At 60.9% G+C, this 42,304-nt stretch carries 42 protein-coding genes and 5 pseudogenes; 16 read left to right on the plus strand and 31 right to left on the minus strand.

The genetic code is table 11. The features are described 5' to 3' along the window. Positions 1 to 608: 608 nt before the first annotated feature. The 4 genes from QCE88_RS40695 to QCE88_RS40710 form a co-directional block, all read right to left on the minus strand. On the minus strand, positions 609 to 920 hold the full coding sequence (locus QCE88_RS40695; protein ID WP_309911638.1) for a type II toxin-antitoxin system RelE/ParE family toxin: 312 nt from the start codon (positions 918 to 920) through the stop codon (positions 609 to 611). After that, positions 917 to 1,186 carry a type II toxin-antitoxin system ParD family antitoxin gene (locus QCE88_RS40700; RefSeq protein ID WP_309911640.1) on the minus strand — a complete coding sequence of 90 codons (270 nt, stop codon included), beginning with the start codon at positions 1,184 to 1,186 and terminating at the stop codon, positions 917 to 919. The genes QCE88_RS40695 and QCE88_RS40700 overlap by 4 nt, the downstream gene beginning before the upstream one ends. 367 nt (positions 1,187 to 1,553) lie before the next feature. Continuing rightward, the gene (locus tag QCE88_RS40705; RefSeq protein ID WP_309911642.1) at positions 1,554 to 3,356 is read right to left on the minus strand and encodes an ABC transporter ATP-binding protein; all 1,803 of its coding nucleotides are present in this window, start codon (positions 3,354 to 3,356) and stop codon (positions 1,554 to 1,556) included. Between the two features lie 279 nt (positions 3,357 to 3,635). Next, a complete protein-coding gene (locus QCE88_RS40710) occupies positions 3,636 to 3,845 on the minus strand; it encodes a dodecin (RefSeq protein ID WP_309907899.1) in 210 nt (69 codons plus the stop codon). A gap of 219 nt (positions 3,846 to 4,064) precedes the next feature. Between QCE88_RS40710 and QCE88_RS40715 the strand changes: the two genes are divergently transcribed. Both QCE88_RS40715 and QCE88_RS40720 read left to right on the plus strand, forming a co-directional pair. Next, on the plus strand, positions 4,065 to 4,958 hold the full coding sequence (locus QCE88_RS40715) for an alpha/beta hydrolase (RefSeq protein ID WP_309911698.1): 894 nt from the start codon (positions 4,065 to 4,067) through the stop codon (positions 4,956 to 4,958). Between the two features lie 158 nt (positions 4,959 to 5,116). Further along, positions 5,117 to 5,320: a hypothetical protein gene (locus QCE88_RS40720; protein ID WP_309911644.1), complete on the plus strand. Its 204-nt coding sequence runs from the start codon at positions 5,117 to 5,119 to the stop codon at positions 5,318 to 5,320. A gap of 27 nt (positions 5,321 to 5,347) precedes the next feature. Here QCE88_RS40720 and QCE88_RS40725 read toward each other — a convergent pair whose 3' ends face one another. From QCE88_RS40725 to QCE88_RS40735, 3 genes are all read right to left on the minus strand, one after another. Beyond that, positions 5,348 to 5,626 carry an HU family DNA-binding protein gene (locus QCE88_RS40725; RefSeq protein WP_309911646.1) on the minus strand — a complete coding sequence of 93 codons (279 nt, stop codon included), beginning with the start codon at positions 5,624 to 5,626 and terminating at the stop codon, positions 5,348 to 5,350. 74 nt (positions 5,627 to 5,700) lie between these two features. Further along, a complete protein-coding gene (locus QCE88_RS40730; RefSeq protein ID WP_309907902.1) occupies positions 5,701 to 5,976 on the minus strand; it encodes a hypothetical protein in 276 nt (91 codons plus the stop codon). A gap of 84 nt (positions 5,977 to 6,060) precedes the next feature. Beyond that, on the minus strand, positions 6,061 to 7,077 hold the full coding sequence (locus QCE88_RS40735) for a DNA-binding protein (protein WP_309911647.1): 1,017 nt from the start codon (positions 7,075 to 7,077) through the stop codon (positions 6,061 to 6,063). A 137-nt stretch (positions 7,078 to 7,214) separates the two neighbouring features. Between QCE88_RS40735 and QCE88_RS40740 the strand changes: the two genes are divergently transcribed. After that, positions 7,215 to 8,438 (plus strand): tyrosine-type recombinase/integrase, encoded by a 1,224-nt coding sequence (locus QCE88_RS40740; RefSeq protein ID WP_309911648.1) that lies wholly within the window; start codon positions 7,215 to 7,217, stop codon positions 8,436 to 8,438. A gap of 675 nt (positions 8,439 to 9,113) precedes the next feature. Here QCE88_RS40740 and QCE88_RS40745 read toward each other — a convergent pair. The 7 genes from QCE88_RS40745 to QCE88_RS40775 all read right to left on the minus strand — a co-directional run bounded on the left by QCE88_RS40745 (position 9,114) and on the right by QCE88_RS40775 (position 18,720). Further along, positions 9,114 to 13,292 (minus strand): SAV_2336 N-terminal domain-related protein, encoded by a 4,179-nt coding sequence (locus tag QCE88_RS40745; RefSeq protein ID WP_309911650.1) that lies wholly within the window; start codon positions 13,290 to 13,292, stop codon positions 9,114 to 9,116. After that, the gene (locus tag QCE88_RS40750) at positions 13,289 to 13,591 is read right to left on the minus strand and encodes a hypothetical protein (protein WP_309911652.1); all 303 of its coding nucleotides are present in this window, start codon (positions 13,589 to 13,591) and stop codon (positions 13,289 to 13,291) included. The genes QCE88_RS40745 and QCE88_RS40750 overlap by 4 nt, the downstream gene beginning before the upstream one ends. Beyond that, positions 13,588 to 14,253: an AAA family ATPase gene (locus tag QCE88_RS40755; protein WP_309911654.1), complete on the minus strand. Its 666-nt coding sequence runs from the start codon at positions 14,251 to 14,253 to the stop codon at positions 13,588 to 13,590. The genes QCE88_RS40750 and QCE88_RS40755 overlap by 4 nt, the downstream gene beginning before the upstream one ends. Then, positions 14,250 to 16,328: a hypothetical protein gene (locus QCE88_RS40760; protein ID WP_309911656.1), complete on the minus strand. Its 2,079-nt coding sequence runs from the start codon at positions 16,326 to 16,328 to the stop codon at positions 14,250 to 14,252. The genes QCE88_RS40755 and QCE88_RS40760 overlap by 4 nt, the downstream gene beginning before the upstream one ends. Before the next feature lie 72 nt (positions 16,329 to 16,400). Further along, positions 16,401 to 17,060, minus strand: coding sequence for a hypothetical protein (locus QCE88_RS40765; RefSeq protein WP_309911658.1), 660 nt, complete (start codon positions 17,058 to 17,060; stop codon positions 16,401 to 16,403). A 27-nt stretch (positions 17,061 to 17,087) separates the two neighbouring features. Further along, entirely contained in the window at positions 17,088 to 17,531 is a 444-nt protein-coding gene (locus QCE88_RS40770; protein WP_309911659.1) for a hypothetical protein, read from the minus strand. Positions 17,532 to 17,985: 454 nt separating this feature from the next. Next, entirely contained in the window at positions 17,986 to 18,720 is a 735-nt protein-coding gene (locus QCE88_RS40775) for a hypothetical protein (RefSeq protein ID WP_309911661.1), read from the minus strand. A 112-nt stretch (positions 18,721 to 18,832) separates the two neighbouring features. Here QCE88_RS40775 and QCE88_RS40780 point away from each other — a divergent pair, with 112 nt between their 5' ends. The 3 genes from QCE88_RS40780 to QCE88_RS40790 all read left to right on the plus strand — a co-directional run bounded on the left by QCE88_RS40780 (position 18,833) and on the right by QCE88_RS40790 (position 20,639). Further along, on the plus strand, positions 18,833 to 19,375 hold the full coding sequence (locus QCE88_RS40780; protein WP_309911663.1) for a hypothetical protein: 543 nt from the start codon (positions 18,833 to 18,835) through the stop codon (positions 19,373 to 19,375). Positions 19,376 to 19,410: 35 nt separating this feature from the next. Then, on the plus strand, positions 19,411 to 19,602 hold the full coding sequence (locus QCE88_RS40785) for an abortive infection family protein (RefSeq protein ID WP_309911665.1): 192 nt from the start codon (positions 19,411 to 19,413) through the stop codon (positions 19,600 to 19,602). 272 nt (positions 19,603 to 19,874) lie between these two features. Further along, positions 19,875 to 20,639: a hypothetical protein gene (locus tag QCE88_RS40790; protein ID WP_309911667.1), complete on the plus strand. Its 765-nt coding sequence runs from the start codon at positions 19,875 to 19,877 to the stop codon at positions 20,637 to 20,639. Between the two features lie 76 nt (positions 20,640 to 20,715). On the opposite strand, the gene QCE88_RS40795 is transcribed toward QCE88_RS40790, so the two are convergent. From QCE88_RS40795 to QCE88_RS40805, 3 genes and pseudogenes are all read right to left on the minus strand, one after another. After that, positions 20,716 to 21,855: a hypothetical protein gene (locus QCE88_RS40795; RefSeq protein ID WP_309911669.1), complete on the minus strand. Its 1,140-nt coding sequence runs from the start codon at positions 21,853 to 21,855 to the stop codon at positions 20,716 to 20,718. Then, positions 21,852 to 22,010, minus strand: a complete 159-nt coding sequence (locus QCE88_RS40800; protein WP_309911701.1) for a hypothetical protein — start codon at positions 22,008 to 22,010, stop codon at positions 21,852 to 21,854. Before QCE88_RS40800 ends, QCE88_RS40795 begins: the two co-directional genes overlap by 4 nt. A 56-nt stretch (positions 22,011 to 22,066) precedes the next feature. Continuing rightward, positions 22,067 to 22,351 (minus strand): annotated as a pseudogene (locus tag QCE88_RS40805) (DUF4365 domain-containing protein); the annotation flags it as partial. Between the two features lie 397 nt (positions 22,352 to 22,748). Between QCE88_RS40805 and QCE88_RS40810 the strand changes: the two are divergent. Then, positions 22,749 to 24,179, plus strand: a complete 1,431-nt coding sequence (locus tag QCE88_RS40810) for an IS1182 family transposase (protein ID WP_309911671.1) — start codon at positions 22,749 to 22,751, stop codon at positions 24,177 to 24,179. Between the two features lie 544 nt (positions 24,180 to 24,723). Here the strand turns inward: QCE88_RS40810 and QCE88_RS40815 are convergent. Further along, positions 24,724 to 25,194, minus strand: a complete 471-nt coding sequence (locus QCE88_RS40815; protein WP_309911699.1) for an RES family NAD+ phosphorylase — start codon at positions 25,192 to 25,194, stop codon at positions 24,724 to 24,726. Continuing rightward, the gene (locus QCE88_RS40820) at positions 25,191 to 25,646 is read right to left on the minus strand and encodes an antitoxin Xre/MbcA/ParS toxin-binding domain-containing protein (RefSeq protein WP_309911673.1); all 456 of its coding nucleotides are present in this window, start codon (positions 25,644 to 25,646) and stop codon (positions 25,191 to 25,193) included. The genes QCE88_RS40815 and QCE88_RS40820 overlap by 4 nt, the downstream gene beginning before the upstream one ends. Before the next feature lie 212 nt (positions 25,647 to 25,858). On the opposite strand from QCE88_RS40820, the pseudogene QCE88_RS40825 reads away from it, so the two are divergent. Both QCE88_RS40825 and QCE88_RS40830 read left to right on the plus strand, forming a co-directional pair. Further along, positions 25,859 to 27,057: pseudogene (locus QCE88_RS40825) on the plus strand (tyrosine-type recombinase/integrase). Between the two features lie 53 nt (positions 27,058 to 27,110). Then, complete coding sequence (locus QCE88_RS40830) at positions 27,111 to 27,380, plus strand: DUF1488 family protein (protein ID WP_309911700.1); 270 nt, start codon at positions 27,111 to 27,113, stop codon at positions 27,378 to 27,380. Positions 27,381 to 27,447: 67 nt separating this feature from the next. Here QCE88_RS40830 and QCE88_RS40835 read toward each other — a convergent pair. The 3 genes and pseudogenes from QCE88_RS40835 to QCE88_RS40845 all read right to left on the minus strand — a co-directional run. Next, positions 27,448 to 28,347, minus strand: a pseudogene (locus QCE88_RS40835) (sensor histidine kinase); the annotation flags it as partial. 336 nt (positions 28,348 to 28,683) lie between these two features. Next, entirely contained in the window at positions 28,684 to 29,163 is a 480-nt protein-coding gene (locus QCE88_RS40840) for a hypothetical protein (RefSeq protein ID WP_309911675.1), read from the minus strand. A 257-nt stretch (positions 29,164 to 29,420) separates the two neighbouring features. After that, the gene (locus tag QCE88_RS40845; RefSeq protein WP_309911676.1) at positions 29,421 to 29,786 is read right to left on the minus strand and encodes a hypothetical protein; all 366 of its coding nucleotides are present in this window, start codon (positions 29,784 to 29,786) and stop codon (positions 29,421 to 29,423) included. Positions 29,787 to 29,857: 71 nt separating this feature from the next. Here QCE88_RS40845 and QCE88_RS40850 point away from each other — a divergent pair, with 71 nt between their 5' ends. After that, positions 29,858 to 31,144: a hypothetical protein gene (locus QCE88_RS40850; RefSeq protein WP_309911677.1), complete on the plus strand. Its 1,287-nt coding sequence runs from the start codon at positions 29,858 to 29,860 to the stop codon at positions 31,142 to 31,144. A 54-nt stretch (positions 31,145 to 31,198) separates the two neighbouring features. Here QCE88_RS40850 and QCE88_RS40855 read toward each other — a convergent pair whose 3' ends face one another. The 5 genes and pseudogenes from QCE88_RS40855 to QCE88_RS40875 form a co-directional block, all read right to left on the minus strand. Further along, positions 31,199 to 32,101 (minus strand): DUF72 domain-containing protein, encoded by a 903-nt coding sequence (locus QCE88_RS40855; protein WP_309911678.1) that lies wholly within the window; start codon positions 32,099 to 32,101, stop codon positions 31,199 to 31,201. A 47-nt stretch (positions 32,102 to 32,148) separates the two neighbouring features. After that, on the minus strand, positions 32,149 to 32,460 hold the full coding sequence (locus tag QCE88_RS40860) for a hypothetical protein (RefSeq protein WP_309911680.1): 312 nt from the start codon (positions 32,458 to 32,460) through the stop codon (positions 32,149 to 32,151). Next, complete coding sequence (locus QCE88_RS40865) at positions 32,457 to 32,831, minus strand: phage holin family protein (RefSeq protein WP_309911681.1); 375 nt, start codon at positions 32,829 to 32,831, stop codon at positions 32,457 to 32,459. Before QCE88_RS40865 ends, QCE88_RS40860 begins: the two co-directional genes overlap by 4 nt. 211 nt (positions 32,832 to 33,042) lie before the next feature. Continuing rightward, positions 33,043 to 34,170: a YihY/virulence factor BrkB family protein gene (locus QCE88_RS40870; RefSeq protein WP_309911682.1), complete on the minus strand. Its 1,128-nt coding sequence runs from the start codon at positions 34,168 to 34,170 to the stop codon at positions 33,043 to 33,045. Between the two features lie 726 nt (positions 34,171 to 34,896). Continuing rightward, positions 34,897 to 35,382: pseudogene (locus QCE88_RS40875) on the minus strand (ferritin-like domain-containing protein); the annotation flags it as partial. Between the two features lie 349 nt (positions 35,383 to 35,731). Here QCE88_RS40875 and QCE88_RS40880 point away from each other — a divergent pair. Beyond that, positions 35,732 to 36,262: a hypothetical protein gene (locus QCE88_RS40880; RefSeq protein ID WP_309911684.1), complete on the plus strand. Its 531-nt coding sequence runs from the start codon at positions 35,732 to 35,734 to the stop codon at positions 36,260 to 36,262. Positions 36,263 to 36,440: 178 nt separating this feature from the next. Here QCE88_RS40880 and QCE88_RS40885 read toward each other — a convergent pair whose 3' ends face one another. Both QCE88_RS40885 and QCE88_RS40890 read right to left on the minus strand, forming a co-directional pair. Further along, on the minus strand, positions 36,441 to 36,803 hold the full coding sequence (locus tag QCE88_RS40885; RefSeq protein ID WP_309911685.1) for a hypothetical protein: 363 nt from the start codon (positions 36,801 to 36,803) through the stop codon (positions 36,441 to 36,443). A 29-nt stretch (positions 36,804 to 36,832) separates the two neighbouring features. After that, entirely contained in the window at positions 36,833 to 37,579 is a 747-nt protein-coding gene (locus QCE88_RS40890; protein WP_309911687.1) for an L-dopachrome tautomerase-related protein, read from the minus strand. Between the two features lie 191 nt (positions 37,580 to 37,770). Here QCE88_RS40890 and QCE88_RS40895 point away from each other — a divergent pair, with 191 nt between their 5' ends. Then, positions 37,771 to 38,166 carry a DUF3331 domain-containing protein gene (locus tag QCE88_RS40895; protein WP_309911689.1) on the plus strand — a complete coding sequence of 132 codons (396 nt, stop codon included), beginning with the start codon at positions 37,771 to 37,773 and terminating at the stop codon, positions 38,164 to 38,166. A 17-nt stretch (positions 38,167 to 38,183) separates the two neighbouring features. On the opposite strand, the gene QCE88_RS40900 is transcribed toward QCE88_RS40895, so the two are convergent. After that, entirely contained in the window at positions 38,184 to 39,059 is an 876-nt protein-coding gene (locus tag QCE88_RS40900; protein WP_309911690.1) for an MBL fold metallo-hydrolase, read from the minus strand. 21 nt (positions 39,060 to 39,080) lie between these two features. Then, complete coding sequence (locus tag QCE88_RS40905) at positions 39,081 to 39,371, minus strand: hypothetical protein (RefSeq protein ID WP_309911691.1); 291 nt, start codon at positions 39,369 to 39,371, stop codon at positions 39,081 to 39,083. Between QCE88_RS40905 and QCE88_RS40910 the strand changes: the two genes are divergently transcribed. From QCE88_RS40910 to QCE88_RS40925, 4 genes and pseudogenes are all read left to right on the plus strand, one after another. Then, a complete protein-coding gene (locus QCE88_RS40910; RefSeq protein WP_309911693.1) occupies positions 39,370 to 39,951 on the plus strand; it encodes a hemerythrin domain-containing protein in 582 nt (193 codons plus the stop codon). The genes QCE88_RS40905 and QCE88_RS40910 overlap by 2 nt on opposite strands. Positions 39,952 to 40,103: 152 nt before the next feature. Beyond that, positions 40,104 to 40,469 carry a glycine zipper domain-containing protein gene (locus QCE88_RS40915; protein WP_309911694.1) on the plus strand — a complete coding sequence of 122 codons (366 nt, stop codon included), beginning with the start codon at positions 40,104 to 40,106 and terminating at the stop codon, positions 40,467 to 40,469. An 88-nt stretch (positions 40,470 to 40,557) separates the two neighbouring features. Beyond that, positions 40,558 to 41,871, plus strand: a complete 1,314-nt coding sequence (locus QCE88_RS40920) for a cation:proton antiporter (protein WP_309911696.1) — start codon at positions 40,558 to 40,560, stop codon at positions 41,869 to 41,871. Positions 41,872 to 41,973: 102 nt separating this feature from the next. Further along, positions 41,974 to 42,304, plus strand: a pseudogene (locus QCE88_RS40925) (cytochrome C oxidase subunit II); the annotation flags it as partial.

Genomic DNA, 42,304 nt, shown 5'->3' on the forward strand with positions numbered 1-42,304 from the left:
AGTCCGACGTACACCGTGCTATCGTTGTCCATGCTGGCCTCCGTGGGGAAGTTGCCGGGGTGCGGCCTTTGCCCACCCATGCGGCTCTGGCAGCGATGCTAACCCGCGTTGATGCCCCACGCCAGGCCAGCCCCTCTACCCACGGAAAGTCATACTGACTTACGCTTCACTGACGTCTTGTGGAGGCAGAGCGAATCGCGGGTGCTCCAGATCAACGCGGTGATCGCGGCTGGCATGCTGAAGACTCGCACTGCTCAAAGTCTCTGCCGAAGGCTGCGCAGCTGATGGCGAACGCCCCGGCGATGGCGGCACGTACGAACGAATCGGCAAGAACCGAACACTGCCATTCGAATTCAATCAGACCATCCAGACGCTGCACAGCCGGCATGGGGAGACTGAGGAAACCTTGTCGCTGTCCAATCAGTAACCACAATCTCTTGCGCGAGTGGTCCGAGCCCGGATTTGGCGAGACGCGGTTCCACGGAGGGCACCGTGTTTGAGTCGCAGCCGATTCAGATCCGCTCACTCCTCGCCCGCATGGCTGCACATTGTGTAAAGTAAAGCTGCTCGCCTGATGCATTGACCTCTACCCGCTGCTGGTCCACCTTCTACTCGTCATCCTGCGCAAGCGCCGCCTCGTAGTCTTGGCCGCCGTAGAAGACACCCACGACAGAGACGAGCTCCCTCTCCAAAATATAGGCGACGATCGCCCGCTTGCGGAAATGAGTGATCCGCAGTCCAGGCAGCAAGTCGTCGCGCGCAACACCTCGCGCTGCAAACGTCTCGAGCTTCATGCAGAAATCGACAATCGAATCAACGTATCGTTCGGCGGCTATCGGCGCGCCCGCGTCGACGATGCGCTTTTCAAGTTTGCGCAGTTGATCTAGCGCTTCGGGCGCAAACTGGACGCGCCAACTCATTCGTGGCGGGTGCGAGATTGTTTCAGCTCGGCACGTACCTGGTCGGCTGACAATGCACGGCTTGGATCGTCTCGAAGTGCTTGCGCTGCGGGAACCACTTCGTTTTGCAACCACGCTTCAACGGCACGGTCACGCTCGCGCAGCGCGCGAAGGGCATCTCTCAGCACTTCGCTGTCTGACGCGTAGTCGCCGCTTGCGACTTTTGTGCGAACGAACTCAGCCATCTCATTGGGCAAAGTGATGCTCATTTGCTGCGTCGTTCTCATGGCGGCCTCCAATCAGTAGGATTAAATCCTACTCGCTTCGGCTAGGGTCTGCAACCGTCTTGCGCCGCGAACCCCTCCTCACCCGATCTCCGGCAGCCGCAGCCCGAATTGGGGTCAGAGATCATCACTACAGGCCGTTTTCCTCCCGCTAAAATGGTTCGATGATGAACTGGCGGTGTTCGACCATCGCTGTGGCGGGACGCACAGAGGTTCCAGTTGCCAACGCGCATAGATTCGCAACTGCTTAGTAGCCGCAATCGGAAACACTGATAGTCGTTGGGCTCACCCTTTCTACGTCGTCGCCGGCTCAGACGACATGCATTCAGACGCGCCGACGCATGAAATCTTCGAATCGCGACGGAATAGCCTACTGATAACCCTCAGCCTGCAGGCCGAATAAGTGCGCGTAGCGGCCGTTCCGGGCAAGCAGTTGCGCGTGGCTTCCACGTTCGAGTATCCGCCCTTCGTCTAACACCACGATCTGGTCGGCGCCTCGCACGCTTGAAAAGCGATGCGAAATCAGAATGGACATTCGCTGTCCGGACTGTGCCTGAAATTGCGCGAACACTCCGGCTTCGGCTTCGGGATCGAGTGCGGCGGTCGGCTCGTCGAGGATCAGGATATCGGCGCTCTCACGCATGTATGCCCTCAAAAGCGCAATCTTCTGCCACTGCCCGCCCGACAATTCCCGGCCGCCCGCGAACCATCGTCCAAGCTGGGTCTCATAGCCGTTCTTCATCTGCTCGATGAATGCGGCGGCCATCCCCTTGCGAGCCGCCTCACTCCAGCGCGTCTTGTCCGAGAACGCTTCGATATCACCGACGCCTAGATTCTCCCCCACCTTGAACTGATAGCGAATGAAGTCCTGGAGGATGACGCCGATCCGTCGGCGCAGCGCATATTCGTCCCACTCCCGAAGGTCTGTCCCATCTAGCAGGATGCGCCCGGAAGACGGGGTATAAAGTCGGGTCAGAAGTTTGATGAGCGTCGTCTTGCCAGAACCGTTCTCACCTACGAGGGCGAGAGTCTGCCCATGCTTCAATTCGAAGCTGATGTCCGTGAGCGCGGGGCGCTCGACCCCAGGGTAGGCAAACGAAACCCGGTCGAACTTGAGTCCCGAGCCCGGATGAAGCCCTCGTGTTAGATGCCCGATGCCAATGGTTTCCGGTTGCGCAAGAAACTCGAACAAGTCGCTCAGATACAGCCCGTCTTCGTAGAGCCCTCCAATTGACGACAAACTGCTGCTAACCGCACTCTGTCCTTGTCTGAACAGAACCAGATACATCGTCATTTGCCCCAGCGAGATCGCTCCGTTGACGGTCTCGAGGACGATCCATGCATAGGCCGCATAGAATGCGATTGTCCCCAGCACGCCGAGGAGGAAGCCCCAACCGTCGCGCCGCAGTGTCAGCGCGCGGTCTTCTGCGTAGAGCTTTTCGAAGGTGTCCCGATAGCGTTGCAGAAGAAGCGGCGCGAAGCCGAAGAGCTTGACTTCCTTGATGTTGGCTTCGTGCGAGAGCAAGGACTCGATGTAGTTTTGTTGCCTGCTCTCGGGCGTCCGCCGCCCGAATAAGCGGAAGGCGCTTCCCGAAAAACGGGCTTCGGAGATAAAACTCGGAATGGCCCCCACCACCAATATCACGAGCGCCCAGGGTGAAAACCTCACGAGCAATACCGCAAAGCTCGTCACCGCGATGACATTCTGAACCAGTCCGAGTGACTTCATTACGAGCGATAAGGGACGTGATGACGCGTCGCGTCGTACCCGTACGAGGCGATCGTAAAACTCTGCGTCTTCGAACTGAACCAGGCTCAGCTTCTGAGCCTTCTCCAGAATGAGGAGATTGACTTTCTGCCCGAGCCGCGCGCGAAGAAGATTTTGCAGCAACGACAGAGCCCGCTGACTCGCCGCGAGGGCGACGAGAAGCAATGCCTCGAGCAGCAGATAGCGCGCGACAGGCCAATGCAGGCCATGTACTGAACCACGCGTCGCCGCGACGACGGCGTCCACGATCCGCTGCCCAATGACCGCCGCCACGGCAGGCAGCACGCCGGCGATGAGGGTCGCGATGAGCAGCCCAACGAGAAATGCGGGCGACGTGGCCCAGACGAGCAGGAGCGCTCGCCCGGCCCGCTTGAAAAACTCGCCAGTCTGCAGGAGAAGTTCCATGATGTCAGTCAGGCACAGCGACGGAGTGCGTCCGGCTGCCGCCTGCGCCTCTTGCTCAACGAGCTAGCGATGATGCCGGTAATGCGGATGGTGACGATGATGCGGGTGCCATTTATGATGATGGTGATGAGGGCGAGCCATGGCCAGTGCGGGAGCCGCGCAGACGGCAACCAGCAAGACTGCCAGGCACGTTTTCAAGGCGTTCGTTATTCGGCTGTACGGGTCGAGAAAGATGTTGCGCACGATCCTTATCGGCGGGGCGTTACGTAGTCGCCGGGATCAGTCGTCGACCCGGAAGCCGAGCTTCAAGGTTACCTGCCAATGAAGAATCTTGCCGCCCTCGGTGTGTCCCCGGGTTTCCGTTACCTGGAACCATTCGATGTTCCTCACTGTGCCCGACGCCTTCTCGAGCGCAACCGCGACAGCGTTATCGGACGAAATGGGCGATGAGCCCGTGACTTCAAGCAGTTCATAGACGTGTTCGGACATGGAGCCTCGAAGGGGGATGTAGGGATCCGACGACTTGACCGGGTTCGCCGGGTGCCGGAGCAAAAGGTGTACCTCGCCAGTCTTTCGGATGGGTTCTGCGCGTTGACGATAAATGGCCTGCACGGCTGCGCAACCGCGCCGTTCGCGAGAGTTTTACTGGGAGGACGCGCAAATCTTCTCGTTTGATGACCCCTTATGGAGTCGGTACTCTTCTTCACCATGCTCAAACACATCACCACCGACTTGTTGGAAATCGCCTACGATGAACAGGGTGAGCCTGACGGCTGGCCAGTGATCCTGCTGCACGGTTTTCCATACGATGTTCACTCGTACGAGCACGTGGCGCCTCTCCTGACAGCACAGGGCGCTCGCGTCCTCATCCCATTTCTGCGGGGATATGGGCCCACGCGTTTCCGGTCGTCTGCCACGCTGCGTTCGGGCCAGCAGGCGGCGCTCGGCGCGGATCTGCTGGCGCTGCTCGATGTACTCGGGATCGAGCAGGCGATCATCGGTGGTTATGACTGGGGCGGCCGGGCGGCATGCATCGTGGCGGCGCTCTGGCCGGCGAGGACGCGCGGTCTCGTGTCCGTCAACGGCTACAACATCCAGAACATCGCGGCTGCTTCGCGGCCGGCCGATCCCGAGAAGGAACATCGGCTGTGGTATCAGTACTACCTTCATGGAGAGCGCGGCAGGACCGGGCTCGAAGACAACCGGCGCGCATTCTGCCGACTGCTGTGGACACAGTGGTCGCCGATCTGGTGTTTCGACGACGCAACCTTCGCCCGCTCCGCTGCCGCTTTCGACAATCCTGATTTCGTCGATGTCGTCGTGCATTCGTATCGGCATCGTTTCGGGCTGGTAGACGGCGATCCCCGCTACGACGATATCGAGCGCCGCCTGTCCGTCCTGCCGCCCATCGCCGTGCCCACCATTACGCTCGAAGGCGAGACGGACGGCGTCTCGCCGCCCGGCGGCCGGTTGACGAACGCGACGCGCTTCACCGGCCGCCATGAGAACCGAGTCGTCGCCAATGCTGGTCACAATCTTCCGCAGGAAGCACCCGACGCCTTCGCCGAGGCGATCCTCGACATTCACGCCTGGACCGCCTGAGCGACCGCATTCGGCAATGACACTATTTGAACCTCCGGCCGAGAACGAACGGCTATGCGACGCACGTTGATGCCTTAACTGTTGTTCAGAGATCACGCCTACGCGGGTAGCAAACGGGCCTTGGCATAATGGGGACGACGCAACAGCATTGACTGGCTATGCCCTCTTCGACCGAACGTCGGCCCATCAAGCGGAAGCCGCCGCGCGGCACCATCGCGCGTTATCGTGATCGCATCGTCGAAGTGCTGGGTGAAGCGCGCGGACAGCGCGTCATGATCAGGTCCATCCACGCAGACGGATCCGAACGCCTCACCGCGGTCAAGCTAATCAACCTTCTGCCGCTAGAAACTCAGCTTTTTTGACGTAGCCGGTTGGCAAACGCCTTTATTCTAGGACTGGTTGACTGCGTCCTTGAACGCCTTGCCTGCCGTGAACTTGATTGTCTTGGCCGCGGCAATTTCAATCGTCGCACCTGTTTGCGGATTTCGACCGGTCCGCGCGGCGCGTTCGCCGGTCCCGAACGATCCAAAACCGATCAGTTGAACGGCATCTCCTGCGGCCACCGTTTTCGAAATCGTCTCGAAGACAGCATTGATCGCCTCTTCAGTTGCGATCTTGCTCGTACCCGACTCCGACGCAACCGCGTCGATCAGTTCCAGTTTGTTCATTGAAATCTCTTCCCCTCTATTGAAAACGAACGCGATCTTGCCGAACCGCTACGAATAACAGACGACGGCCGCTGCTACAAGATCGCTTCGGTCGCATCCACGTCGAACAGGTCCGAGGTCGTGCTGTGTGCAACGAGCAGCTCAGGCAAGTCACCCTTGCGAACCTTGGCCAGCGTGTCTGGCGAGAGCCAGGTCTCTTCCATCGCTTCGATGCCTTCTTCGATCATCCGCTGCAAAAAGAACGACTGCTTGCGCCCCGTGGCCTCTGCCAGAACACGCAACCGCTGCTCGATGACTGGGTCGATGCGAACTGCCACGACCCTTAACTTGTTCTCTGCCGATCTTCTCATCTGTTTGCTCCTTTAACCGTCGGCGCGACTGGAGCACCAGCCGGCCGTGGGCTGCGCCACTCGCCGGCGCCACCCGGTCATTATCTACGTGCGAGCTTTCGCTCTCGTCGTTTTGCCAACGGCCGCCTTTCGGGCCGCTCGCCTGACTGGCGGACTGGATTCCGTCGTGGGCGAGCGCCGCGCCGAAGGCCGCGTCGTTCCGTGCAGCGACTTCAACTGCGATTGAAGTGACTTGTGTGCCGCTTCGAGCGCCGCGAGCTTGCCTTGCAGTACGCCAGTGTGTTGGCGAGCGTCGCCCTGCTGCTCCTGCAGCGCCTCGACGATGCGACGATGTTCGGCCTCTCGCTTCTCAGCGCGTTTGGCGGCCTCCGCCACTTCTTTCTGAGCCTTGGCCACCGCGCTGCGTTCCCGATCGATCTCCAACAGCGCGCGCTTTTCCGAGGCGCGTAAGCGCTCCTCGGCACGGTCTGCCGTCTCCCGAAGTATTTCGAGATCGTGCGAGAAGGTATTCCGTACTTTCTCCAGTTCTCGCTCGCGCGCAACTGCTTCTTCGCCGAGCCGCTTGATCTCCGCCTTAAGCGCCTTGCGTGTGGCGGCCTCTTCAGCCTGCTGCCGTTCGAATTCCCGAATCTCGACCTGGGCCGCCAGCAACGCCGCGGTGCGTTGTTCGAGCGCCGTCTCCGTCCGACCGAGCTCTTCTCGCGCGGCGCGCACTTTCTGCTCCGCCTCGGCGCGCTGCGCTTCTACTTCGTCGCGCAGCGCGGTCAGCTCGGCGTGAGCGGACGTCGTCGCCCGCGTCCAAAGTTTCCCGATCAACTCGCCCGCTGCCTGGCTCAGATCCGTTGGCAAGTCGGGATGTTCGATGCGAACGCGGCTCTTTTCGCGCAACTCCGCCCAGAACTCGCTCAATACCGACGCCGGCGTGCTCATGGTGCCGCGTCGCACCAAGTTGTACAGGCGATTGGCGGTCGGGGCGACGCCGAAGCGGAAGAACAGCAGCGCACACACCTCGCGATAGAGCTCGCGCGTCTTCGGGAATTCGACCTTGAGGCGCGCGATATCGGCGGCCAGCCGCGCCTCATCGGAAAGAACGTCGGACATGAACGTGAATGAGTAGGAATATCAATAATAATATAACGTATTTCACGTTAAATTTAACGAAACGCTGCGTTTTATTTGACATTAATCCTATAATGTCGAAATCAGGACTCAACTCGAATTCTCAAAGTGTGCAGACCATGAAATCTGCTCTTACGCGACCACCACCCCTCGCGCTTTCACCGGCGCCACTGGATACGCTCGTCATTCCATCCGAACTCGACGGCAGCGTCGGGCTGAATCGCGGGCATTCATCTCACGCCCAGATCGCCGCGGACAACGATCTCGACGCCATCCGAGCGTGGCTGTCGCGCTTCGTTGACACCAGGACCACCTTCGACAACTATCGCAAGGAGGCCGAACGCCTCCTGCTCTGGTCCGTCGTGATGCTCGGCAAGCCGCTCTCCTCGCTCACGCATGAGGACTGCCTGAGCTACCAACGCTTCCTGACCGATCCGCAACCGGCGGCAACCTGGGTCGCAGGCGGCGGACGCAAACACGCGCGTACCGATGCCCGTTGGCGCCCGTTCTACGGACCGTTGTCGCCCACGAGTCAGCGCCAGGCAGTCGTGATTCTCAACGCCTTGTTCTCGTGGCTGGTGCAGGCAGGCTATCTCGCGGGCAATCCGCTCTCCCTCTCACGACAGAGGACGAAGCATGCCGCGCCACGCATCACTCGGTATCTCGAACCCGGTGTCTGGCAGGACGTGAAGGATTACATCGCCGCAATGCCGAGAAGCACTGAACGCGCGACGGCCCATGCAGCCAGGGCGCGATGGCTTTTTACGCTGCTGTATCTCGGCGGTTTGCGCATCGCTGAAGTAGGAAGCAACACCATGGGCCAATTCTTCATGCGACGGGATGCCGAGGGAGAGATTCGCTGGTGGCTAACGGTGCGCGGTAAAGGCGACAAGGAACGACTCGTTCCAGCCACGCGTGAAATGATGACGGAGCTTTCTCGCTATCGACAACACCTCGGGCTGAGCGCCCTTCCATCACTTCACGAAGATACGCCGCTCGTGCTACCGATCGTGGCCAAAAGGGCTAAAGGGAGTGTCGAGACCTGCTCACCGCTGACTCGAGCGGCACTGCACATCATCGTGAAAGAGGTGTTTGCGGGCGCGGCGAAGCAACTGCGTTCACGCGACGAATCCTCCGCAGCACGAGCCGCGATGTTGGAAAAGGCCTCGGCACACTGGCTGAGACATAGCGCTGGAACGCACATGGCGGACCGGCAGTTGGACCTGCGTATGGTACGGGACAATCTGGGTCATGCCTCCCTGACGACCACGAGCATCTACCTGCACACAGACGACGACCGGCGCCATCAGCAGACCGAGGACAAACATCGCATCGACTGGTAGTCAATCCGTCCATTCGCGTTGATTCGCGACAGCCAGAGGTCAGACTTTGGTGGACACGCTGCCCTATCACCCTTCCGGCTGGAAGCGTTTTCTTGGCGCAGCGAAAAGGGACTGGTTGCACGCAGACCATTAGTTGCGTTAATCGCTCGACACCTTGAGAACTGCCGCCGTTCCCACACGAGTATCACTAACGAGATTCTCTCCGCACCGCGGAGAGAATTCGCGATGTAATACGGTCGGAGGTTGAGACTTACCTACGTAAAGCGAGCGTCACAGTCCGAACCACCATTGCTGGAGAGTGTTCGATCGCTGCTGAGCGTGCGCCGAAAGGCAGCACGCGACCCACAAAGGACCTTCGCCGCGCGTGCGCTAGGGTCCGTTCCGCGTCTGCAAGCGGACGCCCAGTTTGTCGCCATGAGTTTTGCTTCACTGGACACGCGAGCGAGCGTAGTCGGCCACCGAGATAAAGCAGATTATGCTCGGCGTAGCCCTCGGGGACGTCGATTAGCTCACGCTGGCGAGGTTGACGCGCCTCCGAGGTCACGTCACCCCAGCAGCGACCGCTCCAAGGGGAGAATGCAATAAGTGTCTTGACGACGGTAAGTCTACAGTGCGGTGCGTCGACACTTCGGAGACGTCAGGCCGCGATAAAAAGGCTAGATATCGTGTCCTCGCTTAGCTATTTTCATCATCGTAGTCATCTCCTTCGTTGTCGAAAAACGGCTCCACGTTTCCGAAATTCACTGTCTCTGCAATATGATCAATTGCAATTCTTTGAAGGATGGGACGATGCTCTTCGAAATCCGAAAACTCGAATTCAGCGTCAGTTTCGAGGCTAAATTTCCGTTCATGCTGGCTGTCGCCTATATGTACCATGTCCTTGTCGATACCGTCTCTCACGGCGAAGCTGAACGAACAGCTAACTCGCACAGTCATGCGGATGCCGCGTCGGACGGTAACAATGCCATCCCGACATTCAATAGGCCGAAACTCTGAACCTTCCCGACCTCCGAATTTCCAATCTTCAACAACTGCGTACGGATCATCCGCGTCCCAAAACGCGGTAGAGCTTGCATCGATCTGCCAGTCGGCAGTATCGAGTGCCTCGCCGATCGTTCCTAACAAACGCTCCGTGAAGCCCGAAATGGAATCCGTATCTACCAGATCAGTAAGCTTTTTTGCCAAAGCCTCGACGTCGGGCTCAATATGTTCCTCGTCATCGTGCCTATCGTGGACAGCTGAAATCAATGCGGTCGGTCTCGGCTGCCCGTCGAAATAAATCATTTCGCCAACATCCACTTGATTAAGGTCTAGGCGTTCACGATAAAACGAATAGGTTACCTGCCCGTCCAGCGCGGCGTTTGTCCAGCAGATACCGTCCGCTTCGCTCCAGTTATTGCGGATGCCTTCGATGATTTCCCTAACGACAGCGCTGTCATCGGTATGCAGAAGTCGCGCGGAATCAAACAGCTCCTCAAACTTCTTCGATTCCATCGCCACGAACGATAGCGTGCGTCGCACATGAAAGCGAACTGTTCCCACGTCTTCGCCGCCGCTCAAAATCAAGCCTAGCGAACGGACATGGTCGACGTCGTTAGGGATCACCTGGTAAGCGTGAAGGAATTTCTCCGTCATCACTTGCAGCCAACCGTTCTCGTTTTCGAGGAATTCCGGTGCAGTCAGATAATCCGCCGCTGAATAGAACGGTACCGGATTAAGACAAAATCTCCAAAAATTGGTATCTGGCGGTATGGACACGATACTCAGATTTTTGTTAATCAGTTCTTGCCTGATCCGATCGAATCGGCCTACCTGCCGGGCATATGTCAAATCCACGTTACCGACCACCCCAGGATTGTGGCTCTGCGGCGCCGGCTCCCTATCCCGGGAAGCGGAAGCGGCCACAGAGTTTCCTAGTAGCGCGCGATATAGCGATGCTTCAAAATCCTTTGGAGAACGGAATAGTGTCACGAGGTGATTCTTCCGCAGCGTTTCGCGAAAATGCGACATACGGTCCAGTTCCTGGTTCTGCGGAACGGGAGAAGATGTTTCATCGTCGAGCATGAACACCATGATCGACTTGCGAAGTCGTACTGCCTCCTGGTACTCATATTCGACAAGCAAGACTTTGTTTGGATCGGAACGGAGCGCTGCTTGCCCGTATTCATTGCGAGTACCAATGAGCAGCAGGACTATGTCGCTCACTTCCATCTGCTTTAGCCTTGTCTGGAAATCGGAAGCCGACTCTACGGTCGGTGCATCCACCATTTCATGGCCGAGGCTTTCTAACAACTGCACCGCTTGCGTACGATATTCGGCGAGCTCCCAACCCGTCGAGCCGATCAGAACTCGCTTAGGTTCGCGGTCATTGACGGAAGAGACCCCTACAGCGGGTATCGCTGCGAGTTCATCGAGCAGGCGGTGAACGTTCACGTCTTCACGCCCGGCAGCTTGCAGCTTGTACTTCGAGTCGATCGCCATACCACGAATCTGGACCTGTTCTTGGTTCGAAAGCGCAGGTGCGGCTCGACATAACGTCAGCACCGCCTGGAAGGCGAGAAAGGCCTGTGCGCCGACGATGCAATCGAACAGCCATCCAATGTGGGCCGGGTCGAATCTATGCTGCAGGGTAACGATCGCCACCAGTTGGACTCCAGCCGACCTGCTCTGCATGGCCAGGGGCACGTCGAACGCCAAAAGGGGCGGCACGTCGGCCATCCGCTCGACAATCTGTTGCATTGCCTCGGTCCGTGCCGGGCTTGCCTCTACGCTTGTGCGCATTTCATCGTACTCGTGCGCCAACCCGCACAGCCGCATCAGTGTCCCGTTTCTACCGCCGGGAATCATGGCCGTGATCGCATCATCCAGGACGCGCGGAGAAGGAAACAGGGATTGACTGTAATACCACCTCTGCTCATGCGAAGCGCCGAAGGTCAGCGTCGGGTTGTCTTTCGAGTCCTGCCTGGCCGTTACGGGAAGTGCATCGAGCCAGCTGCTATTGCGCTGTACCAGACGGTTATCGCGCCTCGTCCCGGCGTCGTCCAGGACCAGGGCCATCGCATGGTTCGACGCCACTAACCAGCTGTGTTGTGTGGCACTGGCGAAAAATAGCAGGCAGCGAAGGTGCAAAGCCCTAGCCAGCGCAACATCTGTCCTTCGGACTTGCGCTTTGATGCCTTCCTCTGAGAGGAACTCGAACTCAGCCTCCTTTCGAATCGCTGGCGACAGCGCCGGTATCGTTCCAGTGCTGCTATCCCCTTCCCTTTGCGGAAGGCGCCGGGTAATCAGGGGACGGAGGTCCTGGCTGACACTCAGGAACGACTTCGCCTGCTCCAGAAGACGCTCATCGCCCATGGGGTCGTGCACAAGTGCCGGGAAGTTGACGTTCACCCTTCCGGCGGATGCCTCGACGAAGCGACGTGCTTGTTCGACAATCTGCGTTAGCGATGCGTCGATACGATTGCCTTCGCTCAAGGTCAAACTGTCGAGCAACTCCTCACGGATACCCGGCACGAAATCGTATGCGATCCGGTCGGCCGGGAGGTCGGCGTCTGGCGGCGTTACCCGCTCGATCAGCCCACTCAGCAGGATCTCCGCCAGATGGACCTGTGCCCGGTCGGGCATACCCATCTGCATCAATCGCATGACCGGCAGACTGAGTGGCATGCCGGAAAGAAGCCTGAGTAGCTGGAACGCGGGAGATGAAGCGATCGCGCGAAATGCGGCGATTCGCTGGCGAGGTGAGGCAGGTTCAGTAGCCGGCACGGCAGCGGGAAGAGCCGCTTGCGGAACAGTTCTCAGGCGGATCGCTCTATGCGGCAACTTGCGCAAGGCCATGGAAAAACGCGCCCAGGTTTTGAGTCGGGCAGGCTCCAGGCTCGTCACCGGTACGGTCAGAGCGTCTGGAGCACGCTCGATCTCACCGGTGAATGGATCACGTAGCCACAGGCGCGCCGTAGGCGTGCCGGGTGCCTGCGCCAGGGCTTCTTCACTCGCGTCACCAAGCAGGGTGTGCGGCCAGGTATGGTATGGCATCAATTGCACAATAGCAGTTGGACCATACCTGCCGAGCGTTGCCACTAGATCGGTCAGAGCCGGATGCTGCCAAAGGGGCGAAGTGCCGGTGGTGACGAACCAATATAGCCGCCGGCCTTGCGGATCGACCAAGATCTTAGGCGCTGCCACTGCAGCGCCAGGAGTCGACAGGGTCAGCGCGTTCTTGCGCATCGCATAGCGCCACAGGCGCACGCGCCGGAATGCCCCATGCCGCGCCAGCATACGCCTCAACTCCAGCAGCGTCGCCTCCCAGACGTGCATCGCGTCGCTGGCCTCTGCCAGGATTGCAACTTCGAACCAGCGTTCCGGCGAAGCCCGAAAGATCGGTGTAATCGAGCGCCATTCTGCGCTCGCCTCAGCTGTTGCGCTCGGATCGAGTTCTCGTTGCGTGAGCGACGGCAGTCGGCGCTTGAACGGTTTCAGGGCACGTTCCAGTTGCAATCGCTGTGGAAGCGACTCCCCGGCAGGGATGCTGACCCGCGACGCCCCAACCGTGCCAGACGGGTGGGTGAAATACGAAGGATAGACGGGGATCGCTGGCTTCGCCCTCTCCCTGTCGGCCGTCGCAGCGGACTCTGTCTGCGGTCCGGAATCCGGCACGTCGGCGGGGCCAGGCTGGTGCGCAATCTGGACAGCCTTGGGATCTTCAGACCCGACTGCCTCATCCGGCAGGGTCGCGCCACGCAGCGCCAACTGTAGCCCGAGCCAGATCACGTCCGCCAACGCGCCTGGTTCAGAGTCCGCTCCCAGCGCGAGAAGATGGGCCCGGCAGAGCTTCGCTGCGGCTGAGGAGTTCATCCGCCCAGCCCTTGAAACACCGTGTTGAGAATGCGCTTGCGCTCTGCTTCCGAATGCGGTTTATCTGACGAGAGCAGCAGGTGCACAGCATTGAGCAACTGGTCGGTCGCCAGCGTCACGGAACTCCTCACCCCCACGAATTCAGAAACAATCTTCGATATATCGTCACCCAGAACCAGGTCTGCGAAGTGCGCTGCGACGATCTCCTGCAGCTCGCTCTCATTCGGCTCGCGAAGCTCGCACTGCACGCATCGCCGCAGGAATGGTGCCGGAAAATCGCGCTCGCCATTGCTGGTCATGATGACGAAGGGATACTCCGTGAAAGTGATTTCCCCACCCCGCACCTCGATGGACTCGTCGTCACGCGCCGAGATATTAACCGTGGGTAACGAGCTGCGGCTCGCTTGAGCTCGGGTATGACGAAGCTACCTGTATCGAGCACGTTCAACAAATCGTTCGGTAAGTCGACATCGCTCTTGTCGATCTCGTCAACCAATAGCGCGCGCGGCGCATGCGCAGATGCGAGCGCGGTCCCAAGCGGGCCAAGCGTCAGGAACATGCCTAGCTCTTCGGCGCCTTTATCCTGCGCATCGGCGTTTGTACGCGCATTCGATTGCTGGATATATTGCAGCCGGGCGAGCGCATCGTATTGGTACAGTCCCTCCTGCAGCGTCGAGCGGGAGTTGACAGCCCATTCAATCACAGGTCCGAGGCCAAGCTGGTATGCGACAGAATGCGCAAGCGAGCTCTTCCCGGTGCCGGGTTTGCCTGTCAGCAGCAGCGGCCGCCGCAGGTAAAGCGCGGTGTTGACTGCATCGACGACTGCCCGATCGGGTTTAAACGTCCTTGCAAGGACATTCTCCCGGTCTTGACCTGGCTGGCGCCAGGGCGGCGCAGGCGGTAACGTGGCCTTCTGCGTGGCTGGCGGTGACTTCGGATCGTAGATTTTCCAGTTGGTCATGATGTAGTCCGCTGCATGGTTTCGGTAAAGCGCCACTCGTAGGGATTGCGCTTGGGATCGTCGATGAACAGCCAGAGAGAGCAAAGGATGAGATCCTCGCCGTTGCTGCGCACCTGGCGCAGTGCTTCAGCAAGGGTATGCGGCTGCGTGGCTTGACGTGCCCCATGGTGCTCGATGAACTCTCGCACATGCCGCTTGAAAGTGTCCGAATCGCCGGGGGCGACGCGCGGCCAGCACATCCACGGATCGCCTTTGAGGAGGGCCGTAAAGAACGGTGATTGGTTGCGGGACGGCTCGCCGAGGGAGGGACCTGGGAAAGGCAAGCCAACAATATGTCCCGGCTGCCGCTCGTTAATCCACTCGATACCGAGATCAGGATTGGTCTCTCCATAACTTAATCTGATTTGAGCCTGTTGTATCCAGTTGCCGGGCTGAAAGCGTGGCGCGCCTTTCATACGGTCGTGCCAGCGCAGAACCAAAGCGCATTGGGCTTCGAGCCATGTGCGGGTGCCCAATTCGTTGTCCACCAACTCAAATAGCTCTTGTGGACTGCAAAGCAGGGCACTCGGTGCGAGCAACTCAACGATCAATTGACTGTCGTACCTGATCTTGGCGATCTGAATTAATTCATTGACCTGCTCTACCAGAGCCCCGGCGCTCGATGATACCTTCCAGGTGGGATCGATTTCATGGTTCTGGTATAGCCAGGATTCGGCAATCGAGAGCGCTCCCTTGGATGGCTCGTGATGCAGGCCTAGTAACAGGTAGACCGGTCCGTCCGGCCGCGGCAGCGTGGCCACAGCGCCATCCCATGCGTCGGTGAGCTGCGCCATGGCACGTGCTTCCGTTTCGAAGGTGTCGGCAAGTCCAAGATTTTTGCGTCGCGCCCGCCGCCCCGCCAGCGCCAGCAGCCGGATACACGATCCAAACCCACGGTCCGACTTCCTTTGATCCAGCAAACCGATAAGCAGGGTTAACAGGTTTTCCGAATCTGGTACCAGCAGGTTGTCGATCGCAGCGACCTGCTGGGACAACTCCTGCCACTCGATCCAGGACAGGCCGATGCGCAGGCACAACGATTCCAGCTCGCGTGCGAGCCGCAAATGCTGCCAAGCGTCTTGCAAGAGTTGCCTGTGAACCCATGGTACCTGGCTATCGGCCGCATTCAGCTCGTCTAGCAGGCCGTCCATGCGATCGTCTCGCAACGCATCGCAGAGCTTCTGGTCTTCGACGCTTCCGCCGGCTGCGCGGCGCAGGTGGTCGAACTCTCCCAGGCTGCAGCGTGCGGCACGCGCGAAGTGGTCGGATTCAACAGCGGCCTTTCCCCCCACATACTCCCACAGGTCACCTGAACCGGTAGTCCGCTGCAACGGAAAACCGCGTGTGGATACCTGCTGTTCATTAAACAGCTTCCCCAGTTCGTCAAACAACCTGGCCGGCTGCGGCGGGAACTGCCGCACCGGATCGGTGAGCAGCCTGATCACCGTGCCCGAAAATCCTAAGGGGTCGTGATAGGCCGCCACCACCTGCGCTGCAGCCGAAGAGACGTAAAAGTATTGATCTGTGTGGACCTCTTCGGTCCCACGCAGCAAGAGTACGTTGGGAGGCGGCATCACCTGTGCGCAGGCATCGAAGAAGCCAAGCTGACTCCGCGGGAACGTTTTGCTGCGCAAATGGGTGAGGAGCGAGTCAACATCGATCGCGCGCAAGTCTGAGAGATCTCGGGAATCGGCACTCAGCAGCAGTCGTCTGTTGTTGGCCATGATGCCATGGCCAACCCAGTAGATGAGCAGCGTACCGTCTCCGCGGAGCGCTAACAGGGCATCCTGAAGCGCAGGCTGGGTGGCGTCGGTCCGTATGATCGTCGCTGGAAGCTGTGCGAGCTGTTCGCGGTACTCTTCTGTATCGGGAAGCGAGCAGCTCAGAACGATACACGCCTGAAGATCACGTTCCGCAATCGAGCGAGCCAGTGCCAAAGCCCGCTCACCAATGGGTGCAGAGATATCAAGTCCGTCGTTATCGACGCCGATCTGACCATAACGCTCGACTGCGACGATCCATACGAAGGCCGTCATATCGCCGCTTCCAGACGTGCATCTCCCCATCCGGAGCATCGGATCGTGACCTGCTGCCTCCCCGTCAACGACTCAAGGCAGGAAGCGATTGATTTCAGGCCAGACTTCTGCATCGTTATGCCAATACGCGCTGTGCGCTTCTGGGAATGGCTGGCCGTTGTCGACCTTGACGTCATGGGCGAATCCTTTGAAAAGCGCCTGTCCCGCGTATGAGAGAAAGTCACGCGGATCGTAAAAATTGAGCCAGCGCCGCGGGAAGGATTCAGGCAGCTTGGTTCCGTACGGGCAGGATGCCAGCGCATCGATTTCATAGAAGAAAGGTGCCTGAGAACCCACTGTCACCAGGGCAGCCAAATTCCGGTTGCCGCTGGCAAGCCAGTCCACAGCTGCGACGCCGCCCAGGCTATGCGCGAGGATGACGCTAGCACCGGTCTGCCTGACTCGCTCGCCGATAAAGTTTCTCAACGTCTCGCCGCGGGCCTGATACCGCAGGATGTCCCCGAGCGGCGCGCCACTCCAATTGGAAAATGCGTCACGCCGGGGAGCCATGAAGCTGGTGACCCTTCCGAGGAGCCAATCCTTCACGCCGAGACCGGGACCACCGAATTCCGGTTGCAGCACGGCCACCAGTTGGTCGCGTTGCTGTCCAGTCACTCCCGGCTGGCCTGACACGCGCAACCAGGCAATAAAAGCCGAAACCACTGCGCGCGCCACCATCACCGACAATTGCACCTTTGTGCCACCGAGAGTCTGGAATGTCTAGCTCCATGCGGCATCGGCCGCTAAACTCGCGACGAAAGTCGGCCAGAGTTCGTCCAGCCCCCAAGACTTCAAAAGTCCTAGAGGCTTTTCCGCCGCGCCGACTGTAACAAGCATGGCCCACAGTGCCGGCCCCTGCGAACCGCCGACTGGCAGCGGCAACTCAGTGACACGCAATTCGATTAACGGATCATCGGCCAATAAAGTCCAGCGCGCCATAGCGGCGGATTCGATCGCTGCAGGCGCTGCACTTCCATCGACATAGCCGGGAATCGACAGTCCATGGGCGTTTAGCCGAGCACCGAAGGCATCTCCCCAATTGCAGCCCACTACCTCATATCGAGGAAGATGGGTTTGAACCTTGCTGGCAATAAGCGCCAACGAACGTTCAAAGGCCGCAGTCCGCACCCCGGTTCCGTGGATGAAAAGGATTTTTTCGCTCAAGAGTTCGCCCTTATTTTCGCCAAGAGGCGGCAATGCCACCAACTCAACCCTTTTTCCTTCCCGAATTTTATCGGGAAACTATGCAATTTATGAAACAAGCGTGACCCGTGCCAGAAACTTCATTCCAAATGATTCTATAGATAACGGCTCCTCAGTTCAGACGAGGAGTCTGCATGAAGTGGCGGCGGTACAGCGACGAACACATCGTGTGGTTAGCCGAATGGACGGACCTCGCGAAGTGCCCCGTTCATCGATCCGCAACTGCCGCATGTCGACCCTGTATAGATAGTCCGTCCCGCTTTCATCGCGATGCTGGTAGGACTGGCAGCTCATTAGGTAGCCGTTCTTCCATTTCTAGCGCGCTGGGGTACTCGCCCTGGGTCTGAAGCACCTGAACCATCCGGCCGTCGCGGCGCTCAACGTTTCCACTCGATTGCGCCGCGATCTTACCCGTTCACTGCGGCGGTCGTGCCACGCGTTGTTGCTGTAGCTCAGCCATCCGCTTCCGTATCCTGTCGTGGGGCTGAAGGCTGTTGAGGTAGATGTATTCGGTGTCGTCCCAAAACCAGGCAATCGCATCCGCGAACTGAGCCAGCCATTCTCGTGGCACGGCGATGCTGTCGAACGACGGCGGCAAAATCCGAGCCACCGGCTCGACCTGCCCCGGCAGAAGCGTGGGCACGGTTGCCCAGTCAGGCCACAGTTCTGGGTGTCGCTTGAACAGTCGGGCAGCGGATTCCCCATCGCCGTGTCGGCAGGCGTTCGCCAGCAGTTCCAGCCGTTTCAGATCAGGGAAGCTGTAGAACGCGGACAGCGGGATGCCGCGCACCTCATGCAGCAGGCCGCCGAGCCGTCCGAGGTTGCCCGTGCGGGCCGTGTCCATTCGCTCGGGCGTGAACCCGAGCGACGCGACACAGTCGCTCAACCATCGGCGAAGTTGGCGTTCGAACAGCGAATGCATCGAAAGGCAAAACGCTTCCGTGGTCGTCCGAACAAGCTCTTGCGCATCGGCGTGAGCGAACTCGGCACCGCCTTCGTCGGTGTTCGCCCATTTCTCCACGTCAGCATCCAACGATCTGAATGCCGACTCCACCACGTCACGCAAGAAGGCGCGCACGCGCAACCCGTTGCCCGCGGTTTGGACGTCGGAGAGACAGTTGATCCAGCGGTGATCGTCAATCGAGGGCATGTTCGGAGTGTTTTCTGGCATCGCTCGCCAGTAAAGCACAACAGAGCCACGACGGGGCCTTCCCTCGTACAATCGGTACAAGTACACCCTTTCACCGCTGGAAGCGCCCAACATGGCAACTCTCCCGTCGATCGAAAAGCGAAAACTGGAACGCCTGCTCGGCATGGGCGGCGGGTATGTGCTCAACTTCTCGGACCGCACCTTTTCAATGTTCTTCGAGGAGCATACGGGCTTGGACATCGATGATCAGAGGTACCGCGGGTCCGGCACCTCGAAAGCCAACCGGATGCGAGGCTTCTGGACCATCGAACCGGATCACGTGGTCGCCAAGGTGTTGCTCGCAATGATCGAACATGCGAACGAGCATGAATGCGTTCCGGCGGACATGGACGACGCCCTGTTCGCCGATGTGCACCGGATCATTGCTCGCCTCAATCAGAACCTGTCGAGCCCTGTCCTGGAGGCGGACGCCTTCACCGCGAGCGTCAACGAACTGGACTTCGAAGCGGCGGCGAAACACATCCGGACCGCGATAGAGCAGAACGAGCCGGCCACGGCCCTAGATCGCCTGCACGTGTTTTCGATGAAGTTTCCGCGCACTAACTGCGAACGCCGGGGTATCGAGGTCACCCGGGACTCATGGGCGAGTATGTGAAAGCGTTGCGCGTGGGAGGGCTCCTAGAGTCGGAGATGACCGATCGTATCCTGCGCAGCAGCATATCCGTGCTGGAAGCGTTCAACGACGTACGCAACAACCGGAGCTTGGCCCACGATAACCCGATGCTGAATCACAGCGAGGCGGTGCTCATTTTTAGCGACATCGGCGCATCGATCCGTTTCATCCGGGCTCTTGAAGGGCGCGCGGGTGGGGGCGCCCGATGATCCGTGCCACGCCCCTTCGCCGGACAACGTTTCTCCTTGGTGGGCTGTGCTCGGCGGTCATCGCCGTCCCGGCTCCGGCAAGCGATGTTGCGCAGAACGCGCCTGCCGCCTCGAGGGCCCTAGCCGAGTCGCTGTACGCCACACCGACACCTAGGGCGCAACCTGTGAGCGCCGTGGTACCGCCGACGCGACCAGCGTCGAGCTTAGGAACCAACGAGGCAGCGACTACGCCTAGAAGGGCCGAGGCTCTCGAAGGCCGGGAAAGCTTCGCAGTGTTCGGGTTGGTGTTCAAAATCACGGACGCTCTTCTCGTACTGTTCACGGGTCTGTTGTGGTGGTCCACCCATCGACTCTGGAGCGAGACCCGCAAGGCCGGCAAAGTGGCCGAAACGGCCGCGAATGCCGCGGCGGCGAGCGCCGAGGCTACCCTCCGAAGTGCGCAGGTCGCGTCAGGGGCAGAACAGCCCCGATGGATCGTCACCTCCATGACGCTGCACGTCAACGACACGGATGGCAGCAACACCGACACCGCGTGCCGCGTGGTTGCGGTGCTGACGAACCACGGACGCACGCCCGCCGAAGTCACCCGCACGGCGTTCCGATCTCGGGTGACGGTGCTTCTGGATCCCAAGCCACGCTACGCGATGGGACAATCAACGCCCGCCGACGCCTTTGGGACAACCGTCGTGCCTCCGGGCGGTTCGTATACCTTGACGCTCGACACGAGCGTGCCCGAGGACGATGTCGAGGCACTGCGTCGTGGAACGACGCATTTGTGGGCTTGGGGCTACCTAAGTTACCGCACGTACCTGGACGAGCATATGGTCAAGGGTTTCGTCGGGATGCTGGACGTGCACCCGACCCGGCGGTTGCCGTTGGATCAGCAGGACCAGCCGGGCCTCAACTATGGTCATCTGATCGAGGGAGCGCTTCGGCAACCGCCCGCCGACGCGCGTGTGCAGGCCTACGTCTACACGCGACCCGATCCGGTTGGCGAAGCCGAGGCCAACGGGGTCACGCAACCGGTGGAGCGTTAGAGAGTGCTGACGACGACTGCGCGTCGCACGCGTCCTCGTCCATCATCGACCAAGCGGCCGAGCGCCGGAAGCGCCTTCACAACAACTCCTCGTTCCGAATGACCTTGAAGTCCCTAGGATTGATAAGACGCGCGGAGCGAGCGGTAACCTTCACGTCGCCATGGCATCGAACAAGGTGTTTGCTGCCGTGAGCCTTCACTGCCCGCTGGTAGTCGTCCCTGTTCAGCTCGACCGTGACGACCCTAGGCTGGCCGTTGAGCGTTGCGGCGATGCTGATCGTGCCGCTCTCGTCTTCCAGAGGTCGATCGAGCTTTTCCACAGAACCGGTGATGGTCCGATCGTAGAGCATTTGGTCGTCGCGCTTGTAATACGCCGCCGCTTCAGCGACGCGTTCCACTTTGTTCACGTCGAAAACGAATGTTTTGGGCGGGCTGAGGGCGGCGCTGCTTCCTGCTGGTGCGATCGTGATTTCAAACCCGCGTCGTGCGTTGGTCCCACTCAGGCCCACAAGCGCATCGCACAAGTTTGCGCTTGCACCGTTGCTCACGGCCTCGTCGAAGCGCGTCACGGCTCCGCCTTTCGATACTGTTTCGATAGCATCATCCAAAGCTTTTAGCCCTGACGAGAGCGTCGCTGTCACCAGGCTCGTTGTCGGAACCGATGGCAAACCAAGCTGCGTGGTGTCCTGAGGCGGCACCGGTGCGATGATGTTGATCACGTAGCTACCGATTTCTGTCTGGCCCAGCCGTAGCGACTTTAGGTACCCGGCCGTCTCCTCCGGCTTGCGACCACCGAACTGTCGTCGCTTCGATATGGCTGCAAACGCCGCGGCTTCCATCAGGTCTCTAGCTTTCTCGTTCAGCATCACACCGTCGTCAAGCGGGATGGTCCCGCCTTCCACATCGAAGTGAAAGACCCGAACACGGATACGATCGGAGAAATGACCCATGACGTCCTCAATAACGTCGACGGGTAACCGTCCTTCGAAGGTGCCGATGGTTTCAGCGGCATCGACCAGGCGGTCCTTGAAATCCTTCGCATCCACCGACGTTGGCAGCAGTATTTCGGCATCCTCGTGCTGCGGCTCGGGTCGATGCCAGATGGACGCCAACGTGCCTAGGTCGCCGTCTTTTATCCAACCGCTCATCGTGAGGTACGCAGCGAGTTGGTCCGGCGTCACATCGGCCAGTCGCTTCATGAGGTCGTCGTGGCTCATGCGATTTCCCGGTTGCTGGCGAGTGTCATCATGCGCATCAGACTGTCGGTCGTCAGGCGCTGTGCGAGCGGCACATCAACGGTGATGGTCGTCGGGTTGGTCGTGCTTGGGTAGTCGCGCAACGACAGCCAATAACATGCGTTATGCATCGCCATGTGGTCGTCATGGTGACGCGCACCCATTCTTCTGGCTGGCCGGGGACGAGCAACACCGCCAGATAGCGAGGGCAAATTACGTCCGTCCCGCGAAGATCGTCATAGTTCTTTCGCAGCAATGGAAACTTGATGACTTCGCCAGAAATCAGGTTCCGCGACGTGCATTTGAGCTGAAGCGCCACCCTCGGGTTACGAATAGCCCCCTTGAACCCTCGGCCTCCTAGTTCAAGGTCAATGCTCTCATCGTCCACTTCCAGTCGACCGGGATTTAGGCCGGCCTGCGCTGCGATGGCGTGCACGTAAGCGATGTTGAACTGCTCTTTCCGTTTCGCGATGTCCATGTGGTCCCCGAGTATCTCTCGGCCCGTCCGTCCGCGAGATTCGCGCCTTTTTCCAGCGATTGTAAACTGGACGGCGCGCGACGAACATTGTGTCTGCCCGAAACGCGATCAGAGCCACATGTTCGCGAAGATCGCCCGCAAGGGGAAAGGGCGGAGCGCACGGGCAAAACCTTCTAAGGCTGCTCAGACCTCTGATCTGCAAGCACGCGCGCTGGAAGTCGGATGGCAAGTACCTGCCAGCGTTCCGCCCGAATCTCCGACGCTATAAACGGCTGCCATGGCGCGATGACCGGCCATTCGTCAATGCTGGACGACTGTCTCTTCGTGGCCCAGACTGTGTCAAAACGCAATTTTTGACGCAGTAATATGGCTCATCCTACAGCGGAGGATGAGCGAGATGAAGCGGTTCGTTCAAGGCGACAGTCGTACACAGAGCTTTCTCCTCCCTGAAGCACTTGATGACTACGTGAGGGACACCAATCCCGTGCGCGTAGTCGACGTTTTTGTAGACGAGCTTGATCTTCAGACACTCGGGTTTGCAGGTGTCGAGCCAGCGCTAACGGGTCGGCCTTCGTATCATCCGGAGGTGATGCTCAAGATATATATTTACGGCTACCTGAACCGTATTCAATCCAGTCGGCGCCTTGAACGCGAGGCTCAGCGCAACGTCGAGCTGATGTGGCTCACGGGTCGCCTTGCCCCGGACTTCAAGACCATTGCGCGATTCCGTAAAGACAACGGCAAAGCAATCCGCAGCGTCTGTCGTCAGTTTGTCATGCTCTGCCAGCGTCTTGACCTGTTCGCAGAAGCCTTCGTTGCAATAGACGGCAGCAAGTTCAAGGCGGTAAATAATCGCGACCGCAACTTCACGAGCGCCAAGCTCGAACGACGCATGCGCGATATCGAATCAAGTATCGCCCGCTATCTCGAGGCGATGGACACGGCGGATCGTCAGGAGCCTGCAATCGCGAAGGCCAGAACAGAGCGACTACAGGACAAGATTGCAGCCTTGAAGGAACAGATGCAAAGCCTCAAGGCAATTGAGGTCAGGCTGAACGAAGCACCGGACCGACAGGTGTCGCTCACGGACCCGGATGCCCGTTCGATGAAGACGCGCGGGACTGGTGTCGTCGGCTACAACGTCCAAACGGCGGTAGACACGAAGCACCATCTGATCGTCGCACACGTCGTGACCAACGACGGCATTGATCGTGATCAGCTGGCGTCGATGGCGATGCTTGCCCGTACAGAGATGGGCGTCGGCAAGCTGACTGCAGTTGCAGACCGTGGCTACTACAAGAGCGAGGAGATACTCGCATGTCATCAGGCTGGAATAACCGTATTCGTTCCGAAGACGGTGACATCGAGCGCAGCGGCTCATGGCCGCTTCGGCAAGGAAGACTTCATTTACGACGCAAAGACCAACGAATTTCGATGCCCGGCCGGCGAGCGGCTCATCTGGCGATTCTCAACCATTGAGCGCGGCCTGAAGATCAGTAAGTACTGGAGTTCGAATTGCCAGCAATGTTCGCTAAAAGGGGAATGCACGCCGGGGCCCCAACGTCGCGTAGCGCGCTGGGAGCACGAAGCTGTTCTTGATGAGATGCAGGCACGGCTTGATCATGCGCCCGAGATGATGCGTATCCGGAGACAGACTGTCGAGCACCCGTTCGGCACGATCAAGGCATGGATGGGCGCCACTCATTTCCTGACGCGAACCATTGAACGGGTGAGTACTGAGATGAGCTTGCAGGTGTTGGCGTACAACATGAAGCGAGTAATCAAATTACTCGCTTCAGAAGCGCTTACGAGTGCGATGCGGGCGTGAAGCCCGTACGGGCTTATTTGAGCCTTCGCAATCTCGGTGACTGTGAGTTGACGTTCGGCTTGCCGGGTCGACAAGCTGCGCTCAGCGCTGGGAAAGGTTTCGTCGATTCCCACAGAATACGTGTTTTGACACAATCTGGGCCGAGAAGAGACATCGGTAACGCGCGGCAATTTGTTCTTCAGCGTTCGACTCAGCTTAACTTCCTCTTACGGAGTTAGGCGCCGGTGCGTGACGAATTATCGCGACCCTTCAGCCCCCGTTCCAGCAACGTATCTATTTTGTGCGAGTGCGGTTCGTTGCCACGACAATACCAGTTAGAGGTTCCGGTGCATCGAACGTCAAGCCGCCGTCCCACTCCAGAGTTACGGTCGCCCCGCATTTCAAGCAGCTTGATGCTTCGCCATCGTGTGAGTCGTCTGGATAGGCGATTCTCCGTCGCTTGCGCGCGGGTCAATTGCGGCTCGATAGATGGCCTTGGCTTGCTCAGTTGAAATTCTCATCTTCTTCCGTAGTTCGGTCGCGCCGACTCGACTGGCATGCTCAATCACGGACGGGCGAGTAAGCGCAAGATGCGCGGATCGTGTCGCACATCGATCACCGCCTGGACGTTGATTTCGCCTATATCTGCGTGTACGGGGTTGAGGAGGTAGTTGTATGCAAATGGCATCACCGCGCTGGGTACTTTGAGCAAGGCCGTTGATCCGCTTGCGAGCCATTCGCTGCCTGCGGATTGTGTGTACGCTGCGTCCTCCCTCCAGTTCTCAGGTAAAGCGACCTCGCTTAATTCGGCAATTCCCACTTCAACGCCGACTGCGACGCGAAGAAGTCGATACGTATCGGGTAGATCCGCTGTGGAACGGATTTCTTGATGCACCAGTGTTTCCAATAAGGCGCCGGCGGGATGTTCAGCCAGGTAGATTACCGGTACACCGGCGAAATGCCAGCGGCCAGGAGCACGCAGACCGCCTGTGCCCTTCAGATCAGCGTAGTTGCTGATTCTCCACAGCACCATCAGGCGAAATATCCCTCGTCGATCTGCACCAGTGCATCCTCCACGAGACGAGCGCCATGCTCGGTCGCCGCCATCTCGAGAGCGGTGCGACCCTCGAAACGCTTTTGCGGATTGCGCAACCAGCCCAACGCCTTGTCGTTGCCGCCGAACGCCGTATTCGCTTGTGCGACGATCCGCGCCAGACGAATAGCGCGGTCCGACTCCTCGGTCGAGAGACGTTCATGTTGCTGCCGACGATGCGTCAGCGTGCGGCGCGGAATAATGAAGACGAGTTCGTCCGCCTTCAACCCTTGGGCCACCAGGCGATCAATCACATCGATGTTGACCCGCTCACGCACCAGTCCGGCCAGATCCGCGTCATCCTGGACGCGCGCATTCAGTAGCTCGCCGAGCAGCGCGAATTCGGCTCGTCGGACGTTACCGCCCCCCGTCGGCGTAAATGCAATCGTCGCCATGGAACCTCCGCTTTGGCAATATGCCCATCTATTATAGGCGTTTTGCCGGTCTGAGGGCAATCAGCGGAGGCAACCTCAGGCCCATCAGGACCGGACCTAGCTTCCGTGCTAACCAGTTGATTTATTGTAAATTTATGCTTGACATTCTTGTCATAATGTTGGTACACAGTTTGGAGTAGCGAAAACGAATCGACGTGATCTTGCGGTCCGCCATGCCACCGACGACATCACCTGCGCTCCAGCCTGCGTCACGCGAAACGCTCGTCATCCGGCTTGGACTCGATAGCACCGCTGGCTTAAACCGCTGCTCGACTGGGCGTGCACAGATTGCCGCTAACAATGATTTCGACGCAATTTTCGGGCGTGGCTATCCCGTTTCGTCGATACCAACACCACTTTCGAGCACTATCGGAAAGAAGCTGAGCGGCTCTTGCTCTGGTCCCTCGTAATACTGTGCAAACCACTTTCCTCCCTCCACACGAGGACTGCCTGCGCTACCAGCGATTCCTCGCCCATCCGCGACCGGCCGCAACTTGGGTCGCGGGCGGCGGCCGCAAGCATGCGCGCAGCGACGCACGTTGGCGCCCTTATGGGCCGCTCTCGCCCGCCAGTCAGCGCCAGGCCATCGTGATTCTTAATGCGCTGTTTTCGTGGCTGGTACAGGTCGGCTATCTGTCCGGCAATCCGCTTTCGCTGTCTCGACAACGTGCCAAACATGCGGCGCCGCGCAATCCCGCTATCTGGAGCCGAGCATCTGGCAAGAGGTGAAGACCTACATCGCACCATGCCACGCGACACTGACCAAGCGGCCGCGCACGCGTATCGTGTGCGATGGTTCCTCACACTGCTCTATCCTGGCGGCCTGCGGATTGCTTAGATCGGTACTAATACGATGGGACAGTTCTTCATTCGTCGCGATGGCAATGCCGAGATCCGATGGTGGCTGACCGTACGCGGCAAGGAACGGTAGGCTCCAACCACGCGCGAAATGATGACGGAGCTCTCGCGATACCGACAACACCTAGGGATGAGCGCACTGCCCTCTCCAAACGAAGACACGCCTCTGGTCTTGCCGATTGGCGCGCCGACAGCAAACGGTGGCACGCAGACGTGTGCGCCTTTATCGCGCGCCGCGCTGCATGCGATCGTCAAAGCGGTGTTTGCGGGGGCCGCCGCCAGACTTCGTGGGCTCGACCAGACGTCTGCTGCACGCGCCGACCTGCTGGAAAAAGCTTCGGCGCACTGGTTGGAGCACAGCGCGGGTTCACACATGGCCGGCCAGCGGGTCGACTTGCGCCTCGTTCGCGATAATTCCGGACATGCCTCGCTCACGACGACCAGCCTTTACCTGCACATTGAAGATGACCGGCGCCATCAAGAGACCGACGAAAAGCACCGAATCGACTGGTAACACGCCGAATTGCCCCATTTGATTTCATGAACGCCCGCATCAGCCATCCATCGATGAAAGCACCCCCGCCGGAACCACAGATCTCGACAGACAAACGCAGCCTCACGTTCGTCACAGTCTGGCGCGGGGAACCCATCACCTGCGCCGTCTCGCGAGCAGCCCTCGAAGCATACTTTTGGCTCGCGCCAGACGCGGACGACGCACGAACGTTGACAGTCTTTCGCAACGGATTCGATCGTATTCTTGCTGTTGTCTCACGGAAGCTCCTAGCGCGCCCTGCAAAACACCTCCAGCTATCGGCTGTCGACTTCGCAGAACGCTGATCTCGTCGCGAGAGCCTTCCGCTGGAGGCGCTTTGATGCCGAAGCTTGTTGATGAGAATTGAGGAATGACGTTGATATAGATATGCGTCACGTCACAAGTCAACCCGACGCGCACCGGGGTGTCTTGTGCCCCATACTTGATGGCGTTGAGACAAGGTTTCCAAGCAATTGCTGAAGGCGCTGGCCGTCCCAGACTTCCTGCGAATCGCCCATTACGTGCAACTCAATCTGCCTGCCAGGATGAATGGCACGCAACTCGTCCAGTTCCTCAGCAAGCACGTCCGCGAGATTGACACGCGTGGGCATTACGTTGATACCCAAGCCGAGCCTGGTCCGAATGAAATCGCACAGATCATCAAACAAAACTTGCATCCGGGCTCCGCTACGTATCAGGCGGCCTGCTGCGTCCGATACTCGCTCCCAACATTCAGTGCTTCCAGATACGACGCGGTTGCCTGAATCGCCGGGAGTGGGCTGCGCATGTCATGCCCCAGCATGCCGAGCAGGAGATTGCGGCTCTGCTCGACCTGCGCGCTGAAAAAGCCGACGGATTCCGCAAGTGCCTGATCGCTCGCCTCAGTGAAGCGAATGACGTCGTTCAGATGGAGCGCGTCGGGCTCGCATTCGTCCATCCACAAGCGGAGTACGCTTGCGCGTAACGCGCGATATTCGGCGGTGAGCTCGATGATATTGAAGCCGGCCCGCGCCCTCAGAAGGGCGTGCGTTTGCGCAGCTGTTTCGGTTGCATCGATCGGAGCAGGGGCTCGCCCTATTGATTTATCGTGTTGGGCTTCCACGGTTTACGCAGCCCCCAAGTCTTTGGCAACGGCGTGCAACATCTCCGGCGCATGGTAGTGTAACGCCGAAGGTTGCAAATTGCCCCCACCGGAACTGGAGAGCCGGCGAACGCCTCCCACTGCGCCAGGATCGGTTCCGTGTGCCGCAAGATAAAGTCAGCACGTCGCATGTGGGCGTCTCCAGGCGAAACGGGGCATAGAATCCGATCGTCATGCCATCTTACGGGCAAATTAGGGACGAACATCGGCCGGAGGAGGCACCGACCTCGGGGCAGGGTTAGCCGGGAGCGGCCGTTCGCGCGACCAGCTGACCGTTTCAAATTGTCCGATTGCCGAAGATCACATTCAAGCGCTGCGAGCCCGCGATGATCGTGGCCGCAACTGCCGGACTCGACCCTTTTCTGCCGCTTGCCACATCTCCTGCCCGATGTCTTTTCCTGAAGTGAAGCGATCCCACTGAATTAAGGCGTGCTGGTCGGAGGCCATCCGACCAGCGAAAATGGTTCTCAGCGCCCCGTCAACTGCCACCCACCGTAAACGGGACATGCCGCGCCCGCGGCCGTTGCCCAGACTCCTGAGGGCCCGAAGCTCCACGACACGAAGCTCGCCGGATTGCTCATCTGCGCCGTGGTCAGTCTGTTCGTCGCGGGCGGTGCAGTGCCGCCCCCGCCCACATACGCCGCGTTCGAAGGATTCGTCGTTTCCTTGTTCCAGTACACGTCGTTGCGGATCGTTCCCGAGTTCAGCGTGGCGATGGCGCCGGAGGTATCGGGTGTCGGTCGATCACTCGACCACCCCACGGCAAACGACCCTTCGATGATACCAGTGCTGGCGTTGTACTCGACCAGCGCACCGGCGCCGATCAAAGAGCCGACACGACCGATACCGTAGGACTGTTGAATCACCCCGGTGTTCCTCGCGACCAGTCCGCCGCCGCTCGCGTGCGAGCCGCCGAAGTTGATCGGGCCGGTCGCGTATGACTGCACGATTCGACCGTCGTTCGTTGCGACGAGGCCGCCTTAGGACCCGTTGCCGCCGACCGTTGCGCCACGCCACGACCGTTCGATCGTACCTTGGTTCCACCCCATGAGACCGCCGCCCACGGTGCGGCCGAATGGCGCGCCCGAACCTATGACACCGGTCGACCATCCATAGGCGACGACGCCATCATTCTGACCGGCGAGCGCGCCGTAACTGCCGCCTATGCCGCTCTCTACCTCGGCGTTTGCAACCCCGATGTTCCTTAGGACGCCGCTCGTTCCAATGACACCGAACAGCCCGATATACGGCGCGTACGATTGATCCGGCACATGATGTTCAAATTGCTCACGACATGGCCGAAGCCATCGAACTGTCCGCCGAACGACGCTGCGTCGGTCGGGGCGATGAGGCTGAACGACGTGCTCGCCGCCGTCCTCACGTCGATGTCCTTGCCGAGGGCGTAGGTGCCCTTCAGATCCTGCGACACCTTCCCGAGGTCCGACACGCTGTTCACGAGCTTGTACGTCGTGATCTGCGTGATGTGGCCGCTAAGCGAGCATCTTCCGGCGCGTCCGGCGAGACTACGAAACCTCATCTGCTTGGCGAGCGGCTCTTTGCGGCCGTTCATCAAGGGAATGCGGCCAGACCGCAAAACCTTCCGGAGGCGCCTCCGACTACGTCAAGGGCGCGCGCAACCGCTTGGGCATCGCTTCGCTCGCGGCGCTGAGAAACGTGCTGCCCGGCAAGCCCGACGCAATCACCGTCAGCGGCGCGGCATGCACCGACCGCGACGCATTGCTCGCGCAGCACGGCGCGCTTTTCAGGACACGCCAGGATGAAGTGCAGGCGCAGACGGGCAACAACACGCACGGCGTGACCGCCGCCAACTGGCAGGACTTCGGGAACGGCGGTTCATGGGGACCGCGCGCCGCGACTTATGGCGCCATCACCACCGCCTCGTGCAGCAGCGACACTGGCACGTTCGAGCGTGAATTGCTGATGGCCGTGGAAAATTACTGGGTCGATCAAGGGCTCAACTACTGCCACCATCACGTCCCGGGCTGGACGCCGCCGCTCAAGTTCCGCAACTCGTCGTCCGGCAGCACCTCGGATGGCGACAGTTCGGGCATGACCTGCACCGCGCATCGCAAACGCGACCGGTCGCAGAGCCTGACCGCGCTGAAGCACGACGACACCAACTGGCAAGGCGTCGACTGTTCCGACTTCACGTCGTGGGTGTACAACTTCTCGGGCATCACGCACCAAAGCGGCAACCTGGAGACCGGCATCGGCACGCAGGCCTGCTCGACCGGCAAAGATCCGGTGTCGGTGTCGGGCCAGGAACAACCGGGCGTGCTGCTCGACATCAACCACGACAACGTGACGAGCCTGCTTGCCTACCTGAAGCCGGGCGATCTGCTGTACATCACGGCAACCTCCACAGTGCCGTCCGACGGCCCGCTGTCGAACGTCGTGGGCGCGGCGCCCGTGTCGCACGTCGTCACCTGGACCGGCATGCGCTTCAATGATCTTCGCAATGGTCCGGAAGGCTGGCGCTTCGACCCGGCCCGTCTGGGCACGGCGGATTCGCGTCTCGGCGCCGATCTCGCCTCGTATCTGCCCTACCCGCCGGGCGAGCTCGGCACCGGCACCGGCGATGACAAGAACCCGTGGATGATCGTCGACAGCCACTATGCCGGCCCCGCCTACCGGCCGTTCGTCGCGGTGACGGCAAGCTCGAAGGGCGACTGGTACGGGCAGAATCTGTCCCACGTGCGCCGCATCATCGACGCCGATGCCGCACGCACGGATCCCGCGCTCGCGCCGCTCGTGATCGAAGCGCACAGCACCGGCAGCGGCGCCTTCGGCAAGGCCGTCACCTTCAGTTCGACGCTCGGCCGCGCGGGCAGTCACGCCCACCAGTGGATCTACCAGCGTCCGTCGGCCGGCGGCACGCCGCAGTGCTATCGCATGGACACGCATTAAACCCGGCTGAGGCCGGGCCGATGTAGCCAGGCGAAGCTCGTTCGCCTGGCTACATCACCCCCGCGCGTGCTCCGGATCTGCCTCGAGACGCTGCATCAGGCGCTGTGCGTCGAACGGCGCTTTCACCTTCTGATCATTGTCGAAGTAGCAGAACACGTCGCGCGATGTCCGTCGGCGCGGCATGCGAGGAGTGATGAGACGCGCATCGCCGGGCTGGCGGCCTGCCGCCCAGCATTCGATGCGCTCCGCCCATGCTTCGATGGCGTCGTCCGTATAAGAGCCGCCATACAACGTCTCGCTGCCATGCAGACGCAGGTAGACGAAATCGGCGGTCAGGTCTTCGGCGTACGGCCAGCCCGCCGTCGAGTCCGATACGACAAGCGCCGCGCCGTACGTCCTCAGCAGTTGCACGAACCCCTCTTCGAGGAAACTCGGATGCCGTACTTCAATGGCATGGCGTAACGCCCGCCTCTTCCTGGGCGGTTCGAACCATGGCTCCTTGACACGCGCGTCATGCTGCCCCGCGAACGCGGCGGCAGCCGTCGTGTCCTTCGGCAAGAGCGCAAGAAAGCGCTCGAAGGCATCAGCGTGAAAGGCGAAGGTGGGCGGAAATTGCCATAGAAACGGGCCAAGTTTGTTACCCAGACCGAGGACGCCCGATGCGAAGAAGTTGGCCATTGCACGAGTTGCCGTTTCGTCGCGAAAGCGCAGCATATGGGTCAGATAACGCGGTCCCTTCACACTGAACACGAAGTTATCAGGCGTGGCATCGTGCCAGGCGCGCCACGTAGACGCGCGTTGCAGCGAATAATGCGATCCGTTGATCTCGACACTTTGAACGGCGCGCGATGCGAATTCGAGTTCACGCGACTGTGCGAGCTTCGGTGGATAGAAGACGCCGCGCCAACCCGAATACCGCCAGCCCGATATGCCGATGCGCACAAGTCCTGTCTGCACTCAAGGTCCCTCAAGCGGTTTCACGGGCCTTGACGTCGCTTGGGCGTTCACTTCTTGCGAAGGCCCTCGAAGGCATCGGCGATTGCCCGATGCGCCAGCGTGCTGACACCAGCCGTAGCGACGCCTTGCACGGTACGCCGCACACCAAGAATGACGAACGCGACGAGGGTTGCCGCGATCAGTTCTGCGTTAGGCGACTGCAGGAACCAGGGCGACACAGTGGGCTGCAGCGCCACCGGGCCGATCCTGTCTGGACGGGGTATTCCCTCTTCCAGGGCGCATGCCGCAAGCAATGCCGTGCGTGTCTCCGCCATCCGCGCCAGCAAGGCCGCTTCACTGTCCGAATAGGCCCGGCTCATTGCAACACCTTCCTGATGGCTTCCACATCGCGCTCGAACTGATCGCGTACAACCTGGAACGGCTCGGTGGGCTTGCGCGTCATGATCACCACTGTAGCGATCAACGCGACCGCAAGCCACGCGCCGGCGACACACCATGCGGTCAGTATCAGATGAGGCGTGCCGACTGCGGTCACGATGGCCGCGATCGATACGAACGACAGCGTGAACATCGCGCCGACGATCAGCGCCACCATGGCAATCAGTTCGTGCAGGACGCGCGTCTTGGCTTCCGCGAACTCGATCGACATCAGCTCGCCATAGTCGACAATTCGTCGCGCACAGAAGTCCTTGACGGTGCGCCACGCTGCAATTTTTCTTCCAAGCGACATGAACGATCTCCTTCAATCAAGCGGGCGATCCGGCGACGATTTCTGTCTGCCGACCGCACGCCTCGTTAGTCACTGCGCGTCAGAGCGCGCAAGCTTCAAGGCAAGGCATGCTGCCGTTTCGTGCGAATCACGGCAGCCTTGTTGTCACCACAGCAGCCGTCCCGCTTGACCGACTTCGGCACGCCTTTCCGCCTCGCTCCGCCAACGACGTTCAGGGCCGCTTGCGTACGGGCGCACGGTGTCCGCTTCTCGTGAGTACGAAGAACCCTGCACCGGCAGCCGCGATTGCGACGCGTGCCGGATTGGATCTCACGACCTCAACACCTCGGGCCAGAACATGCATCCAGGGCGGTTGGTCCTCGTACTTTACTGACCTCACGGGCGCGGGCGCGGGCGCGAGGTCCGATGGTCCAGGACGTCCTGCAGTGGGGTGCTCGTGCACGGTCGTCGTTGCCTGCGACGGAACCTGCGCGCGGACCTCGCGCGTATCGTGGCCTTCACGCGCTTCCAGACGCGTGGCGGCCGCTTCGGCGCCGAGCAGCAAGACCGCTGCAGCGAAGTAGAGCCACATCAACAGCACGGCGAGCGAGCCCGCCGCACCGAATGCACTCGCGGTTCCCGCGTGCGTCAGATAGAGCGCAAACAGCTTCTTGCCGAGCGAGAACAACACGGCCGAGATAAAGCCGCCGACGAACGCGTCGCGCCAGGGCACCGGCCCGTCGGGCAAATACTTCAACAACGCGGCAAAGGCGCACGTCAGAAGCGCCACTCCCAGTACCAGCTGCACGATATCGCCAACGATCAGGAGCGGCGAGCTACCGAATGCCCACTTGCCCGCGGCCTGCACGGCAGTATCCAGCACGAGTGAAACGATCAGCAGAAACGCTACGCCCATGACAAGGCCGAAGGAGATAAGCCGCACCTTGACGAGTGTGGCCACGCCTGACTGCTGCTCACTGCCCTTGGGCCAGATCACCGACAGCGCCGTATTCAGCGACGAGAACGTTGCCGATGCCCCGACCGCCAGCAAGACAAACGACATGATCGCCGCGAAGCCGCTGCCGCCGCTCCGATGCGCGTGCTCGACGATGTTCTGCACGCTAGCCGCCGCATCCTTGCCTATCATGCCGCTGATCTGCTGAAAGAGTTGTCCGCGCGCGGCTTCGGCGCCGAATGCCAGTCCCGCGACGGCGATCACCATGACGAGCGTCGGCGCAAGCGAGAAGGCCGAATAGAACGCGATGCTCGCGGCCATCGGCGCGCCCCGATCGGCACCAAAGCGTTTGAACGTGCGGACGGGCCAGGCCAGCGCGCCGCTCATCAGAGTCTTGCCGGTCATGACCATCTCCAGGAGGTGTACGCCTGCGGCAAGCATTTGAAATGCCAGCCTTCAAATTGCGCTCTCAGGCCAATGCTCACGTTTATGGCTGCCTGCGGCATGACGATTGCAAAACATCAATGCGTGCCGCACGCGCCGTGTCACGTTCGCGCGTCCAGCGCCCTCTGGTCCTGCGGCCGGCAGGCCCCTCAACATTCGCAAGTCAGCGCACAACCAGCTCAACGGGGAGCGCATCATGATCAGACACATCACGTTCAAGAGCGCGTCGATTGCTGCACTGTCGGCGTGCATTTGTCTCATCGCAGGCTGCAATCGCAACAGCAGCGAGTCAGGAAGCAGCGGCTCAGCGAGCAGCACATCCAGCGCGTCCGCGCCTGCTGCGGTGAGCTTTCCTGCCACCGCCGCCAGCGATACGCCGTCAGGCGCAAGCCAGTAATGCAGCGCTCGGGCGCCCGCGCATGCTTCCCGCCTTAACCACGCGGCAAGTCTTCGCCGGGCTCTCGAGCGCGGCAGTGGAAAGGGATGGAAGAACTGCTTGATACGGTGATCTGCGGACGAAGCGCCGAAGACCGTCGAACGCCGATGTCCTGAACGACAAGCGCCGCAAGCCGTGCGGCTGCGGCGCGCCGGCGCTTACTTGGAGACCTGTTTCTCTGTCTGTTTCTCTGCCTGTTTGGCCGCAGGCTTCTCCGCGCGTTTCGCTTCCGGCTTGGCAACGGGCTTGCCAGCCTGCTCTTCTGAAACCTCTTGCTCTGCGAGCAACGTCAACTTCTCGTCCGTCGCCTTCTCTTCTTTCAAGGTGTCGAGAAGAAGATTCATTGCTTCAGTATGACCAAGTTTTTTTGCGAGCGCCGCGAGTGTGCCGTACGTGGCAATCTCATAGTGTTCGACCTTCTGCGCGGCGGCGATCAATGCCGCGTCGAGGATGGGCCCTTTTTCGATCTCCTCGATCTGCTCCTGACCCTCCTCGACAAGCCCTTCCATGGCCACACACTTGACACGCTTCAGCTTGATTCCGGTGCTCTCGACGACCTGGTCGATACGTTCGATCTGCCCTTGCGTTTCTTCCAGATGCGTCTTGAAGGCTTCGGCAAGATCAGGGTTGGACGTCGCCCGCGCCAGTCTCGGCAGCGCCTTGGTCAGTTGCTTCTCTGCGCTGTAGACGTCGGACAGCGCGTGGATGAACAGATCCTGCAGAGTCTTGATAGCCATGATGCCTCCCGGTTGGATGGATGGTTACGCTGGTCGTCGACCAGCATGGCAGGCCCAGCGCAATGGCCATGCCTTACCTTGGCCAGAGCATCGCGCCACCGGGTGGAGCGCGACTTTGATCGGTCATCAGCGGGCGCGTGTTTATCGCAGTGGGGAATGCGGCCATATGAGCAATCGACCAGCACATTTCTTCTTGGGAGCGTCTTGAAGGAATTCGCAGGACGAGAGAAATCACGGCGCCGGCCCAGGGCACACGCGTTGCTGACGCTTCTCCAGCCTGAGCCTTGCGGGAAGCGACCCGCTGACGCGCTTGTTCACTCATGCCCCTCTCGACTTCCTGAACATCATCATGAATCGCGCTACCGAATCACATTCCCGCACTGCGAAGGGTCGATCACTTGCGCGAGGCCTCGGATGGTTCAGCCTCGCGCTCGGCGCGGCCGAACTGCTCGCGCCCCGCGCGGTTGCCCGTGCAGCCGGTATTCGAACAAGTCCGGCGCTGACGCGGCTCTATGGTCTTCGCGAGATTGCAGCGGGCATCGGCATTCTTGTATCAGGCGATCCGTCTCGTTACGTGATGGCCCGTCTGGGCGGCGATGCGCTCGATCTGATGACGCTTGGGACCGCTGCACCCTTGCCCGAGCGCGCGGCTTCCAGGCGCAGAGTGACGGCAATCGTCAACGTTACAGCCGTCACGGCGCTCGATGCGCGGGCCGCAGTCGCGCTCGCCGCCGACAAAAGCCATCAGCGCCGTGAACGGGCGGAGAGTGCCGTCGCGCTGTACAGCGACCGCAGCGGCTTTCCACGTTCGCCCGAAGCGATGCGCGGCGCCGCCGTTCGCACAGGAGCGAACGGTTCAGACGTTGCGCGAGCGGGATGAACTCGTCTCCGCGATGCAGCGCCGGTCTCGGCGTGGGGTGACGTCGCCGCATTCGATCCCGATGCCAACAAGGCGGCCTGGAAAAAACGTATCGATATGACGCGCGATAAGCTCGGCGATTGCGTCATCGCCACGCGCTGCCCTGATCGAACGAGCTCCGGGGGACGCCATGGTGCATTCACCTGCGGATAGCGTAAAGACGCGTCGGCAGCGCCGCGGGGTTCTGCGGCTGATACCAGCTCATGTCGGGAATGCGGGAGTCGGTGACATAGATCGTTCCGTCCGGACCCTCCGAGAACGTATCAGGCCAGATCAGCTGGCGGTCGCGCACGAGCGTCGCGAAGCGCTCGCCCTGGCGCACCCGGATTGCATGGTGTTCGACTGACGACACATTCAAGCGTCCGCGCGGGTCGATCCACAATCCGTCTGCGGGGCCGTCCACGCCCACCGCTTCCACGCGCGAAGCGACCTGGTCCGCGCCGAGCTGAGCGTTCTGCAACGCGTCGGTGGCAATGCGATAGAGCGTCTTCCCCTTGACCACCTGCCAGTACAGATAGCGTCCGTCAGGCGTCAGCGCGATGCCGTCTGCGCGAAGCTCACGCGTCGTCCGCCCGTTTGCTGCAAGGGCTTGCCGTTCACCGTGACCGTCACGCTCTTGTCGGCTTGCGTGCTCGAATCGCCGTCGAGAACGCGGCGCGCGACGCCGGACTCGATATCGACGACGACGATCGCGCCACGCACACCCGAGCCCGTGATGTAGGCCGTGCGTCCGTCCGGACTGATGCGCACGTCGTTCAGATAACTGCCTTGCGGCGCGATGCTTTCGTCGAACGCGTAGGTGCGAGCAACACGATTCGACGCGAGATCGATGCGCACCAGTTTCGGCGCGCCCGGCACGATCAGCGACTGGGCGGGCGCGCCGGGATCGATGACCCAGAGATTGCCGCGTGTGTCGGCCACCACCGATTGCACGCATACCCAATGATCGCCGGGCGTGACTTCGTCGCGGCGCGCATTGCGCCAGGTGTTCCACTCGGCGTCCGGGTAAGGACGCAGATCGCCGCCTGAACCCACCTCTGCCACCGAGAGCGGCGCGTCTTCGGTCCAGCGCGGGAAGTTCACGAACATGCGTCCGTCGGGCGCGACGGTCACGCCCGTCACCTGGTGATCAAACGAAGCGACAAGTTGCAGGCGGGCGCTGTTTGCGTGCTCATCCCGGCTCGTTTGCCACGCGGGATCGTTCGCTTCGCCGGCTAATGCGGCGTGCGCGCACAAGGCGGCGCCAAGTGCGATCAGGTAACGGCGATACGGTTGCATGGTTGGCTCCTGGTGATGCCGCGATGCGCGGCAATCGCCAGCAGCAATCAGGGTGCCGTTCCGAATACTCCCGGGCGCCGGGAGGCCCTGCTTTACGGCCACTGCGGAGTACCGCCCGACGGCCCGTCGTGGCATGCGCGGTGCGCGGTTGATGGCACCTTTCTCACACGCAGTACTTCCGGGGAACCGCAATGCCGAACATGCCAGTTGACGAGAACTTCACGCACGACCGATCCACGACATGGTTCGATTGCCTGGTTCCCTCGCAAGACCGATGCGCCCGAGTCGAGGCGCCGGCCTTTGATCCCTGCGCCCGCAAGCACCTGTCGATCACGATCGTCGAACAGCTCTCGCCGCACTCGGCGCTGCTCTCATGGTCCGACCCGCGTCTCGGCTGCATGGCCGAGCAGACCTGGACGTTCGGCAGGGCGCGGCAGGAGGACGTCTGCGCACTCAGCGGCGAGCTCATCAAGCGCGGGGATCCGGTCTATCGCCCGCGCAAGACAACGCCTCCGGCGCTCAACGCCCGCTGCGTGATTGCGGCGCACCACGTCGTGGACGCCATGCAGTCGTTCGAACGCCTCTGAACCGGCTCTCGGCCCGCTCACGCAAGCGGCCGTATCAGCGCCTCGGCGGGTACGCTCGCCGCGCGCTGTGCAAGACGCTCGAACTCGACCGGATCGTGGCTGCAGAAAACGCGGACATCACGGGCGGCGTCCCCATTGCAAAGTGCGCGCAGCCGTGCCTGATTGTGCCGGCGGGCTGCGCGGTCCTTGTCCATCATCCACTGATAGAACGCCAGGCCGGGGGTACAGTGCGGCCGCTCGCCGTCCATCTCCGTGTGATAGAAGTAGGCGTCGGCGGCAAGCAGCAGCCAGCCCGGTCCGGTGCGCACCGCGATACCGGCGTGACCGAACGTATGTCCGCGCAGCGGCACGAGGGCGATGTCGTCCGCGAAGCGCGTAAGCGGCCTCACGCGGTCGAAACCGTGCCAGCGGTCGCCGCCTTCGGCGTGCACTACCCATTTGTCGCGCGTCGACCACTGCTGCGGCCGGAAACGCTGCCGGTCCAGCCAGGTCTTCTGCTGCAAAGCGTAGTCACGCTCGGTCTGGAGCATATGGACCGTCGCGTGGGGGAAGTCGTCGAGGCCGCCGGCGTGATCGAAGTCGAGGTGACTGAGCAGAATATGGCGCACGTCGGACGCGGCAAAGCCGAGCGCCTCGACCTGCCGGACCGCCGTCATCGTCTCGCGAAAATCCGGCTTCAACATGAGAAGAAAGAACGTGCTGAGGCGGCTGCGCGGGTTCGCGACATCGCGCAAACCGAAACCCGTGTCCACCAGCACGAGGCCGTCATCGGTCTCGATGAGCAAGCAGTGGCAGGTCAGCTCGCCGCGTTGCAGAAGTCCTGCCGTACGCCCGTCGAAGAGCTTTCCGCCGAGAGGACAACTCGAAATGCAATTGAGGTGATGCACGCGCATGTCGTGGCTCCGATAGGACCGTCACGTGCGCGGGTTCGCTTCACTGGACGGCACCCGTGACGCGATGTACCCGCAGGCAGGATTTGCCGTGGCGAGCCCGCGCTTGTGCGCACCGGGAGAGTACGACTTGCCGTTCAGCAGTTCGTATGCCAAAGGCTCAACCGTGCCCGGCGCGATGGACACTCGACGTTGATCTCGACGCGGCACGACGAATGCGCAGCGCGTTTGCCCCGTGGTTGCCTGGTTCGTCATGCACCCGGGTGCGTCCTCATCCATACCCCGGCGCAGGCGCCAAGGAACGAGCATGGACATGCCCAACTACTCTCCGTCCATCACGACCATGATCCGCATGGACCATACGCACGTGATGGCGGCTTTTCATCGATATCATGCCGCCACGTCCTGGTGGAGGAAACAAGCGATCGTCGAGCTGGCTTGCACGGCACTGGAAATTCACGCTCAGCTCGAAGAAGAGATCTTCTATCCGGCACTCGCCGGCGTCCTCCATAGCGATGACACGCTCGAAAAGTCGAAGCCTGAGCACGACGAAATGCGTGCGGACATCGCGAGGTTACGCGCCATGCATCCGCGCGATGCCGCCTTCGACGCGCGCTTCATGAAGCTCATGCGCGAAGTGATGCATCACGTCGCTGACGAGGAAACGGTGTTGCTGCCCGCTGCGGAGCGTGCGCTCGCGGCCGAGCTTTCCGCGCTCGGCGCGCGCATGACTCGCCGCCGCCTGCAACTGGTGGCGCAGAAGCGGCCTGCAGCCATCGCGGCGAATACGGTCGGGACTTTCCCGTTTGCGTCGCTCGCGATGGCAACACTGGGCGCCGTCGCGATCGCTGGCTGTCTGCGGCCTGCCAGCGTCCGGCGCGGGCGCCTCGGATGAAACCGCGCGTCGGGAATGACCTTGCGGCGTGTTCGGCACGTCCATTGCATGCCCGGGTGTGCCGTCTGCGCGGCCTGCTTCGGGAGCGACGCACGTTTCCTTCGTAGCGCTGTGCAGCGTCACATGTTCCCTCATGCCGACAGGAGAGAAGGATGACCGACCCCGATCGCACACACGACCCTGTGGACGCCCTGAAGACCGAGCGCGCCGACAGTGCCTACGAATTCCCCACGAGCGAGAGCGTGGCTGCCGGGGAACGGCACGCGCCGGTCCAGAACAGCGACGATCACGGATTCCGCGATGCGTCCCAGTCCTGGGACGCCGGCCACGACGGTTCGTCCTCGGCCGATATGCGCGCGCAGGCGAAGGCCAGACTCGTCGGCATGCAGGATGCAATGAACAGGAAGTACAGGGTGGCCGCCGACACGACCGACGATTTCGTGCATGACAACCCATGGAAGGCCATTACGTTGGCAGCGTTGGCCGGATTTGTGATGGGCATGCTCGTCTCGCGATAAGCGCACGCGCGGCGCGGCCGGGTTCAGCGGTGGCTCCGGGAACGCGCCGGCTGTCGGCCCGCCCGCGCGCACCGGAAGGGAGTGAGCGGTGATCATCGAGGCGGTCTGGTTCATCGTAGTAGGCGCGCTCCTGATCCTCATGGCGGTCATGCGCGGGGTGATCGCGCGTCTGCCCATGACGGGCGCCATGGTCTATCTCCTCGCGGGCTTTGCGCTGGGCACGGCCGGCGTCGGCTTGCTCGAACCGGACATCGAAGGGAACCTGCGCCTGTTGCGTGTGCTGACCGAAGCCGGGCTCGTCATTTCGTTGTTCGCGATCGGCATGCATCTGCGCGTACCGCTCTCGAGCGAACTCTGGCGTCTCACGCTACGGTTGGCCGGCCCCGCGATGATCCTGACGATCGGTCTCATGTATTGCGCCGGCCGCATTGGCCTCGGCCTTGCAGCGGGGCCCGCGCTGCTGCTCGCAGCGATACTTGCTCCGACCGATCCCGTGCTCGCCAACGAACTGCGCGTGCGTCGGGCGGGCGATGACGAGCCGCTGCGCTTCGCACTGTCATCCGAGGGCGGCTCCAACGACGGCGCCGCCTACCCTTTCGTACTGATCGCGCTCGCCCTGTGCGGCAGCGCCAGCCTCGGCAGTGCCCATTCGTGGACCTTCGCCGCCGCCATCGTCTGGGGCATCGCCAGTGCGCTCGCAATCGGCTGGGGCATCGGCTCGGGCGTCGTGCGCCTCATCATCCGTCTGCGCACGCGCTATCGTCAGGCACTCGGGCTGGAAGGGTTCATCGCCCTTGGACTCATGGCGCTTGCCTACGGCGCGGCGCTGCTCGTGCATGGCTATGCGTTCATCGCCGTCTTTGCGGCCGGCGTGGCCTTGCGTCGGCAGGAGCTGGCCGCCACCGGCGACACTGCACCCGGCAAGGCGCTCGAGTCGGTCGAGCGCGGCGAACGGGAGGAAGCCGCCAAGGACCCCGAGCTCGCACACGCCTACATGGCCGAGACCATGATGGCCTTCGCGCTCGAGTTCGAGCGGCTGGTCGAATTCGCGCTGATGCTGTTGATCGGCAGCGTCGTTTCGGCCCATTGGCAGGCGCTGCTCCACTGGCAGGTCGTCTGGCCTGCCCTCTTCCTGTTCTTCGTGGCCCGCCCGCTCAGTGCGTGCCTGTCGCTCGCCGGATCCTGCATGGACCGCCAGCAACGGCTGCTTTCCGGATGGCTCGGCATTCGGGGCGTCGGTGCGTTCTATTACCTGTTGTTTGCCTTCGAGCAGGCCGGCAAGGAGCAGGTCCAGCCGATCGCGCCGATCGTGCTTGCCACCATCGTGCTCTCCGTCGTCCTGCACGGGACGAGCGCCACTACGCTTCTGCACCGCTACTTCTCAGACCGAAAAGCCGCGTGACGCCCGATTGGAACACCGATTGCTAACCTTGGCAGGCTTGTCCGGTTTCTGTCCATTTCAGACGAGATGCCCCAGCGCGAATAAGACCCGGCCGCCCTCATCATGCAAAGCGCTTTGTCTGCCGCCGGCGTTCAGGCCAGCCGCATCCTCGACCTCTGGCACCTGACGCTGGGGGTTTGCTGCGCGGTGTTCGTCGCCATCCTGCTCGCGTGCTTCTTTGCCATGCTGCGCGCCCCGCGCGCCACGCGCGCGACGCCGCCGGAAACCTCCGGTGCGCACGCTTCGCAGCCTGGACTGCGCCTTTCCGTGATCCTGGCGACCAGCATCTCGGTCATCCTTCTGTTCGGCCTCATTCTCGCGGACGTGCTGACCGATCGGGCGCTGTCCCGCCTGCCGGTCGACAAGGCCCTGCATATCGAAGTCACGGGCTATC

Source organism: Caballeronia sp. LZ035, from assembly GCF_031451175.1.
Taxonomy (GTDB): Bacteria; Pseudomonadota; Gammaproteobacteria; order Burkholderiales; family Burkholderiaceae; genus Caballeronia.

Bases quoted from the DNA above. Each gene is read 5' to 3' on its own strand.
- QCE88_RS40860 (WP_309911680.1), bottom strand. From the start codon at position 32,460: ATGAGCCGGGCCTATTCGGACAGTGAAGCGGCCTTGCTGGCGCGGATG.
- QCE88_RS40870 (WP_309911682.1), bottom strand. From the start codon at position 34,170: ATGACCGGCAAGACTCTGATGAGCGGCGCGCTGGCCTGGCCCGTCCGC.
- QCE88_RS40915 (WP_309911694.1), top strand. From the start codon at position 40,104: ATGACCGACCCCGATCGCACACACGACCCTGTGGACGCCCTGAAGACC.
- QCE88_RS40905 (WP_309911691.1), bottom strand. From the start codon at position 39,371: ATGTCCATGCTCGTTCCTTGGCGCCTGCGCCGGGGTATGGATGAGGAC.
- QCE88_RS40695 (WP_309911638.1), bottom strand. From the start codon at position 920: ATGAGTTGGCGCGTCCAGTTTGCGCCCGAAGCGCTAGATCAACTGCGC.
- QCE88_RS40760 (WP_309911656.1), bottom strand. From the start codon at position 16,328: ATGACGGCCTTCGTATGGATCGTCGCAGTCGAGCGTTATGGTCAGATC.
- QCE88_RS40780 (WP_309911663.1), top strand. From the start codon at position 18,833: ATGGCAACTCTCCCGTCGATCGAAAAGCGAAAACTGGAACGCCTGCTC.
- QCE88_RS40775 (WP_309911661.1), bottom strand. From the start codon at position 18,720: ATGCCCTCGATTGACGATCACCGCTGGATCAACTGTCTCTCCGACGTC.
- QCE88_RS40720 (WP_309911644.1), top strand. From the start codon at position 5,117: ATGCCCTCTTCGACCGAACGTCGGCCCATCAAGCGGAAGCCGCCGCGC.
- QCE88_RS40755 (WP_309911654.1), bottom strand. From the start codon at position 14,253: ATGACCAACTGGAAAATCTACGATCCGAAGTCACCGCCAGCCACGCAG.
- QCE88_RS40830 (WP_309911700.1), top strand. From the start codon at position 27,111: ATGAAAGCACCCCCGCCGGAACCACAGATCTCGACAGACAAACGCAGC.
- QCE88_RS40745 (WP_309911650.1), bottom strand. From the start codon at position 13,292: ATGAACTCCTCAGCCGCAGCGAAGCTCTGCCGGGCCCATCTTCTCGCG.
- QCE88_RS40740 (WP_309911648.1), top strand. From the start codon at position 7,215: ATGAAATCTGCTCTTACGCGACCACCACCCCTCGCGCTTTCACCGGCG.
- QCE88_RS40715 (WP_309911698.1), top strand. From the start codon at position 4,065: ATGCTCAAACACATCACCACCGACTTGTTGGAAATCGCCTACGATGAA.
- QCE88_RS40705 (WP_309911642.1), bottom strand. From the start codon at position 3,356: ATGGAACTTCTCCTGCAGACTGGCGAGTTTTTCAAGCGGGCCGGGCGA.
- QCE88_RS40845 (WP_309911676.1), bottom strand. From the start codon at position 29,786: ATGAACGGCCGCAAAGAGCCGCTCGCCAAGCAGATGAGGTTTCGTAGT.
- QCE88_RS40725 (WP_309911646.1), bottom strand. From the start codon at position 5,626: ATGAACAAACTGGAACTGATCGACGCGGTTGCGTCGGAGTCGGGTACG.
- QCE88_RS40820 (WP_309911673.1), bottom strand. From the start codon at position 25,646: ATGGCGACGATTGCATTTACGCCGACGGGGGGCGGTAACGTCCGACGA.
- QCE88_RS40795 (WP_309911669.1), bottom strand. From the start codon at position 21,855: ATGAGCCACGACGACCTCATGAAGCGACTGGCCGATGTGACGCCGGAC.
- QCE88_RS40865 (WP_309911681.1), bottom strand. From the start codon at position 32,831: ATGTCGCTTGGAAGAAAAATTGCAGCGTGGCGCACCGTCAAGGACTTC.
- QCE88_RS40890 (WP_309911687.1), bottom strand. From the start codon at position 37,579: ATGCAACCGTATCGCCGTTACCTGATCGCACTTGGCGCCGCCTTGTGC.
- QCE88_RS40750 (WP_309911652.1), bottom strand. From the start codon at position 13,591: ATGACCAGCAATGGCGAGCGCGATTTTCCGGCACCATTCCTGCGGCGA.
- QCE88_RS40810 (WP_309911671.1), top strand. From the start codon at position 22,749: ATGAAGCGGTTCGTTCAAGGCGACAGTCGTACACAGAGCTTTCTCCTC.
- QCE88_RS40700 (WP_309911640.1), bottom strand. From the start codon at position 1,186: ATGAGAACGACGCAGCAAATGAGCATCACTTTGCCCAATGAGATGGCT.
- QCE88_RS40735 (WP_309911647.1), bottom strand. From the start codon at position 7,077: ATGTCCGACGTTCTTTCCGATGAGGCGCGGCTGGCCGCCGATATCGCG.
- QCE88_RS40710 (WP_309907899.1), bottom strand. From the start codon at position 3,845: ATGTCCGAACACGTCTATGAACTGCTTGAAGTCACGGGCTCATCGCCC.
- QCE88_RS40785 (WP_309911665.1), top strand. From the start codon at position 19,411: ATGACCGATCGTATCCTGCGCAGCAGCATATCCGTGCTGGAAGCGTTC.
- QCE88_RS40800 (WP_309911701.1), bottom strand. From the start codon at position 22,010: ATGGCGATGCATAACGCATGTTATTGGCTGTCGTTGCGCGACTACCCA.
- QCE88_RS40895 (WP_309911689.1), top strand. From the start codon at position 37,771: ATGCCGAACATGCCAGTTGACGAGAACTTCACGCACGACCGATCCACG.
- QCE88_RS40730 (WP_309907902.1), bottom strand. From the start codon at position 5,976: ATGAGAAGATCGGCAGAGAACAAGTTAAGGGTCGTGGCAGTTCGCATC.
- QCE88_RS40900 (WP_309911690.1), bottom strand. From the start codon at position 39,059: ATGCGCGTGCATCACCTCAATTGCATTTCGAGTTGTCCTCTCGGCGGA.
- QCE88_RS40910 (WP_309911693.1), top strand. From the start codon at position 39,370: ATGCCCAACTACTCTCCGTCCATCACGACCATGATCCGCATGGACCAT.
- QCE88_RS40880 (WP_309911684.1), top strand. From the start codon at position 35,732: ATGAATCGCGCTACCGAATCACATTCCCGCACTGCGAAGGGTCGATCA.